This is a genomic window from Streptomyces melanogenes (genome assembly GCF_014649795.1).
Classification (GTDB): Bacteria; Actinomycetota; Actinomycetes; order Streptomycetales; family Streptomycetaceae; genus Streptomyces; species Streptomyces noboritoensis.
Genome location: NZ_BMTS01000038.1, coordinates 1 through 46,973 on the forward strand (window position 1 = coordinate 1; position 46,973 = coordinate 46,973).

At 71.4% G+C, this 46,973-nt stretch carries 33 protein-coding genes and 4 pseudogenes; 29 read left to right on the forward strand and 8 right to left on the reverse strand.

The window, feature by feature from the left end; translation table 11 throughout:
* Positions 1–95 precede the first annotated feature (95 nt).
* Positions 96–959, reverse strand: a pseudogene (locus tag IE252_RS39340) (IS630 family transposase); the annotation flags it as partial.
* 45 nt (positions 960–1,004) lie between these two features.
* Here IE252_RS39340 and IE252_RS39345 point away from each other — a divergent pair.
* Positions 1,005–1,280, forward strand: a pseudogene (locus IE252_RS39345) (IS5/IS1182 family transposase); the annotation flags it as partial.
* Positions 1,281–1,558: 278 nt separating this feature from the next.
* Here the strand turns inward: IE252_RS39345 and IE252_RS39350 are convergent.
* The 3 genes from IE252_RS39350 to IE252_RS39360 all read right to left on the reverse strand — a co-directional run bounded on the left by IE252_RS39350 (position 1,559) and on the right by IE252_RS39360 (position 5,603).
* Positions 1,559–3,169: a carboxylesterase/lipase family protein gene (locus IE252_RS39350; protein ID WP_190094312.1), complete on the reverse strand. Its 1,611-nt coding sequence runs from the start codon at positions 3,167–3,169 to the stop codon at positions 1,559–1,561.
* Positions 3,170–3,247: 78 nt separating this feature from the next.
* Positions 3,248–4,153 carry a 5'/3'-nucleotidase SurE gene (gene surE / locus IE252_RS39355; RefSeq protein ID WP_190094313.1) on the reverse strand — a complete coding sequence of 302 codons (906 nt, stop codon included), beginning with the start codon at positions 4,151–4,153 and terminating at the stop codon, positions 3,248–3,250.
* A gap of 211 nt (positions 4,154–4,364) precedes the next feature.
* Positions 4,365–5,603, reverse strand: a complete 1,239-nt coding sequence (locus tag IE252_RS39360; protein WP_190094314.1) for an MFS transporter — start codon at positions 5,601–5,603, stop codon at positions 4,365–4,367.
* Positions 5,604–6,176: 573 nt separating this feature from the next.
* Between IE252_RS39360 and IE252_RS39365 the strand changes: the two genes are divergently transcribed.
* Positions 6,177–6,896: a phosphatase PAP2 family protein gene (locus IE252_RS39365; RefSeq protein WP_190094315.1), complete on the forward strand. Its 720-nt coding sequence runs from the start codon at positions 6,177–6,179 to the stop codon at positions 6,894–6,896.
* A gap of 168 nt (positions 6,897–7,064) precedes the next feature.
* Complete coding sequence (locus IE252_RS39370) at positions 7,065–8,930, forward strand: glycoside hydrolase family 3 protein (protein ID WP_308434605.1); 1,866 nt, start codon at positions 7,065–7,067, stop codon at positions 8,928–8,930.
* Positions 8,931–9,453: 523 nt separating this feature from the next.
* Here IE252_RS39370 and IE252_RS44585 read toward each other — a convergent pair.
* Together IE252_RS44585 and IE252_RS44440 are read right to left on the reverse strand one after the other, a co-directional pair.
* Positions 9,454–9,570 (reverse strand): hypothetical protein, encoded by a 117-nt coding sequence (locus IE252_RS44585; protein WP_444545967.1) that lies wholly within the window; start codon positions 9,568–9,570, stop codon positions 9,454–9,456.
* Between the two features lie 3 nt (positions 9,571–9,573).
* Positions 9,574–9,717, reverse strand: a complete 144-nt coding sequence (locus tag IE252_RS44440) for a hypothetical protein (protein ID WP_373298685.1) — start codon at positions 9,715–9,717, stop codon at positions 9,574–9,576.
* A 128-nt stretch (positions 9,718–9,845) separates the two neighbouring features.
* Between IE252_RS44440 and IE252_RS39380 the strand changes: the two genes are divergently transcribed.
* Both IE252_RS39380 and IE252_RS39385 read left to right on the forward strand, forming a co-directional pair.
* A complete protein-coding gene (locus IE252_RS39380; protein WP_190094316.1) occupies positions 9,846–10,382 on the forward strand; it encodes a flavoprotein in 537 nt (178 codons plus the stop codon).
* 281 nt (positions 10,383–10,663) lie between these two features.
* Positions 10,664–11,668: a LacI family DNA-binding transcriptional regulator gene (locus IE252_RS39385; protein ID WP_190094317.1), complete on the forward strand. Its 1,005-nt coding sequence runs from the start codon at positions 10,664–10,666 to the stop codon at positions 11,666–11,668.
* 115 nt (positions 11,669–11,783) lie between these two features.
* Here the strand turns inward: IE252_RS39385 and IE252_RS39390 are convergent, their stop codons facing one another.
* Complete coding sequence (locus IE252_RS39390) at positions 11,784–12,755, reverse strand: alpha/beta hydrolase (RefSeq protein ID WP_229849099.1); 972 nt, start codon at positions 12,753–12,755, stop codon at positions 11,784–11,786.
* A 309-nt stretch (positions 12,756–13,064) separates the two neighbouring features.
* Here IE252_RS39390 and IE252_RS39395 point away from each other — a divergent pair, with 309 nt between their 5' ends.
* The 21 genes and pseudogenes from IE252_RS39395 to IE252_RS39485 all read left to right on the forward strand — a co-directional run bounded on the left by IE252_RS39395 (position 13,065) and on the right by IE252_RS39485 (position 39,069).
* A complete protein-coding gene (locus IE252_RS39395; RefSeq protein ID WP_190094318.1) occupies positions 13,065–13,565 on the forward strand; it encodes an ATP-binding protein in 501 nt (166 codons plus the stop codon).
* Between the two features lie 136 nt (positions 13,566–13,701).
* Positions 13,702–15,312, forward strand: a complete 1,611-nt coding sequence (locus IE252_RS39400; protein ID WP_190094319.1) for an AMP-binding protein — start codon at positions 13,702–13,704, stop codon at positions 15,310–15,312.
* A gap of 148 nt (positions 15,313–15,460) precedes the next feature.
* Complete coding sequence (locus IE252_RS39405; RefSeq protein ID WP_190094320.1) at positions 15,461–15,928, forward strand: acyl-CoA thioesterase; 468 nt, start codon at positions 15,461–15,463, stop codon at positions 15,926–15,928.
* Between the two features lie 98 nt (positions 15,929–16,026).
* Entirely contained in the window at positions 16,027–18,405 is a 2,379-nt protein-coding gene (locus IE252_RS39410; protein ID WP_190094321.1) for a bifunctional salicylyl-CoA 5-hydroxylase/oxidoreductase, read from the forward strand.
* Between the two features lie 13 nt (positions 18,406–18,418).
* Positions 18,419–19,459: a carbon-nitrogen hydrolase family protein gene (locus tag IE252_RS39415; protein ID WP_229849100.1), complete on the forward strand. Its 1,041-nt coding sequence runs from the start codon at positions 18,419–18,421 to the stop codon at positions 19,457–19,459.
* Positions 19,456–20,568, forward strand: a complete 1,113-nt coding sequence (locus tag IE252_RS39420) for a cupin domain-containing protein (protein WP_190094322.1) — start codon at positions 19,456–19,458, stop codon at positions 20,566–20,568. The genes IE252_RS39415 and IE252_RS39420 overlap by 4 nt, the downstream gene beginning before the upstream one ends.
* Before the next feature lie 230 nt (positions 20,569–20,798).
* Positions 20,799–21,704 carry a fumarylacetoacetate hydrolase family protein gene (locus IE252_RS39425; RefSeq protein WP_190094323.1) on the forward strand — a complete coding sequence of 302 codons (906 nt, stop codon included), beginning with the start codon at positions 20,799–20,801 and terminating at the stop codon, positions 21,702–21,704.
* 88 nt (positions 21,705–21,792) lie between these two features.
* The gene (locus IE252_RS39430; RefSeq protein WP_190094337.1) at positions 21,793–22,533 is read left to right on the forward strand and encodes a maleate cis-trans isomerase family protein; all 741 of its coding nucleotides are present in this window, start codon (positions 21,793–21,795) and stop codon (positions 22,531–22,533) included.
* An 86-nt stretch (positions 22,534–22,619) separates the two neighbouring features.
* A complete protein-coding gene (locus tag IE252_RS39435) occupies positions 22,620–23,453 on the forward strand; it encodes a PaaX family transcriptional regulator (protein WP_190094324.1) in 834 nt (277 codons plus the stop codon).
* A 427-nt stretch (positions 23,454–23,880) separates the two neighbouring features.
* Complete coding sequence (locus IE252_RS39440; protein ID WP_190094325.1) at positions 23,881–24,828, forward strand: ABC transporter permease; 948 nt, start codon at positions 23,881–23,883, stop codon at positions 24,826–24,828.
* Entirely contained in the window at positions 24,825–26,819 is a 1,995-nt protein-coding gene (locus IE252_RS39445; RefSeq protein WP_190094326.1) for a dipeptide/oligopeptide/nickel ABC transporter permease/ATP-binding protein, read from the forward strand. Before IE252_RS39440 ends, IE252_RS39445 begins: the two co-directional genes overlap by 4 nt.
* Positions 26,816–27,829 carry an ABC transporter ATP-binding protein gene (locus IE252_RS39450; RefSeq protein ID WP_190094327.1) on the forward strand — a complete coding sequence of 338 codons (1,014 nt, stop codon included), beginning with the start codon at positions 26,816–26,818 and terminating at the stop codon, positions 27,827–27,829. Before IE252_RS39445 ends, IE252_RS39450 begins: the two co-directional genes overlap by 4 nt.
* An 11-nt stretch (positions 27,830–27,840) precedes the next feature.
* Positions 27,841–29,409, forward strand: a complete 1,569-nt coding sequence (locus tag IE252_RS39455) for an ABC transporter substrate-binding protein (RefSeq protein ID WP_190094328.1) — start codon at positions 27,841–27,843, stop codon at positions 29,407–29,409.
* Positions 29,410–29,571: 162 nt separating this feature from the next.
* Entirely contained in the window at positions 29,572–31,200 is a 1,629-nt protein-coding gene (locus tag IE252_RS39460; protein WP_190094329.1) for a carboxylesterase/lipase family protein, read from the forward strand.
* Positions 31,201–31,279: 79 nt separating this feature from the next.
* Entirely contained in the window at positions 31,280–32,461 is a 1,182-nt protein-coding gene (locus IE252_RS39465; protein ID WP_190094330.1) for an ABC transporter substrate-binding protein, read from the forward strand.
* A gap of 1 nt (position 32,462) precedes the next feature.
* Positions 32,463–33,341, forward strand: a complete 879-nt coding sequence (locus IE252_RS43685; RefSeq protein WP_229849101.1) for a branched-chain amino acid ABC transporter permease — start codon at positions 32,463–32,465, stop codon at positions 33,339–33,341.
* Positions 33,338–34,357 (forward strand): branched-chain amino acid ABC transporter permease, encoded by a 1,020-nt coding sequence (locus tag IE252_RS43690; RefSeq protein WP_229849102.1) that lies wholly within the window; start codon positions 33,338–33,340, stop codon positions 34,355–34,357. The genes IE252_RS43685 and IE252_RS43690 overlap by 4 nt, the downstream gene beginning before the upstream one ends.
* Positions 34,330–35,133, forward strand: a complete 804-nt coding sequence (locus tag IE252_RS43695; protein ID WP_229849103.1) for an ABC transporter ATP-binding protein — start codon at positions 34,330–34,332, stop codon at positions 35,131–35,133. The genes IE252_RS43690 and IE252_RS43695 overlap by 28 nt, the downstream gene beginning before the upstream one ends.
* A complete protein-coding gene (locus tag IE252_RS39475; protein ID WP_229849104.1) occupies positions 35,130–35,837 on the forward strand; it encodes an ABC transporter ATP-binding protein in 708 nt (235 codons plus the stop codon). Before IE252_RS43695 ends, IE252_RS39475 begins: the two co-directional genes overlap by 4 nt.
* A 156-nt stretch (positions 35,838–35,993) precedes the next feature.
* Positions 35,994–36,189 (forward strand): annotated as a pseudogene (locus IE252_RS39480) (condensation domain-containing protein); the annotation flags it as partial.
* Between the two features lie 438 nt (positions 36,190–36,627).
* On the forward strand, positions 36,628–39,069 hold the full coding sequence (locus tag IE252_RS39485) for a beta-glucosidase (protein ID WP_190094331.1): 2,442 nt from the start codon (positions 36,628–36,630) through the stop codon (positions 39,067–39,069).
* Positions 39,070–39,104: 35 nt separating this feature from the next.
* On the opposite strand, the gene IE252_RS39490 is transcribed toward IE252_RS39485, so the two are convergent.
* The gene (locus tag IE252_RS39490; RefSeq protein WP_229849105.1) at positions 39,105–40,721 is read right to left on the reverse strand and encodes an IS1182 family transposase; all 1,617 of its coding nucleotides are present in this window, start codon (positions 40,719–40,721) and stop codon (positions 39,105–39,107) included.
* A 309-nt stretch (positions 40,722–41,030) separates the two neighbouring features.
* On the opposite strand from IE252_RS39490, the gene IE252_RS39495 reads away from it, so the two are divergent.
* From IE252_RS39495 to IE252_RS39505, 3 genes and pseudogenes are all read left to right on the forward strand, one after another.
* Positions 41,031–44,120, forward strand: coding sequence for an ATP-binding protein (locus IE252_RS39495; RefSeq protein WP_190094333.1), 3,090 nt, complete (start codon positions 41,031–41,033; stop codon positions 44,118–44,120).
* A gap of 128 nt (positions 44,121–44,248) precedes the next feature.
* Complete coding sequence (locus IE252_RS39500) at positions 44,249–45,319, forward strand: class I SAM-dependent methyltransferase (RefSeq protein WP_190094334.1); 1,071 nt, start codon at positions 44,249–44,251, stop codon at positions 45,317–45,319.
* Positions 45,316–46,769: pseudogene (locus IE252_RS39505) on the forward strand (amidase). The gene IE252_RS39500 and the pseudogene IE252_RS39505 overlap by 4 nt, the downstream one beginning before the upstream one ends.
* Positions 46,770–46,973 lie beyond the last annotated feature (204 nt).

The following is a 46,973-nucleotide window of genomic DNA, read 5'->3' on the forward strand; positions in this document are numbered from 1 at the left end:
CACCAGACCCGATGACCACCCCACGATCCACGACGGACCGCCGACGCTGGAGATCCTCAGTCACTAACTAAGCGGCATTGCTACCGAACCCGGAACGGTTCAAAGTGCAGGTGGAACCGGGGGTGGGCCAGCAGCCACTTCTTGACCGCAGGTGTCTTGTGGGTGGCGTAGTTGTCACAGATGAGGTGGACTTCAAGACCGGCGGGCACCTCCTTGTCGAGCTTGACCAGGAACTTCCTGAACTCCTCGGACCGGTGCCTGCGGTGCAGTGAACCGATGACTTTGCCGGTGGCCACCTCCAGGGCGGCGAACAGTGTGGTGGTGCCGGCGCGTACGTAGTCGTGGGTCGCCCGCTCGGGAACTCCGGGCATCATCGGCAGCACGGGCTGAGACCGGTCCAGAGCCTGGATCTGGGACTTCTCATCGACACAGAACACCAGGGCCCGCTCCGGAGGGTCGAGGTAGAGGCCGACGACATCGTGGACCTTGTCGATGAAGTACGGGTCGGTCGACAGTTTGAAGGTCTCTGAGCGGTGGGGTTGCAGGCCGAACGCCCGCCAGATCCGTGACACCGACGACTGCGACAGGCCCAGCTCTTTCGCCATCGACCGTGTCGACCAGTGTGTCGCGTTCTTCGGGGTGGATTCCAGTGTTCTGGCGACGACTGCGGCAACTTTCTCGTCCGTCACCGTCCTGGGGCCGCCCGGGCGGGGCATGTCACCCAGACCTGCGATCCGGTGCTGGACAAACCTTGCGCGCCATCGGCCCACCGCGTGTGCCGTGGAACCGAGTTGCACGGCAACATCCTTGTCGGACACACCCTCGGCACACAACAGGATGATGCGACACCGTAAGGCCCACGCCTGCGGCGTGGAACGCCGCCGCACCCACCCTTCCAGGGCATCCCGTTCCTCGTCCGACAGTGTCAACTCAGCCTTCGGCCGCCCCAGTCCCGCCATGAAACAAGCCTACACATCTGAACAGAATTCCTGACTCAGAAGACTAGTGCCCGCCGCAATCGCCACTACTTGCGCCGTCGGCAGATCAAACACGCCATCCCCGAGCCGGCCAACCAGCGGGCCAACCGCAGACGCCGTGGGAGCGCGGGCGGTCGTCCCACTGGTTTCGACCGGCAGAGCTATCGACGCAGGAACGAAGCCGAGTGGACCATCAACGGGCTCAAGGGGTTCCGAGCCGTGGCCACCCGATTCGAGAAGCGGGCATATGTCCTTTACGGTACGGTAACCTTGGCCGCTTTACGCCTCTTGTTGCGGTCGTGAGTCTTCGGCCAACTGAAACGTGACGGGGGAAACGAACAAAGCGTCTGATCCGTTCGCCACCGAAGCTACTACCTCGGAGGATGGGTCGGGAATGGTGATCCGTGTCTGTTGGGTGAAGGCGTAGCCGACCAGAGCCGAGTTTCGTTCCTGAGGCGCGAGTTGACCTGTTGCGCAGTAGCGGCGGCGACGGCTCCCGCGGCCTTGTCTGTCCCTTGTGTCCCTGCGCCGGAACCCAAGGGTCGGTCGGCTGCCTGGGCCAGGCAGCCGACCGTCGTGGATCAGGAGTGCGGCCGAGGATCAAGAGTGCGCAGGCCGGACCAGAAGCCGCATTGGTGATCGGCCGCGAAGGTGGTCGATGTGTGGGTGTTCTGCGGGTTGAGGACGAGGGTTGTGTGGCGGGGGCTGGCCGTGGGCCACCGGGTCTCGCCCGGCGCGTTGGGGTTCCCGGTGCGGGCGAAGGCTCCCCAGCGCAGTTTCATGCGGTCGGCGAACGCCGCCTGGGTGGCGGTCAGCGGACGGTCGCCCATGGTGAAGTCGTGCAGGTAGGCGAGTTCGGCGCTGTGGGCGTTGGCCATGTCGAGCCCCGGCATCTGGGCCCCGGCCAGGGTCGGCGAGTCCGGGTCGTCGAACTCGTATACGTAGGTGGGTACCTGGGCGGCGAACGTGCGCGCGGTGGCGAACGTCTGGCAGGCGAAGGTGGAGTCGGTGAGCAGCGCGGACATCGCCTCGTGGGGAGAGGGGTAGCCGGACAGCGGGTAGTGGGCCAGCACCTGCGGTGCCGCCGGTCCGTAGGCGGTGGTGATCTGGTCGGTGTACTCCTGCGCCGTGAGACGCGGCTGGGTGATCGCGACGAAGAACCGGCTTTCGGCCCGGGTGCTGCCGATCATGGTCGGTACCTTGTTCCACGCGCCCGAGGCGATGGCCCGGGACGGCTGCGCGGGCACAAGCCCGTCACCGAACGCGGGCCCCGGTGTCGGATGGGTCCGCGCGGCCGCGACGAGGCCGGCGGGGGAGAGCTTCCGCAGGCACGAAGCACTCGTGGCGGCGTCGGGGCAGCCGGCCTCGGCCGCGTAGGCCCGGTCCTCGTCGGCCTGCCGGGTGGCGCTGGGCGCGGCGATGAGGGTGCACGGCCCGCTCTGCAGGATGGCGTGCGAGAACAGTCCGGCCGCCTTCGGGGAGGCGAGCATCGCACAGACCGAGCCGCTGCCGGCGGACTGCCCCCAGACGGTGACGTTGCCCGGGTCGCCGCCGAACGCGCGGATGTTGTCACGGGTCCAGCCGAGCGCCGCGATCTGGTCCATCAGCCCGTACGAGCCCGAACCGAGCGCGTTGTCGCGGGTGAGCTCCGGGACGGCGAGGTATCCGAGCTGGCCGAGCCGGTAGTTGATGCTCACGACGACACTGCCGGTGAGATCGGCCATGGTCCGGCCGCCGAACTGGGTACCCGTGCCCTGGCTGTACGCGCCACCGTGCATCCAGAAGAGCACCGGCAGCCGGTCCCCGGGCCGGGTGTCGCGCGGCCGGTAGACGTCCAGGTACAGGCAGTCCTCACTGGTGGCCCGCGGATCCTTCAGCCCGAACGGCGAGAACTGCGTGCAGGCGGGCGCCTGGTGGGTGGCCTCCCGTGTCCCGCTCCACCACGCGGGTTGCCTCGGTGGACGGAACCGGAGGTCTCCCACCGGTGGTGCGGCATAGGGGACACCGAGGAACTCCTCGGCCCGGTCGTGCAGTTGCCCGGCGAGCCGGCCGTGGCCGGTGGCCACGAGAGGGCGTATGGGGTCGGTGGCGGCCGGGGCCGCCGAGGCGGTCAGGGCCTGTGCGCACAGCGCTGCCACCGTGAGGGGCAGGGCCAGGATTCTTGAGAGGCGGGTCGCGCGCGACCTCTTCACTTCTCCTCCAGCGTGGTCATATACATGACGGTCGGTGACGCGGGTCGGGGAGGTTGGGGAGGGGTGTGACGACAGGACCTACGGGCGCAGACCGGCCAGGAGTGCCGTGGTCCTGGCGAACTCGGCCGGTCCGGTGTTCCAGTTGGGGGCGATCGGGGTGACGGACACCTTCCCGGCGTCGGCCGCCTCTGCGTCGCTGCCCTTGTCGGCGGGCTGCGGGACCACCTTGACGTTCACCTTCCAGGTGCCGTCGCCGGAGTCGGTGTACTCCGCCTTGAGGAAGGGGTGCGGATCCTGGGTGGTGACGGCGGCGCCGCGGGCGGTGCCCGTGCCGTCCGCGCCGACTATGGGGTGGTTGACGTTCAGGCCCATGCCGGCCTCGAGCAGCGGCCCGTTCTTCGCGTGCGCCCGCAGCCGGTCGATGAGCTTGACCGTGAAGTCGTTGGTGGGGCGCATGGCGTTGAGGATGAGCTGCGGAACCGGGACCGTGAGCCCGCCCGTGCTCACCGCGATCGCGGGCACACCGCTCTCCAGGGCCGCCACGGCGCCGCCGACGGTTCCGGAGTGGGTGGCGAGCGTGGCCATGTTGGGCCCGAAGTTGGTTCCGGAGACCACCAGGTCGGGCGCCCGGTCGGCGAACACCTGGGCCAGTCCGAAGGTCACCGCGTCGCCGGGTGTGCCGTCCACAGCCCACACCCGCGGCTCGGGGTGCTTGACCGTCACCGTGCTGGCGGTGATCATCTTCGTCCCCGTACCGCTCTGGTTGGTGAGCGGGGCGACGATGGTGACGTCGTACCCGGCGGCGGTGAGCCGCTGGAACATCAGACGGATGCCGGGGGCGTCGTAGCCGTCGTCGTTGGTCAGCAGGATCCGCAGCGGGCCGGACGGCTCGCCCTGCGGTGCGGCGCTCGCCGGCGCCGTACCGGCGAGGGCCGGCGTGCACAGCAGCAGGGCCGCCAGGGGGAGAACGTGCTTGCGCCTCATGGTGTGCTCCTTCCAAGGAACGGGAGTGGAGATACGAACGGACGGGAGGAGAGAGGGAGGGGTTGAAGCCGTGGAACCGGCGGGCGCGTGACCCCTCAGCACGCGCCCGCCGGGGTTTGGGGGGCTGGTCACCCGGGCGCGGGTCCGGGCCGCCTCGTACGGCGGTGTCGGTACCTGGGCCCGGGGCCGCCGGAACGAAGGCCCACCGTGGTCAGCGCACGCTCCGGATCGGCAGGATGGCCAGCGCGCCGAGGAGGGACAGCGCGCCGCCGAAGAGGAACAGCGGAGTGTAGCCGTCGAGGGCGCTCACCACGGCGGAGGCGACGAACGGGGCGACGATCTGTGGTCCCGCGTTCGCGATGTTGAGGACACCCATGTCCCGTGCGGCGTCCTCGGCCCGGGGCAGGACCAGGGTCACCACGGCGGTGTCCACCGCCATGAAGCAGCCGAAGGCGAGGCCGTTGAGGGCGCTGAAGACGAGCATGCCGGTCCAGGTCGGGCTGATCACGGGGACGGCCATCACGACCCCGGTGAGCGCGGCCGATACCGCGACGAAGACCTTGCGCCGGTTCCAGCGGTCCGACAGCAGGCCTCCCAGCACGGTCGACACGGCCATCGCGACCATCGCCACGGGTGTGAGGACCGCCATCGCCGCCGGTGCGTCGAGATCCGCGGGCAGGGTGATGTGGTCGTCCAGGATGTACAGCTGATAGCCCGTGACGGAGAAGTAGCCGAGCACCATCAGGGCCCGTCCGATGAACGCCCACCGGAAGTCATGGTGCGACAGCGCGGACAGGAACGCCGCGATGCGTTCGCGCCGCGGCATGGGCACGGACGCGGCGGGCGCGGTGCGGGGCACATCGGGGCAGCAGACGGTGAGCAGGAGCGCCGCGCCGGCCGCCACGCCGCCGAGTATCAGGTAGCCGAGCCTCGGCTGGCCCGAGGTCTGCGAGGCGATCACCACTCCGGCCGTGCCGCCGATCGGCAGCGCGAGCCCGACCAGGGCGGAGGCGGTGCCGCGGCGTGCCGCCGGGATCCGGTCGGGTACGACGGCGGTGACCGCGGCCTGGTAGACGTTCATCGTCGCCTGCACCAGGCACCACCCGATGCCGACCAGCAGCGCCGTGTGCACGCTGCTCAGGAACGCGAGACCCGCCAGCGAGGCGATCGCGCCGCCCAGGGTCCACGGGTTGCGGCGTCCTGTGCGGTCCGAGAGGGCGCCGGCGATCGGGTTGAACGCGGTCGCGAAGACGGCGCTCACCCCGGCCACGACACCGAGGACGGCGACCTTGTTCGCCGGGTCGATCTCGGCGATCTGGGCCGGGAGCAGGACGGTGCCCACCCCCAGGTACACCGCCATCAGGGCGGAGTTGGCGACGAGGAGGAGCAGCATGAGGCCGCGCTTGTGCGGCGCGGTCGCCTTCGCCGGGATCAGTTCATCGGTAGTCATGACGACCCCCGGCGAGGGTGGGCGGGTAGCCGGCCGGCGGTGGATAGGGGTATGCATGTCGACTCCTCGGGGACGGAGCTGAGGGGGATACCGCGAGAAGAGTGAGGCGAGGGGGAACGCGGAGATGAGCTGCGTCGGGGAGGTGGACGCGGGCGTTCCAAAGCCTGAAGTTACACGTGTTATCTGCGGCGGTAGGGCTTGTTTAGCACCAAGAAGGCGCCGTGGATAGAGGCGTACTGCACTTGAGACGCCAATCGTGACCGTCGATCCGAAGTCTCATCGTTACACGTGTAGCTACTCGTGGGTCACCCTTGTGTTGACGGTCATTAATGCGCCACTCTTGGCGAGAAACCCGTGCCTCCCGGGGTGACATGCCGCTGCGGGCCGCCGCATACGGCTGCCCCGGCATGCCGGGCGAGCCGTCGCTCCGCCCCCTCTCCGCGCCCGTCCCGCAACCCGGTCGCGGACGGGGTGGCGCGGCCCGTCAGGCGTACGAACCCGGCCTGACGAACCCGGATCGGTCCACCCGCCGCTCGGCGAAGTCGCCGGAAGCTGGACATTGGAAGGTCAGCCATGCGCAGTTCGCAGCCCGCCGCCGACTCGCGCCCATGGGCCGGCGCCCCGCCCCGCCATCCGGTCCCCGCCGCACCGCCGCGCGGAGCGCTGGCGGCCGGGATCGTCCTGCTCGCCGCCGCCCTGGCGATCGGGCTCGCCGCCCGGGGCGGGGGCCACCCGTTCTTCCAGGGGCTCGACGACCGCTGGATGCGGTGGTTGGGCGGGGGGCCGGACGGCGCGGCGGTGGGGTTCGCCCGCTTACTCGACAAACTGGGTGGCCCCTTGGGCCTCGTCCTGCCCCTCGGTGCGGTCGGCTGCCTCGGCATCTACGGCCGGTGGAGATCGGCGGTGTTCATGTTCACGTCCAGTGTCGTCGCCAACACCGTCGTGGTGCTTCCGATGAAGCAGCTCGTCGACCGGCCCCGGCCGTCCCGGCCGCAGGTCCTGGTCAACGACGGCTCCTTTCCGTCCGGGCAGGTCTTCTTGGCCACGGCGCTCGTACTGACCGCCGGGATAGTGCTGTTCGCCCCGCCGGTCCGGCGTTGGTGGTGGCCGTTCGCCGCCGTGATCGTGGCCGTGGTGATGTGGAGCCGGATGCGGTTGGGTGCCCAGTGGCTCAGCGACACCGTGGCGGGTGCCGCCGCCGGAGCGGGAGTGGTGCTGGTGCTGTGGACGGTGTTCGCCCGCCTGCTGGAGGACGAGGCGGAGCGGGCGGCGGCCGGACACCTGTGGGGGTGAGTACCCGCCCACCTCATTCGACTCGGGCACCGCGCCCGTGGACGACTTCACGCCAGTGACACCCGACGCCAGGGTGTTTGTCCGCCCGGGCCGCCGCAATGCAAGCAGTACAGGTAGTTACACGTGTAATAGGCCGGCCCGGCCACCAAGGAAACGAAACGAGAGCTCATGACCCAGAACGCACCGGCCCGACCGCGCACCCTCACCGCTCCCGACGGCACCGCCTTCCGCGACCTCAACGGCAACGGCGTCATGGAACCGTACGAGAACCCCCGGCTGCCGGTCGACGAGCGGGTGGCTGACCTCGTGGGGCGTATGACGCTGGAGGAGAAGGCGGGCCTGCTCTTCCAGACCATGATCACCATCAATACCGACGGCACGCTCGTCGAGCCGGAGCCCGGCGCACCCGACGACGACCCGATGCACGCCTCCACCTCCGCCATGGTGACGGGCAAGCTCATGAACCACTTCAACCTCTTCGGCGCCGCGGCCCCCCGCCGGATGGCCGAGTGGAACAACCGGCTCCAGGACCTGGCGGCGACCACCCGGCTCGGCATCCCCGTCACTGTCTCCACCGACCCCCGGCACGGTTTCGTCGACAACCCGGCCGCGAGCGCGCACACCGAGGGCTTCTCGCTCTGGCCGGAGCCGCCGGGCCTCGCGGCCATCGGCGACGAGGAACTGGTGCGCCGGTACGCGGACATCGTGCGCCGCGAGTACCTCGCCGTCGGCATCCGGCTTGCCCTGCACCCCACGGCGGACCTCGCCACCGAGCCGCGCTGGGCGCGCGTGATGGGCACGTTCGGCTCCGATGCCGAGACGGTGGCCCGCCTGGTCGGCGCGTACGTCCGCGGCCTCCAGGGCGAGACCCTCGGCGCGAGCAGCGTCGCGGCCATGACGAAACACTTCCCCGGTGCCGGCCCGCAGTTGCGCGGCGAGGACGCTCACTTCCCGTACGGGCGCGAACAGGTCTATCCGGGCGGCAACTTCGACTACCACCTGATCCCCTTCGAAGCCGCCTTCGCCGCGGGAACCTCGCAGATCATGCCCTACTACGCCCTGCCGGTCGGCACGGCGTACGAAGAGGTCGGCTTCGGCTTCAACAAGGGCGTCATCACCGGGCTGCTGCGGGAGAAGTACGGCTTCGACGGCATCGTCTGCACCGACTGGGGGCTGGTCACCGACTCCCAGATCCTCGGGGCGCCCTTCCCCGCCCGGGCGTGGGGCGTGGAAGAGCTGGACCGCCTCACCCGCGTCGAACGTATCCTCGACGCCGGCGCCGACCAGCTCGGCGGCGAGGCGGCGCCCGAACTCGTCGTGGAGCTCGTGCGCGGCGGCAGGGTCGGTGTGGAGCGCCTCGACGTGTCGGTGGCACGCCTGCTGCGCGAAAAGTTCGTCCTCGGCCTCTTCGACGACCCGTACGTGGACGCCGACGCGGCCGAGCGGATCTGCGGCAGTGCGGAGTTCACCGCGGCGGGCCTCGCCGCGCAGAGCCGCTCCGTCACGATCCTCAAGGACCGCCCCGCGGGGGAGTCGGCACCGCTGCTGCCGCTCCCGAAGGGCATCCGGATCTGGGTCCAGGGTGTCGATCCCGAGGTCGCCGGAGCGTATGCCACGGTGGTGGACCTTCCAGAGGAAGCCGACGTCGCGCTGATACGGATCGCCACGCCGCACGAGCTCCGGACCGAGGGCTTCGAGTCGTTCTTCCGCGCGGGCAGGCTCGACTTCACCGAGGACGAACTGCGGCCCCTCCTCCAGACCGCCGCGGCCGTGCCCACCGTCTTCGACATCTTCCTCGACCGCCCCGCGGTCATCCCGGATCTCGCCGAGAAGGCGGCGGCGCTGGTGGCGAACTACGGCGCCTCGGACACCGCACTGCTCGACGTCCTCTTCGGACGGGCCGAGGCCCAAGGGCGCCTGCCGTTCGAACTCGCCCGCTCCATGGACGCGGTCGTGGCGGGGGACGAGGACGTACCGAACGATTCGGGGGACCCGTTGTTTCCTTATGGGCATGGGGTGGTGCTGGGGCGTTAGGGCCGGTGCGGTGGTAGCGCCCGGGGGGCTGGGGTCGGGGCACCGGGGTGGCCTGCCGTGCGGGCGGCCGGGGAGCCCGTGTCCAAGCGGTCTCGGTGAAGTGCGGTGCTGATCCCACCCCAGGCAGGCCGGCGCCTTGGCGTCCCAGGGATCAGCACCCGGCTTCCGCCAACCCGCTCAGCGCGACCGGCGAGACACCAGCCCCTGCCGGGACCCCGGCCCCGCCCGACCACCCGGCTGGGTACTCACCCGCCGCCGGCCCATCGGGGACCGCATCCGGGCCGCCCGGCTCGGCGCCGAGCCGACACGGCAGACGGTGGCCCTCCGCTGTGGCATGGACCGGGCGACGTACCTCCGGATCGAGCAGGGGCACGCTTCATCGCGCCTCGGCTCCCTCGCTGCTGATCTCCGACGCCATGGGCGTGCCGCTCGCCGGCCTCGTCGCTCCGTAGCGACCGACAGCGACTGGCGCGCGGACCAACGCCCGCCTCGGGCGGTGCCCAGCGCAGCTGGAGGCGGGCAGTCAACGGGGCGACGACTCCTCGTACAGCGGGTTCCCCGGGGCCGGGCTGACCCGGCAGAACGAGGTCACGATGGCGCGGAACCCGCCATGGTCGTGTTGCCGTGCCGTGTGCCGGATCGCCTACTCCTGGGGTCCGTCCTTCGTGTCGGAGTCCGGCGATGTGTTGAGGCAGGTGGTGCACTCCATCACGGCCGTGAAGTCGGCGGTGGCCGGGCGCGCCCCGCATTCGACCTGGTTCAGCAGGCTGTACGAGTACGGCAGCATCGCTGCGAGTTGCCGCTGGGTGAGGCGAGCGAGCCGTCTGCTCTTTGATGCGCGCGCCCGTGTGGTTGTCGTCCAGTGTCGGCATACGGGTCTCCCTTCCCTGACTCGTCGTGCGGTGGGATGGGCTTATGACGACGTCTCGAACTCTGTATCTGTTCTGCTCGGCCGCACCGCCGGTCTTCGACGTTGCCCGGGTGATCGAGGAGGCCCAGACCGACGGCTGGGACCTGTGTCTGGGTCTGACGCCGAGTGCGGCCCGCTGGCTGGAGGACAGCCTCGACGGGCTTGCGGCGTTGACCGGCCATCCGGTGCGAGCCGACTACAAGCGCTCGGGGGAGCCGGACGTGTGGCCGAAGGCTGACGTCATCCTCTTCGCGCCGGCCACCTTCAATTCGATCAACGCATGGGGGCTCGGCCTGACGAACAGCTTCGTGGTGGGGGTGGTGGCGGAGGGGATCGGCAAGGGGATCCGCACAGTCACGATGCCATGCGTGAACGCGGCCTACGTCCAGCATCCGCAGTTCGAGCAGTCGGTGGCGACGCTGCGCGCGGCCGGTGTAACCGTGCTGTACGGCGAGGGCGGGTTCGCGCCGAACCAGCCCGGACAGCGGAGGCCGGAGGGTTACCCGTGGCGCCTCGCGCTCGATGCCGTCGGCGCGGCATGACGAAAGCGCCCCCGCTTGGCCCGAAAGCCGGTTGCCCGGCCGGCGCCCCGGGTGCCGTGCAGGCGGCCCCCGGGCCACGGGCCCCGTTACGCGAGTGCGGCGAGCGCCGTGACCCTGGCAGCACCCATCGGGTTCTGCCCGAGCCGCAGGTCGCCCGGCTCGGCAGGGAGAACCCCGGCGGCACTGCCCAGGCGCCGTCCACGTCGCTACCCACAGCGTGTAACGCGTGTAACCTTGTTCGGTGCTGGTCGGGCGACCGGTAGGAGCGAGGAAAAGGTGCCATGGCCAAGGAGTCCGCGTCGGCAGCCGTCACCAGCGCGGATGTGGCGCGCCTCGCCGGTGTGTCACGGGCCACGGTGTCCTTTGTGCTCAACGACACCCAGGCGCACCGGGTCAGCGACACCACGCGGGCACGCGTGCTCGCCGCGGCCGACCAACTGGGTTACGTCCCGCACGCCGCCGCCCGTTCGCTGCGCGCGGGCCGGAGCAACCTGGTGCTGATGCCGACGTCCGTCTCGGCGGTCGGCCGTCTGGTCAGCGCCTGGCTCGACGACCTGCACAGCGAACTCGAACGGCACGGATACACCACCGTGCTGCACGCCGGACGCTTCTCCGACGCGGTCGGCGCCGCCCGGGCCTGGGCCGAACTGCGGCCGGCGGCGGTGGTCGCCCTCGATGGCGGCAGCCTGACCGCCGAGGCCGCCGGGGTCCTGCGCCGGGCCGGGGTGCGCGCTGTGGTGGGCTTCGCCGCCCGGCCGGTGGAAGGTGTCTACACCGTCGCCTTCGACCATGCCCGTATCGGTGCGCTCGCCGCAGAGCACCTCATCTCCCGCGGGCGGCGCCGCATCGGTGTCGTGATGCCGAAGGAACGCGGCCTCGACACCTTCGCCCGACCGCGCCTGGCCGGCGCCGAGAGCGTCGCGGCGCGCAGTACGTCCACCGTCAACGCGGTGGAGATGGCCTACACCCGCCAATCCGCAGCCGAACTGGCCGCGCGCTGGTCCGAGCTGGGCCTGGACGGGGTGTTCGCCTACAACGACGAGTACGCGGCGCTCCTCGTACGCGCCCTCCAGGACGAAGGCATCTCGGTGCCCGAGGACGTCGCCGTCGTCGGCTGCGACGACCTGGTGCTCGCGGCGCTGGAGCGGCCCGCGCTCACCACCGTACGTCTCGACCTGCCCGCGCCCGCGCGGATCGCGGACGCCCTGCACACGTTGGTCGACACCGGCAAGGCGCCCGGGATGCCGGGCATGGAGCCTGTTCTGATTCACCGCCAGTCCTCGTGACGCACCGTCAGTCCTCCTGACGCGGGACAGCGCGACGCCCGTGCGCGACGCCCCGCTGACTCCTGGACTGCTGCGCGCAGGCCCCCCGCGCGGCGCCCAGGCTCCCGGGTGGCGCTCAGGCTTCCAGGTGGCGGGCGAGGAAGGCGACGCTCTCCGTCACGATCGGCGTCACATCGGGGGCGCCGAGGAAGATGTGATCGGCACCGTCCACCGGCTGGAGGGTGACATCGCCGCCGACTTCTTCGAGCGCCTTGGCGAGGACCTCGCTCTGGCTGTACGGCACGAGGCCGTCCTTCGTTCCGTGGACCAGGAGGAACGGCGGGGGCGTCGCAGGGCCCGCGTAGGTGACGGGGCTGGCGGCGCGGGCCAGCTCGGGATGCTGTTCAGCGGTGCCGCCCAGGAGCGCGGTGAACGGGTTGGGGTACTCCACGCCGGACGGGGCGGGGGGCAGCGCGTGCGAGAGCAGCGAGCCGATCTCGGTCACCCCGTACCAGTCGACGACGGCCACAACGCCGCTGTCCTCGTCGCGCACCCCTTCCTCGCCCTCCAGTGTCTCGCCGTCGGCGCTGTCCGGGCGGGCGAGCCCGGCCAGGGCGGCCAGGTGCCCGCCGGCCGACTCGCCCCAGACGCCGATGCGGTCCTTGTCGATCCCGAGGGTGTCGGCGAACCGGCGCACATACCGGATGGCGGCCTTCACGTCGTGCAGCTGCGCCGGGAACGGGGCCTCCAGGCTGTGCCGGTAGTCGATGGACACGAGCGCGAGCCCGGCCGCCAGCACCGTGCGGTGCAGCAGCTCGACGGAGACGGTCGGCGGCGGGTAGCGGCGGTCGCCCTCCAGCCAGCCCCCGCCGTGGATCCACACCACGGCCGGAACAGGGCCGTCGGAGGCCGGTACGTGTACGTCGAGCAGCCGGGGCCGGTAGCCGGGGGTGGTCGCGTACGTCGCACCGTCGAAGTGGCGCACGCCGTCCTGGCCGACCACGGGCGGGGCGGGAGCGAGGAAGGGAGGCGGCGGCCACTCCATACCGGGCTCGCCTGCAGCCTGCTGGCCCGGGGACCGCTGGGCCGCCGCTGGTGATTGCGTCATAGGTGTCCGCCTCTTTCTGCTGGGTGCGTGTCCAGTGAGGGCTTGGCACGCCGAGTCGTCATGGCCGGGTGGGCGCGACGACCGGGCGCACCGAGCCGAGTTTCCTCGGGCCTCGGAATTCGGAATCTCGCAACGTATGTCCGAAATGCCTTGTGCGGGCCGGTCGAGGTTGTTAATGTGTTACACGTGTAACACGACATCTTGCGACTCCTTGTGGGTCAAGTCAAGGAACTTCAAGGCCTGGATCGCGGGTCGGTTACACGAGTGAACAGAAGCTGTTGTCACCCCCACCTCTCCGGGGAGCCCGCCATGTTCAACGCCGCCCCTTCCCCCGCCGGACGCATCCGCACCCCGAGACCCTCGCCGCCCCTGTCGCCCGCCGCGCCGCACGGCTGTCGCCGCGTCCGCTGGGCGGTGAGGCCGACGGCCGCCGCGGTCCCGGCGGTCCGCGCGTCCGTCCGTACCGTCCTCGACGGCTGGTGCGTCGCGTCGGACCGGGGGGAGGTGCTGCTCCTCACCGTGAGTGAGCTTGTCACCAATGCCGTGCGGCACGCCGGTGCCGTCACTGGCCGGCTGTACGCCACGCTCACCCTCGGGGGCGGGTGGCTGCGGTTCGAAGTCGCCGACGGTGATCCCGCTCTGCCGTGTGTCGACCGGGGGTTCGACGTCGACGTCGAGGTTGATGCCGAGGCGGAGGGGGGTCGCGGTCTCATGATCGTGGGCCTCCTTGCCGGTGAGGCGGGTGGCGGACTGGTGGCGTTCCGTGCCGGTACCGGCAAGGTCGTCGGAGTCCGCGTCCCCGCCGCGTAACCCCGCCGTGCCGGGCCCGGCTCTCCTGTGTGACGCATCGTCAGCGAAAATCTATATCGAGAAATATTGACGCTCGTTAGTTTGGCGACATACTTACCTCACTCCCTCTGCTGCCCCCGAGATTGAGGTGCGCCCCATGGAGCTCTCCCCGTCCGCCCATGTGGACACGTTCTGCCGAGACCGGCTCCCCGCCTTCCCGCTCTGGCCCCAACTGCACTACGACCTGCCGGAGTTGACGTATCCGGACCGTCTCAACTGCGCCCAGTACCTGCTCGACGACGCTGTCGAACGCTGGGGCGCCGACCGGCCCTGCCTGCTCACCCCCACCGACCGTTGGACCTACGGCGACCTCCTGCTGCGCGCCAACCAAATGGCGCGGGTCCTCACCGAGGATTTCGGACTGCGCCCCGGCAACCGCGTCCTGCTGCGCGGCCCCAACAATCCGTGGCTCGTCGCCGCCTGGTTCGGGGTGCTCAAGGCGGGCGGGGTCGCTGTCACGACGATGCCGATGCTGCGCGCCGCGGAACTCACCCAGCTGCACGACATCAGTCGCCCCGTTGTCGCCCTCTGCGATCACCGCTACGTCGACGAACTCGATGCCGCGGACACACCGGGCCTGACCGTCCTCGTTTACGGCGGCGACGATCTGGCGCGGCGCTGCGAGGCGAAGGACGGCGCCTTCACGAACGTCGTCACCGCCGCCGACGACGTGGCCCTGATCGCCTTCACCTCCGGTACGACGGGACGGCCCAAGGCGACCCTGCACTTCCACCGCGATGTGCTCGCCAATGCCGACACGTTCTCGCGGCATGTCCTCAAACCCCGTCAGGACGACGTGTTCACCGGGACGCCGCCGCTGGCCTTCACCTTCGGACTCGGCGGCCTGGTCGTCTTCCCTCTGCACGTGGGGGCGGCGACGCTGCTGCTCGAGCAGGCGTCGCCGGAGCAGCTGGCCGCTCTCGTGGCGGAGCACGGCGTCACCGTGCTGATCACCGCGCCCACCGCCTACCGGGCGATGCTGGCGGCCGGTGTGGAGGACCGCCTGGCGGGCCTGCGCCGGTGCGTATCGGCCGGAGAGGCGTTGCCCGCCCAGGTGTGGGAGGACTTCCGCGACGCGACGGGCCTGCGCATCATCGACGGCATCGGCGCCACCGAGATGCTCCATGTGTTCATCTCGGCGGCGGACGACGCCATACGTCCCGGCGCCACCGGCAAGCCGGTCCCCGGGTACCGGGCGATGGTCGTCGACGAGGCGGGCGATCCCGTGCCCGACGGGGAGCCCGGCCTCCTCGCGGTCACCGGCCCCACCGGTTGCCGCTACCTCGACGACCCGCGCCAGACGACGTACGTCAGGAACGGCTGGAACATCACGGGCGACACCTACATACGGGACCGGGACGGCTACTTCTGGTACGTGGCCCGCAGCGACGACATGATCGTCTCCTCCGGATACAACATCGCCGGTCCCGAGGTCGAGAAGGCGCTCGTCACGCACCCGTACGTCCTGGAGTGCGGCGTCGTCGGAGCACCCGACGACAAGCGCGGGATGGTCGTCAAGGCGTATGTGGTCCTGCGTGAGGGCGTTGCCCCCGACGAACTCACCGCCAAGGAACTCCAGCACCACGTGAAGCAGACCATCGCGCCCTACAAGTACCCGCGCGCCGTCGAGTTCGTCGCCGAACTGCCGCGCACGAGTAATGGAAAGCTCCAGCGCGTTGCCCTGCGGGAGCGGGCGGCGAAGAGCTGAGCGCGGCTGGAAGTGTCGTGCGTTGTCTGCGGGCCGGTGGGGGCTGGTCGCGCAGTTCCCCGCGCCCCTAAAGACAAGGAACGGGGCTTCGCCCCGGACCCTCGCATCTCTTCCGTAACCACTCCCCCCGCCAACGAAAGGCACCCCCATGGACATCCCCGCCCCGCAGCAGACCACCCCGCCGGACGGTGGTGCGGCGAACCTGCCCAGCGTCGTCATCGAGCGGCGGGTCGAGTGGCCCGACACCGACGCCGCCGGCCACTACCACCACTCCACCGTGGTGCGCTGGGTCGAGGCGGCCGAGGCCGTCCTGCTGCGGCGTCTGGGCCTGGCCCACCTGTTCGGGAGCACGCCGCGCGTCCACTTCGAGGCCGACTACCGCGCCCGGCTGTGGTTCGGGGACCTCGTCCGCGTCGAGCTGCGCGTCGTCAAGGTCGGCACCACCTCCCTGCACTACGCCTTCATGGTCGGCAGTCGGGGCGAGGAGGCCGCGGCCACCGGCCGTATGACGATCGTCCACTCCGCCGCACGGGCGAACGGGGCCACGCCCTGGCCCGACGAGGTGCGCGAACGCCTGGCCGGGTCCGGTCCGCAGGCTCCTGAACTCCTCACCTGAGACGGGGAGTTCATGCACACCCCATCGTTGTATAGAGTTTTCTTGACGATCGCAGGAATTCCGCAATATGTTGTTCCTGGAACCACGAGGAGGACGCCGTGCGCGTAGCAGTCATCGGTGGAGGGCCCGGCGGGCTGTATTTCGCGGCCCTGGCCAAGCAGCTCTCGCCAAGCTGGGAGATCACCGTCTGGGAGCGCAACGCGGCCGACGACACCTTTGGATTCGGCGTGGTGTTCTCCGACGAGACCCTGGACGGCATCGCGCAGGCCGACCCGGAGATCTTCGAGGCGATGTCCGCGGAGTTCGCCCGCTGGAGCGACATCGACGTCCGCTACCGGGGCCAGGTGCTCACCTCCGGCGGCCACGGCTTCGCGGCCCTGGGCCGCAAGCGCCTGCTGCGGATCCTTCAGGAGCGGTGCGCCGCCCTGAAGGTGGACGTCCGGTACCGCACCCAGGCCCCGCCCGCCGAGCGACTGGCCGCCGAATACGACCTGGTGGTGGCGAGCGACGGCGTACGGTCGGCGACGCGCGGCGCCTACCCGGACACCTTCGCCCCGGACCTCGACGAGCGGCGCTGCCGTTACATGTGGCTCGCCACGGACAAGGTCTTCGAGGCCTTCACGTTCATCGTCGCCGAAGGGGACTTCGGGACGCTCCAGGTGCATGCCTATCCGTTCGACGCCACCCGCAGCACCTTCATCGTCGAGATGGACGAGGATTCCTGGCGGCGCGCGGGTTTCGAGGAGTTCGCCGCCCGCGACTTCCCGCCCGGGACCAGCGACGGCGACAGCATCCGCCGCTGCGAGGAGATCCTCGCCGACCACCTCGACGGCCACCGCCTCATCCCCAACGGCTCCAAGTGGATCCGGTTCACCACGGTACGCAACACGACGTGGCACCACGGCAATGTGGTGCTGCTCGGGGACGCCGCCCACACCGCCCACTTCTCCATAGGCTCCGGCACCAAGCTCGCGATGGAGGACGCACTGGCCCTGGCGGCCTGCCTCCACGAGCACCCCGACGTGCCTACCGCGCTCGCCGCGTACGAGGCCGAACGCAAGCCGGTCGTCGAGTCCACCCAGCGCGCCGCCCAGGCCAGCCTGGAATGGTTCGAGAACGTCGGCCGCTACACCGGGCAGGAGCCCGCGCAGTTCGCCTTCAACCTGCTGACTCGCAGCCGCCGTGTCACGTACGACAACCTGCGCGTCCGCGACCAGCAGTTCACCGACAGGGTGGATGCCTGGCACGAAGCCGAGACGGTGACGGCGGGCACCGCCGTGCCGCCGATGTTCCGCCCGTCCCGGATCGGCGGCCTACGCCTGCGCAACCGCGTCGTCGTCCCGCCCACCGCCCTGTATGCCGCCGCCGACGGCGTGCCCGGCGACTTCGACTTCCTGCATCTGAGCACCCAAGCGCTCGGCGGCTCCGCACTGGTCATCGCGGGTATGACGGCCGTCAGCCCCGACGGCCGGGCCACCCCCGGCTGCCCCGGCCTCTACACCGACGAACAGGAAGCGGCCTGGCGGCGGATCACCGACTTCGTGCACCGGCAGTCGGACACCTTCCTGGGCGTCCAGCTCACCCACGCCGGGCGCCGCGCCGCGCGGGGCACCCCGCGCGCCGACGGGACGTCCGTCCCGCTCGGCGCGGTCGGATGGCCGCTGATCGCCGCCTCCCCGCTCGCCTGGGACTCGGCGAGCACGGCTCCGCGCGAAGCGACCCGCGAGGACATGGACGCCGTGGTCGAGGACTTCACCGCTGCGGCCCGCCGCGCCGACCGCGCCGGATTCGACGCCATCGAACTCCAGTACGGGCACGGCCACTTGATGTCCGGCTTCCTGTCGCCGCTGACCAATCTCCGCACCGACGAGTACGGCGGCACCCAGGCCGGGCGGCTGCGCTTCCCGCTGGAAGCGCTGCGGGCGGTCCGTGCGGTGTGGCCGACGGACAAGGCGCTGATCGTGCGGATCTCGGCCGCCGACTGGGCCGAAGGAGGCATCGGCGAGGCAGACGTCGTCGAGATCTGCCGCGCCCTGGCGGACGCCGGAGCGGACGCGATCGACGTCTCCACCGGTGAGGTCGTCGCCCACGAGCGGCCGCGGTTCGGCCGCAGCTACCAGACGCCCTACGCCGACCTGATCCGCAACACCACCGGGATCCCCACCATCGCGGTCGGCGCCATCTCCACCTACGACGACGTCAACTCGATCATCCTGGCCGGCCGGGCCGACCTCTGCGCCGTCGGGCGGGCCCAGCTGCACGACCCGCTGTGGACGCTGCACGCCGCCGCGGCGCAGGACTACACCGGCCCCGGAGCGCCCTGGCCGACATCGTGGAAGGCGGGCAGCGCCCGGCTGCCGGGCGCCCGCACCGACCATGTCCCGCCCCGCCTCCAGCTGCTCCGGGCCATCCCCGCTCCCGTACACCAGCGCTGGCTTCCGCGGCCCGCGGCGGCCGCTGCGGCGACGGCCCTGTGACATGGAGGAACGCATGCAGGAACTGCCCCGCTTCAAGGCCGCGGCGGTCCAGTCCGCGCCCGTCTATCTGGATCCGTCGGCCACCGTTTCCAAGGCCGTCGCCCTGGTGGCGGAGGCGGCGTCGCACGGCGCCGAACTGATCGTGTTCCCCGAGGCCTTCGTCCCCGGTTACCCGTACTGGAACTGGACCATGACCCCGGTCCAGGGCTCCCCGTGGTTCGAGCGCCTCCAGCGGGCTTCCGTCGACATCCCCGGGCCGCACGTGGACGCCCTGCGCGCGGCGGCCCGCCGGCACGGAGTCGTCCTCGTCATCGGGGTCAACGAGCGCAGCCCGTACAGCCTCGGCATCCTCTACAACACCCTGCTCACCATCGGCCCGGACGGCGAACTCCTCGGCGTACACCGCAAACTCGTCCCCACCTGGGCCGAGAAGCTGACCTGGACCGGAGGCGACGGCAGTTCGCTCAAGGTCCACCAGACGCCCGTCGGGCCGCTGGGAGCCCTGGCCTGCGGCGAGAACACCAACACGCTCGCCCGGTTCACCCTGCTCGCCCAGGGAGAGCTGGTCCACGCGGCGAGTTACATCGCGCTGCCCGTCGCCCCGGAGGACTACGACATGGCGGACGCTATCGCCGTGCGGACCGCCGCCCACAGCTTCGAGGGCAAGGTCTTCTCCGTCGTGGCCTGCTCCACCATCTCGCCCGAGATCGTGGACACCGTCGCCGGTGACGACGAGAACGTACGCCGTATGCTCGCCCGCCCCCGCAGCGCGCTGTCCGGGATCTTCGGACCCGACGGGCGGCCCGTCACCGACCCGTTGATCGACGACGAGGGCATCGTCTACGCCGACATCGACCTGGCCAAGTGCATCCAGCCCAAGCAGATGCACGACATCCTCGGCCACTACAACCGCTTCGATGTCTTCCGACTGCACGTCGACAACACCCCGCGCACCCCCGTGACCTTCGCGACGCCGCCCGGCTCCCACGATGCCGCGCCCGCCGTCGCGCCCCTTCCGACCGACGGCACCGGCACAACGCAGGAGGAGTCATGACCACCGAGTACGACGACAACCGGCTGGGCCGGGCACGTGTGTCCGACACCCCTGAACTCACCGCGTACTACAACGAACTCGCCGAACTGGAGGCGGGAGCCCTGTGGACCGTCGCCAACGACATCGAGCCCTGGTACCCCCAGCCGAAGTCCGTGCCCGTCCTGTGGCGGTACCAGGAGGTCCAGCCCCTGGTCCGCAAGGCCCTCGACCTGGTCAAGGCCGACGACGCGGGCCGCCGGGTGGTCATGCTCGTCAACCCCGGCCGCAAGGACGTGAGCGCCGCCGTCGGGCTCCTCTACACCGGCCTCCAGATCATGGGCCCCGGTGAGGCGATGACCGCACACCGCCATCAGGCCGCCGCACTGCGGTTCGTCCACGAGGGGACCGGCGCCTGGACTATCGTGGACGGGCAGAAGCTCAAGGTCGGCCCGCGCGACTTCGCCATCACCCCCAACGGCACCTGGCACGAGCACGGCAACGACTCCGACGACGCTCCCGTCATCTGGCAGGACGGCCTCGACATCCCCCTCGTCAACGCCCACGACGCGGGCTTCTACGAAGTCCACCCGGAGCTGTACCAGCAGCCCGGAAAGGTGATCAACTCCTCTGTGCTCACCTACGGCGCCAACCTGGTGCCGTACGGCGTGGAGAAGTGGAACCGGCCCTACTCGCCGCTGCTCGCCTACCCGTGGGAGACGACCTACGAGTCGCTGCGCGACCTCGCCAAGGCCACGGAGGGATCGCCCTACGACGGTGTGATCGCCGAATACACCAACCCGGTCACCGGCGGCTCCGTGATGCCCACCATGGGCGCCCATATGCAGCTGCTCCGGCCGGGCCAGAGCACCCGGGCCCACCGCCACACCGGATCGGTGATCTACACGGCGGCCAAGGGCCGCGGCTACTCGGTCATCGCCGGACAGCGCTTCGCCTGGCAGCAGGGCGACATCTTCTGTGTCCCCTCCTGGGCCTGGCACGAGCACCACAACCTCGACCAGGGGGAGGACGCCTGCCTCTTCTCCTTCAACGACTTCCCCGTGATGCGCTCCCTCGGCTTCTACCGGGAAGAGGCCTATACCGACAACGGCGGCCGTCAGCCCCTCGTGTAGACCCCGAAGACCCCAAGACCCGCCTCCGCGCCGGGACCGCCGGCCCTGACACCGGTTGCCGGCCGAGGTGAACCCCGGGGAGCGATGGAATGTGCCCCGCATCGCCCCCGGCCGGGCGGGCGGTGGCGCGGAACCGACTCCGCACCACCGCCCGCTCCCATCACTCTGACCGTCCTCTCCCGACCGCCTCCTCCTGACCGCCTTCCCCCGCCACCCGCCAAGGAGTTCCCATGCGACTGGTGACCTACACCGTCGACGACGCCCCCGCCCGCCTGGGCGCCCAGATCGACGACCGCGTGATCGACCTCGCCGCACTGGCCGGCCATCACGGCACCGAACTGCCGACAGACCTGCTGTCCTTCATCCAGGCGGGAGCCGGCACCCACGACACTGCCCGGCGCCTGCTCGCCGGGGACCAGGCCACTTGGCCCGCCGAAGCCGTGCACCGGCTCGGCGACGTCTCGCTGCGCGCCCCGCTGCGCCCCGGCAAGATCATCGGCGTCGGTCTGAACTACGTCGAGCACGTCGAGGAGTCCAGCCGCAGCCTGGACACCGACAAGGAGCTGCCGCCGCGCCCGGTGCTGTTCAGCAAGCCCGCCACCGCGGTCACCGGACCCGGGCAGCCCATCTGGCACAACGGCGATCTGACCGCCCAGCTCGACTGGGAGTGCGAACTCGCCGTCGTCATCGGCCGCACCGCGTTCCGGGTGAGCGAACAGGACGCGTACGACCACGTCTTCGGCTACAGCATCGTCAACGACATCAGCGCCCGCGACCAGCGCCGCTCCGGCCAGTGGTTCTTCTCCAAGGGGCAGGACTCCTACGCCCCCTTCGGACCGGCGGTCGTCACCGCGGACGCCCTCGGCGACCCGATGGCGCTCGACCTCTCGCTGCGCGTCAACGGCGTGACCAAGCAGAAGTCGAACACCCGGCACATGCTCTTTCCCATCGCCCGCCTCATCGCCGACATCTCCTCGGGGGTGACCCTGGAGCCCGGCGACGTCATCGCCACCGGCTCTCCCTCCGGCGTCGGCGCGGGAATGGTGCCCCCGGAGTTCCTCGCCCCCGGCGACACGGTCGAAGCCACCGTCGAAGGCATCGGCACCCTGACCAACCCCGTTGTCGACGCCCGCTGAACCCCCACCCCTCGATCAGGCCCAGGAGCCCCCCGTGTCCCACCGCACCTATCGGATCGGGCAGATCGTGCCGAGTTCCAACGTCACGATGGAAACCGAGATCCCGGCCATCCTGCGCGCGCGGGAGACCGTCGCGCCCGAGCGGTTCACCTTCCACTCCAGCCGGATGCGCATGACCCATGTCACCCCCGAGCAGCTCCGGGCCATGGACGCCGACTCCGACCGCTGCGCCGTCGAACTCTCCGACGCCCGCGTGGACGTGCTCGGCTACGCCTGTCTCGTCGCCATCATGAGCATGGGCTTCGGCTACCACCGCACATCCGAGGAGCGCCTGCACGCCCGCACGGCCGAGAACGGCGCCCCGTCGCCCGTCGTCACCAGCGCCGGCGCCCTCGTCCACGGTCTGCACACGCTCGGCGCCAAGAAGATCGCGCTGGTCGCCCCGTACATGCGGCCGTTGACGAAGACGGTGGTGGAGTATCTGACCCACGAGGGCATCGAGGTGCTCGACTACGAGGCGCTGGAGATCCCCGACAACCTGGAAGTCGCCGCGCACGACCCCGCCCGGCTGCCCGGCATCGCCCGCGCACTCCAGTACTCCGACGCGGACGCCGTCGTCCTCTCCGCCTGTGTGCAGATGCCTTCGCTCGGGGCCGTCGAGGAGGCCGAGCAGCTGCTCGGCAAGCCGGTCGTCTCCGCGGCCGTCTGCACCGCGCACCAGATGCTGCGCGCGCTCGGCCTGCCGGCCGTGGCGCCCGGAGCGGGCCATCTGCTGTCCGGCGTGTATGCCGAGACGCCGCTGTCCCCGTCCGCGGCGACCGCCGGCTGACGGACCGTATGCCCTTCGGCCGACCGGCCTGCCCGGCTGGGCCGGGTGCTCGATAGGATCGCCACCGCACACCACGGAAGGCGATCATGTCGGAGAGTCCCCTCAGGCCCAGCTCGTTGATCAACACGGTCTACGGGGCGTTTCTGCGCCGGCTCGGCGGATGGATCTCCATCGCCGATCTGATCGTCCTGATGGCCGAGTTCGACGTGGACGGCCCGGCCGTGCGCTCGGCGATCTCCCGTCTGAAGAAGCGGGGCATCCTCGAACCCGAGCGGCGGGGTGTCAACGGCTACCGGCTCAGCCCCGCCGTTCACCCGGTCTTCGACGAGGGCGACCGCCGTATCTTCGGCAGCCTGGAACCCGCCGACCTCGCCGACGGCTGGGTGATGGCGGTCTTCTCGGTGCCGGAGTCCGAGCGCGCGCACCGCTACCAGCTGCGCACCCGCCTGACCTGGCTCGGGTTCGGGAATATGGCGCCCGGCGTGTGGCTGGCCCCCGGGCGGCTCCTGGAAGACGCCCGCAGCGCGCTGGTGCGGCTCCAACTGAGCGAGTACGTGCACCTGTTCACCTCGCAGTACGCGGCCTTCGGCGATCTGCGCACCTCGGTGAGCTCCTGGTGGGACTTCCCGGCGATCGAGGCGCAGTACGCCGCGTTCACCGACACCTACGGGCCCGTGGCGCAGCGCCTGACGCGGCAGTCGGACCTCGACGCGGCGGAGGCGTTCCGCCACTACGTCCCCCTGCTGACCCAGTGGCGCCGCCTTCCCTACCTGGACCCCGGCCTGCCCAAGGAGCTCCTCCCCGACGACTGGAACGCGGTCGCCGCACGTCAGCTCTTCCAGCAACTGTGTGCCGCCCTCGGCGAACCGAGCCTGCGTCATGTACGGACAGTGACCGGCTTCGAGGAGAAGCCCGCCTAGGGCCGCACTCCTCCGTCGGCAGCTCCCTGAAACGTGTAACACCCTCGCTGTACGGGCCTGAGTACTTTCTTGTCGTACCTCTGGACGCCTTCTGCTAACACGTGTAATGAAGGGGTTGCCCGGGCGTCGGGCAGGGGACTGGGCCGGAGGTGATCGGACGTCACTAGTTACAGAACGTTTATCGATTAATTATGGCGGTGGCCAAAAAACGGCTATAGCCTCCGCGGTAGGTGGAGAAGCCGTCCACCCGCCGCCTCCCACGTGGAGCGCGGCTCCAGGCCCGGCCGTTGCGCGAACCCGTCGCACGGCCCGGCCACAGCGCTCGCGCAGTCCGCCGCCCGGCCGCCCCTCGCGGCGAGCCCGCCCGGCGCGCACCCCCACTCCACGAGTTCACCGTTTGAGTTGCACGACTCCCGACGAGGTGAGCATGGCAATCTTCCGACTCGCGGTCAGACGTCTGTTGTCGTCGGCACCGCTGCTGTTCCTGGTCTCGGCCCTGACCTTCGTTCTGGTCTCCCTGGTCCCCGGAGACCCCGCCCGCACGATCGTCGGCCAGCACGTCACGGTCGAGCAATACGAGGCCGTACGTGTCCAGTTGGGCCTGGACGATCCGCTGCCGGTCCAGTACTGGGACTGGCTCGTGGGGGTCCTCCACGGCGACCTCGGGGCCTCGCTGTTCAGCGGGGAGGCGGTGACGAAGACGCTGAACGACCGGCTCCCCGTCTCCTTGTCCCTGATCGTCGCCGGCACCGTGGTCTCCGGCATCCTGGGCGTGGCCCTGGGCCTGCTCAGCGCCCGCCGCGGCGGCCTGCTGACCAGGGCGGTCGACCTCCTGTCCCTGCTCGGCCTCGCGGTTCCGGCGTTCTGGTTCGCCCTCGTGCTGATCGCCGTCGGGGCCGTGAAACTGCGCTGGTTCCCGGTGACCGGCTATGTGCCCTTCGCCGACGACCCGGCCGAGTGGGCGCGCTCCCTGGTCCTTCCGGTCATCTCCCTGTCGCTGAGCGCCGTCGCCGTCATCGCCAAGCAGACCCGCGACTGCGTACTGGACACCTTCGGCCGGGACTTCATCCGGGTCATGCAGGCCAACGGCTTCTCCCGGCGGTCGATCCTCTACCGGCACGTGCTGCGCAACGCCGCCGTTCCGGTGGTGACCGTCCTGGGCGTCGTCCTCGTGAGCCTCCTCGCCGCCGCCGTGTTCGTGGAGACGGTGTTCGCCATGCCGGGGCTCGGCAGCCTCACCCAGCAGGCGACCGTCCAGCACGACATCCCCGTCATCCAAGGAGCCGTCCTGTACATCACGGTCCTCGTCGTGCTCGTCAACCTCCTGGTGGACATGGCCTACAACCGCCTCGACCCCCGGGTGCGTGCCGCATGAACCTGCTCACGGCGACGAAACGGCCCCGCACGGCGGAGCCCGGGAAGGCTCCGCGGCGGCCCCCTCTGATACGCCGGGTGCTGCGGCGCCCGGCCGGCGCGGTCTCCCTCTGCTGGCTGGCGCTGCTGACCGCGGCCACCCTCGCGGCGCTCCTGATCACCCGGTACGGCCCGCTCGACCAGGACCTGGGCCACGTACTGGCCGGACCCACCTCCGACCACCTGCTCGGCACCGACAACCTGGGACGCGATCTGCTCAGCCGGGTGCTCTTCGGCGGCCGCTCCACCCTCCTGGCGGTCGGCGAAGCCCTGGTGGTCTTCCTCCTCATCGGCGTCACCGCGGGCCTGGCCTCCGGATTCCTGGGCGGCTGGGTGGACTGGCTGACCGTCAGGACCGCCGACCTGCTCTTCGCCCTGCCCGGCATCGTCATCGTGCTGGTCGTGCTGTCCGTGTTCCCTGGCAATCTGCACGCCGCGATGATCACTTTCGGTGCGCTCGGCAGTCCCGGGATCATCCGTATCCTGCGCTCCCAAACCCTGGGAATCCGCGAGGAGTTGTACGTAGCGGCCGCGAAGGTAGCCGGACTGACCCGCGCGCAGATCCTGCGGCGGCACATCCTGCCGCGGCTGATCAGCACGGTCATCGTGCAGGCCGCCCTGTTCGCCGCGATCGTCGTCACCGTCCAGGCGGGCCTCGGCTTCCTGGGCCTGGGCGCCCAGCCCCCCAACCCGTCCTGGGGCGGTCTGGTGGCCGATGCCTCCCAGGCCATCGACCGCGCACCCTGGATGCTCGTCCCCACGGGTGTCCCGCTGGTCCTCACCGTGACAGCCCTCGCGCTGCTCGGGGACGCGGTCCGCGACGCGGCCGTCGAGGGCTGGTCGGTGTCCAAGCTGGCGGCAGCGGGCGCCGCACCGCCCGCTGCCGCCGCCTCTCCCACCGAGCAGGCGGACGCGCCGGACGCCTTCGCCTTGGAAGTGTCGGACGCCGTGGCCGCGCCACCGGCGGACGTACCGGACGACACCGCCCTGCTGTCGGTGCGGAACCTGTCGATCGCGATCGGCGGCATCCCGGTCGTGCAGGGGGTGAGCTTCGACATCAGCGCGGGCGAAACCGTCGGCATGGTCGGTGAGTCGGGCTGCGGCAAGTCGGTGACCTCGCTCGGGATCCTCGGCCTCGTGCCGGGCGGCGGCCAGATCACCGGCGGTCAGGTGCTCTTCGACGGGACCGACCTCGTCGGCTCGGCCGACGCGCTCGCCGGGGTACGGGGCACAGGCATCGCCTACGTGTCCCAGGAGCCCATGGTCGCCCTCGACCCGGCCTTCGCAGTGGGGCGCCAACTGGCCGAAGCGGTTCGGCGCCACCGGCGGTGCGACCGCCGCACCGCACGCGCCCGGGTGACCGAACTCCTCAGCATGGTCAACATTCCCGACCCCGAGGGCGTCGCCAGGCGCTATCCGCACCAGCTTTCCGGCGGTATGGCCCAGCGCGTGGCGATCGCCCTGGCGCTCGCCGGCGAGCCGAAACTGCTGATCGCGGACGAGCCGACGACCGCGCTCGACGTCACGGTCCAGGCCGAGATCCTCGCGCTCCTGCACACCCTCCAGGCCGAGACGGGCATGGCGGTGCTCCTCGTCACCCACGACTGGGGCGTGGTGGCCGACCTGTGCCACCGATCCGTGGTGATGTACGCCGGCCAGGTCGTGGAGCAGGCGGACGTGGAGCAGATGTTCACCCGGCCGCTCCACCCCTATACGGCGGGCCTGCTCGCGGCCAACCCGCATCTGGCGGCCGAGGGCGAGCCCCTGCCGACCATCGCGGGGACCGTGCCCGCTCCCCGCGACTGGCCGCTCGGCTGCCGCTTCGCCGCCCGCTGCGACCTGGCCGACGAGAGCTGTACGACGCGGCCGGTGCCCCTGACCGAACCAGCCCCGGACCGGCTCACCCGGTGCGTCCATTCCCCGCGGCTCCTCCTGGAAGGCACCCGCCCATGACCCGCCAGCCCCTCCTCGACATCAAGGACCTGACCGTCGAGTTCGGCCAGGGCCACCGCACCTCGCCCCTGCGCGCCGTCGACGGCGTCAGCCTGGACATCGCGCCGGGGGAGACGGTCGGACTCGTCGGAGAGTCGGGCTCCGGCAAGTCCACCATCGGCCGCGCCGTGCTCGGCCTCACCCCCGTCCACTCGGGCCGGGTCCGCTTCGAGGGCATCGACGTCACCCGTGCCGGGCCCCGTACCCGGCGCGGACTGAGCGCCCGTCTCCAGGTCGTCTTCCAGGACCCGTACTCCTCCCTCAACCCGGCCCGCACCATCGGACAGACCCTGGCCGAACCGCTGCTGGTGCACCGCAGGCTCGACCGGCGCGAGACCGACGCGCACATCGCCGAGATGCTGGAGCGGGTCGGCATGCCCGCCGACACCGCCGGCCGCTACCCCGGGCAGTTCTCCGGCGGGCAGCGCCAGCGGATCGCCATCGCCCGCGCCCTCATGCTGGAGCCCAGCCTCGTCATCTGCGACGAACCGGTCAGCGCCCTGGACCTGTCGATCCAGGCCCAGGTGATGAACCTGCTGGCACGGCTCCAGCGGGAACTCTCCCTCAGCTACCTCTTCATCGCCCACGACCTGCCCGTCGTGCGGCACCTCTCGGACCGCGTCGTCGTCCTCTACCGGGGCCGGGTCATGGAGAGCGGACCGGCCCAGGTGGTGTACGCCGACCCCGTCCATCCGTACACCGAGGCGCTGCTCGACGCCGTGCCCGCACCCGACCCGCGCGCCCAGCGCGCCCGCAGGGCCGCCCAGGCGGCCCCGAAGACCACGAACCCGCCCGCCGACGAGGGCTGCGTCTTCGCCCACCGCTGCCCGTACGCCATCGACATCTGCCACCGCGAGCGGCCGGCCCTGCTGCCGCTGCCGAGCCGAGGAGAGAAGCAGCCCGAAGGCGGCCGAGCGGTCGCCTGCCACCGCTCAGGCGAACCAGCCCGCGTCCGCGGGCTCCACACCTAGGGAAAGCGCCCATGTCCACAACCTCGCTCACCAAGAGAATGACCTGCGGCCTCGCGGCACTGACGGCGCTGGCCCTGTCGGCCACCGCGTGCAGCAGCGGATCGGGATCGTCGTCCGCGGGGGGAGGCGGCCAGGGTGGCACCCTGACCGTCGTCACCCCCGGTGCCCCCGCGAGCCTCGACCCGGCGAAGGCCAACGTCGGCTCGGACAACTGGTTCGTCAACCTCACCTACGACACCGTCCTGCGGCAGGAGCCGAGCGGTGCGCCCAGCGCGGGCCTCGCCACCAAGTGGGGCTATGTCGGCACCGGCAACACCGAGTTCGAGTTCACCCTGCGCAGCGGCCTCAAGTTCGCGGACGGCACCGCCCTGGACGCGAAGGCGGTGGCGGCCTCGCTCAACTACACCCGTAAGAACGGCCTCAACGTCTCCTGGACATCGGCGATCGCGTCGGTCACCCCGACCGGCCCGCTCACCGTGCGGATCCACTGCTCCAGCCCTCACCCCAGCCTGCCCGAGCTCCTCACCCAGGTGCTCCTTGCCGGCTCGGTGATCAGCCCCAAGGGCCTGGCCAGCCCCGCCGAGATGGGCACCCGGTCCTTCGGCGCGGGCCCCTACGTCCTGGACACCGCGCATACCGCCACCGGCGATCACTACACCTACCTCCCCAACCCCCTCTACTGGGACAAGACGAAGATCCACTGGAAGAAGGTGGTCATCAAGGTCATCGCCAACCCGAACTCCGCGCTCCAGGCGGTCAAGGCGGGGCAGGCCGATGCCATGGCCATCACCGCCAACCAGTTCGACACGGCCAAGTCCGGCGGCCTCAGCGTCGTCGGGACGCCCAACCTGTTCCTGGGCGTCAACCTCGCCGACCGCGGCGGCACGCTGGCCGACCCCCTGAAGGACCTCCGCGTCCGCCAGGCCCTCAACTACGCCGTGGACCGCGAGGCCATCACCAAGGCCATCGTCCAGCACCACGGCCACGCCACCGACCAGATATCTCTGCCGGGTCTGGACGGTTTCGCGGAGGACTACGACAACCACTACCCCTACGACCCGGCCAAGGCGAAGAACCTCCTCGCCGACGCGGGATACCCGAACGGCTTCTCCCTGAAGATGGAGACCCAGGGCTTCTTCGGCATCGACCTCGTCACCCAGGCGGTGGTCCAGCAGTGGAAGCAGATCGGCGTCGCCGTCGACCTCACCACCGACACCAGCGTCGGCCAGTGGCTCGCGAGCGCCACGTCCAAGAAGTACCCCGCCCTGGGATTCGGCTACGGCGGCGCGTCCAGCTACCCGCTCTCGCTGGACTGGATGCTGCCGCACGCCACCGCCTTCAACCCGTTCGCCTCCTCGGACCCCAAACTTGCCCGCATGCTGGAGGCCGCGGCGGCTTCGGCCCCGGCGGAGCAGCCCTCCCGGTACCAGGAGGCCATGCGCTACGTCGTCGACCAGGCGTGGTTCGTCTCGGTGATGCGGATGGACGGGATGTACGCCTTCAACGGCAAGAAGCTGACCGGCCTCACCGCGGCCCCGAGCTACCTCCCCGACCTCGCGTGGAGCGTGGCACCGAAGTAGGCGCCGCGGCACGGCAGTACGGACCACCGCACTCTCACGGCCGGCCGGGACCACCGCCGACCGCGATCACGGCCCGCCGGAAGCACCACCGGCCGGAATCCCCCGACGCCCGGAATCACCGGCCGTCGACCGGCTCAGGACCCCCACTCAAGGAGACACGACATGACAGACAGTCCATTGCGGCGCGATGTCCTCAAGGCCGGTGGAATCCTCGCCGGCGGCATGCTGCTCTCCGGCATCGCGGGCGGGCAGTCGGCCCGCGCCGACGCACCGGCGGCCGGTTCCTCGCCCGTGGTCCAGGCGCCCGCGGGCGCGCTGCGAGGCACCGTGGAGGGCGGCCTCACCGTGTTCAAGGGCGTGCCGTACGCCGCGCCCCCGGTCGGCGCACTGCGGTGGCAGCCGGCCCAGCCGTACCCGGGCTGGTCGGGAGTACGGGACGCGGTCGCGTTCGGTCCGAGCGCGCCCCAGCTCTACCGGGAAGGGGGCGACCAGGTCCTGGGCACGCACGGCTCGCCGCCCTTCGACGAGGACTGCCTCACCCTCAACGTCTGGACGCCGGGCGCCGACGACGCCAGGCGGCCGGTGATGGTGTGGATCCACGGCGGCGGCTTCATCTCCGGGTCCGGCTCGCTGCCCAACTACTCGGGCGAGACCTTCGCACGCAACGGCGACCTCGTGGTCGTGACCATCAACTACCGCCTCGGCCCGCTGGGATACCTTTACTTCGGCGAGGACGGCGCCGGGGGGAACTTCTGGCTCACCGACCAGCTCGCCGCGCTGCGGTGGGTGCGGGAGAACATCGCCGCGTTCGGCGGCGACCCGGACCAGGTCACCGTGGCCGGCCAGTCGGGCGGCGCGTTCTCGGTGGCGTCGCTCGCGGGCGCCCGCTCCAAGGGCCGCCCGCTGTTCAAGCGCGCCATCCTGGAGAGCCCGCCGCTCGGTCTGCAGATCCCCACCCGCGCCGAGTCCCTCCAGCGCACCCAGACCTACCTGGACATCCTCGGTGCGAAGGACGTCACGGAGCTGCGGGCGTTGGACTGGTCGAAGCTGATCGGGGCCACCGTCGGCATGTTCGGCCGCACCGCGCAGTGGGGCTACTGGTCCACCCCGTTCCTGCCGGTGCTTGACGGTGTGACCCTGACACGCAACCCTGCCGACCTGTTGGTGGACGGTGCGGGCGGGGATATGGACGTCCTGCTCGGCTGGACCAGGGAGGAGGCCAACTTCGCCTTCGCGCTCAACGGGTCGTACACCGCGGCCACCAAGGACCAGGTGCTCGCCCGGGCGCGGGACAGCTTCGGCAGCCGGGCGGCCGCGGCCTACACCGCCTACGAGGAGGCCCGGCCGGGCGCCCGGCCGGTGGACGTCCTCATGGACCTGATCACCGACGACCTGTTCCGGATGCCTGCCCTGGCCCTCGCCGAGCGCCGGGCGGGCCGCGGCCGGCCGGCCTGGACCTACCAGTTCGACCTCCCCACGCCCGCACACGAGGGTCAACTGGGCGCCGCGCACTGCCTGGAGCTGCCGTTCGTGTTCAACAACTTCGACAAGTGGACGCAGGCCCCCTTCCTGGCGGGCCTCAACCCGAGGATCCGCGACGGTCTCTCCGCGACCATGCACCAGTCCTGGATCTCCTTCATCCGCACCGGTGACCCCAACCACCACCCCATGCCCGCCTGGGCCCCGTACGACCGCAGCACCCGCACCACGATGAGCCTCGACTCGGTCACCGGCGCCGTCAGCGACATCGCCGGCTACTGGAGCCGGCTGCGCGCTTCCGCGACCCGGTAGCGGTCCGCTCAGCAGGACGTAGCACCCCATCGGCACCAACCGGCCCTGCCAGGGCCGTCTCACTATCTACGGAGTCACCATGGCAGGTCGGTTTCGTCGTCCCGTCGGTCTCATAGCCCTCACCACGGGCCTGTTGCTGGCCACCGCCGCGTGCGGCGGTGGCAGCCTCAAGGCCGACGGCGGCGACACGGGCGAGGGGCCCGTGAAGATCGGGCTCCTCGTTCCCCGGTCGGGTATCTACAAGGCGCTCGGCGACGACATGAAGAACGGGTTCGAGCTCTACGCCAAGCAGCACGGCGGCAGGCTCGGCGGCCGCGAAGTGAAGATCGTCGTCGCGGACGAGGGGGAGAGCGCCGAGTCCGGCAAGGCGGCGGCCCTGAAGCTGGTCAAGCAGGACCGCGTGCTGGTCGTGAGCGGCGTGGTCAGCTCGGCCACCATCAACGGGGTCAAGGACCTGTTCGAGAGCAGCAAGGTCCCGCTCGTCGGCTCCAACGCCTCGCCGACGACACTGACCGGGACCCACTACATCTGGCGCACCTCGTACGTCAACGACGAGCCGGGCAAGGCCCTGGGCAAGTACGTGGCGGCGAAGGCCCAGGGCCCGGTCTTCCTGATCGGTGCGGGCTACCAGGCGGGCAAGGACGAGATAGAGGGCTTCAAGTCCACCTTCCTGCCCGCCGGAGGCAAGACCGCCGCAGCGGAGGTCTACACACCGTTCCCGCAGACCAAGAACTTCCAGCCCTACCTGGCGCAGATCGAGAAGTCCGGTGCGAAGGCGGTCTTCTGCTTCTACGCGGGCGGCGCGGCCGTCGACTTCGTCAAGCAGTACCGGGACTTCGGTCTTGCGGGGAAGATCCCGCTCTACGCGCCCGGCTTCCTCACCGAAGGGGGTGTGCTGAAGGGGCAGGGGGACGCCGCCGACGGCATCCGCACCTCGATGAACTACAGCGCCGACCTGGGCAACGCGGCCAACAAGGCGTTCGCCCCGGCCTACCGCTCCGCCTACGGTGCGGCCCCGACCACCTACGCGATGGCGTCGTACGACGCGGCCCAGGTGCTGGACAAGGCGATCGCGGCGGCCGGCTCGAAGGTGACCCCGCAGAGTGTCAACGACGCCCTCGCCAAGGTGGGCGACATCGACAGCCCGCGCGGCACCTGGCACTTCAACAGCGACGGTACGCCCGTCCAGCCCTGGTATCTGCGCGAGGTCAAGCAGGGCGCCAACTCCCTCACCTCGGAACTCGTCAGGCTGGGCGGCTGACATGGGTGGATGGCTGGACTCCCACCTCGTCAGCGTCGTCGACGGGGTTGCCTTCGGGCTGCTCCTGTTCACGCTCGCTGTCGGCCTGTCCCTGGTCTTCGGCCTGATGGACGTGCTCAACCTCGCCCACGGCACGCTCTACCTGGCCGGTGCCTACGTCGCGTACGCACTCTCCGACGGCAGTCTGTGGGCACTGCTCCTCGCGCTGGTGGCGGGCGTGGCGGCCGGCACGCTGGGCGGCGCGGCGCTGACGCTGCTCACCCAGCCGCTGGCCCGGCGCGGCCATCTGGACCAGGCCGTGCTCACCCTCGGCATCACCTTTATCGCGGCCGATCTGCTGGCCGCGTCCTTCGGCGGCGAGGTGCTGCCCACGGACCCGCCGACCGCGCTGCGCGGGTCGGCCGACCTCCTCGGGCACACCTATCCGATCTACCGGCTGGTGTTCATCGGCGTCGCCCTCGCCGCCGCGGCCCTGGTGTACCTGGTGTTCGAGCGCAGCTCGCTGGGCGCGCTGGTGAGGGCCGCGGTCGCCGACCGCGACATGGTCCGCGCGCTGGGCGTCGACACGCGCAAGGTGCTCTACGGGGTCTTCGCGTTCGGAGCCGCCCTGGCGGCCCTCGGCGGAGTCCTCGGAGCGCCGATCCTCGGCCCCGGGCCAGGAGTCGACGAGACGGTGCTCGTGCTCTCGCTCGTCGTGGTGGTCGTCGGCGGCCTGGGGTCGGTGCGCGGTGCGCTCGTCGGCGCGCTGCTCATCGGCCAGGTGCAGACGCTCGGCGTGGCGCTGCTCCCGGAGTACGCCCCGTTCCTGCTCTTCGGCACGATGCTGGCGGTACTCGTCGTACGGCCGCGCGGCCTGCTTCCTTCGGCGGTGCGGACATGAGCCCCAACAGTGGTACGGACATCGGCACGGCGGCCCGGGCCGGATCAGCCGCACGGCGGGTGCCCGCGGTCATGGTCCTGGCGGGCCTCGCGCTGGCCCCGTTCGTCCTCGGTTCCTACGCCGTCGGCACGCTGTCGCGGATCCTGGTGCTCGCCCTGCTCGCCATGAGCGTGAACCTGCTGACCGGGCTGACCGGGCTGGCGACGCTCGGCCAGTCGGCCTACTTCGGGGTCGGTGCCTATACGGCGGCGATCGTGGCGAGGAAGCTGACCGATGTCGGAGTGGTCCAGCTCCTCGCCGCCGCCGCGGTCTCCGCGCTCGTCGCGACGGCGACGGGATGGCTGGCCGTCCGGGCCCGCGGTGTGGTGTTCCTGATGCTGACGCTGGCCATCGGCGAGATCGTCTACAGCGCCGCGGTCAACTGGAAGTCGCTGACCAACGGCACCGACGGGATGTCCGGCATCCCTCCGGTCGTGCCGCTGCCGGGCATGCCCGCACTGGAGCTCGACGGACTGGTCTACTTCTACGTACTGGCCGTGTTCCTGGTGCTCTTCGCGATGGTCGCCCATCTGGCCGGGACACCGTTCGCCCTCGCGCTGCGCGGCATCCGCGACAACGAGGACCGCATGCGGGCGATCGGCTACCCGACCCGGCGGTACGCCCTCACCGTCTACGGCGGTGCGGGCGCCCTGGCCGGTGCGGCGGGGGCGCTGTGGGTCTCGGTCCAGCGGTTCGTCTCCCCGGGCGACGCCGGCTTCGAGATCGCCGCACTGGCGCTGCTGGCCGCCGTCATCGGCGGCTCCGGCCGGATCTGGGGAGCCTGCGCCGGGGCCGCGCTCGTCTGGCTCACCCGCGACTACCTCGGCAACCTCGAAGTCGTCGACGGCCACGGCAAGCTGCTGCTCGGAGCGCTCTTCGTTACCGCCGTCTACACCCTGCCCCGGGGCCTGACCGGCATACGCGTACCACGAGGCCTGCGGTCCGTCGCATGGCCGAGCCGGAAGAGGACAGCATGATCGACCCCGACCTCCTCGAACCCCTCGATCTGCTCGAACTGCGCGGGGTGTCCCGCGACTTCGGCTCCTTCAAGGCGGTGGACGCCGTCTCCCTCGCCGTCCGGGCCGGCACGCGGCACGCCGTCATCGGCCCCAACGGCGCGGGCAAGTCGACGCTCTTCTCCCTGATCTCCGGGACCCTTCCCGCCACCGCGGGATCGCTGCTCCTGGACGGGCGGGACGTGACCCGCCTGCCCGTGAACCGCAGGGTGGGGCTCGGTATCGCCACGACGTTCCAGCACTCCAGCCTGTTCATGCGGGAAACCGCGCTGGAGAACGTCCTGCTCGCGGTGGTCCGGCGGGCCGGGTCCGGGCTCGGGATCGGGCGTCCGCTGCGCTCCCGGCGCACCGCGCTCGCGCGGGCCCACGCCTTGCTCGACCAGGTGGGCCTGCCGTCGCGGCACGACACCCCGGCGGCCGAGCTCTCGCACGGCGAACGGCGCCAGCTCGAAGTCGCCGTGGCGCTGGCCACCGAACCCCGGCTGCTGCTGCTCGACGAGCCCGCCGCGGGCATGTCACCGGTGGAGACGGCGCGCCTGACCGAGGTGGTCGCCGCGCTGCCCGGCGAGGTGACCGTCCTGCTCATCGAGCACGATCTCGACATGGTGTTCGAACTCGCGAACGTCGTCACGGTCATGCACCTCGGCAGACACCTGACGACCGGCTCCCCGGCCGAGGTGCGGGCCTCGCCCGAGGTGCAAGCCGCCTATCTGGGCACCATGGAGGTCACGCGGTGAACCCGTTCCTCAGCATTCGCGCGCTGCGCTCCGGTTACGTCGGCGGTGCCGTTCTCCACGGGGTCGACCTCGACGTCGACGAGGGCGGGATCGTCGCCGTCCTCGGCCGCAACGGCGTCGGCAAGACCACGCTCATCTCGACGATCGCGGGATTCCTCCGGCCGTACGAGGGGAGTGTGACGCTCGACGGCCAGGAGATCGCCGGCGCGCGGATCGACACCATCGCCCGGGCCGGAGTGGGCCTCGTACCTCAGGGGCGGCGGGTGTTCACACCGCTCACCGTGGCGGAGCACCTGGCGATCGCCACCCGCCGCCCCACCGCAGGCCCCTGGACCCGGGAGCGCGTCCTCACGCTGCTGCCGAGACTGGGCGAGCGCCTCGGCCACCGGGGCGACCAGCTCTCCGGCGGTGAGCAGCAGATGCTCGCGATCGCCCGGGCCCTGCTGGGCAACCCCCGCCTCCTCCTGCTCGACGAGCCGTCCGACGGGCTGGCCCCGGTCATCGTGGCCCAGGTGGGTGAGGTGATCCGCGAAGTGAGCACGGAGGGCATGGCGGTGGTGCTCGTCGAGCAGAACCTGCAACTCGCCCTCTCCGTCGCCCGGGACGTGGCCGTGATGAGCAAGGGCCGCATCGTCCACCGGGCGGACTGCGCGGATTTCCAGTCCCGTCCCGAGGACCGGCGCCGGCTCCTTGGCGTCGAGTGAACCGGGGGGCGCCGGTACGCGTGAGCCGCCGGCTTCGCCCGCGTTGCCTTCGGATCTTCCGATCGTTGGTCCAGGCGTGTCGTCGAGAGGTGCCCGCCCGCTCGATGTCCTGTGCGTCTCGTCCCCTGTGCCGGGCGTGCGATGGGAGGGTCCCTGGTGCGGATCACCGACATCCAGCGCTGCGAGGTCCGGCCCGGGCGTCTGGTGGAGTGGACGCTCCACCCGGCGGCCGTGGAGGTCGGAGACCGGCGACTTCGTGGACGCGGCGGTGCTCGCCCAGCACATGCGGGAGCGGTTCGACGTCGTGGCGAACGCCCTCACCTGGCCGAATTTCCTCTACACCGTGGTCGTCCCTTCGGCGCGGCCCGGACGTCACCACACGGATCGGCCCGCCGTCCTGGCCGCTGAAGGCCCGGCGCGCCCCGGGGTGAAGCTCGTCGTGACCCGGGCACTCGGCCACACGGCGCCGCCCGCGCCGCAGGCCGGCGCGTCCATGGCCGACGTCCCCGTGGCCACCATCCCGCGTGGCCGCACCCCACGGCTCACCCTCGCCCAGTCCGGTCTGTTCGGCGCACTGCTGACGCCGGTGGTTGTGACCATGGCGCTGCGCATCGGCCAGGTCGACCCGGACGGCAAAGAAGGGAGCCGCAGCCTCGTCCTCGGTGTGGGCGCGCTCTCGGTCACCCGGATCAAGGGTGTCCGTTGACTCCCCCCGTAGCTGCTCCGTATCCCGGGCCCGCTCCGCACCTCGGACCTGCCTCACCGTTCCTCCACCTCAAGGGAGTTCAGCATGACCACGCACACGACCAACGCCGCGCACGAGGCCGTCGTGGAGACGGCGCTCGGCAAACTCGACCTCGACGCCAAGGCCGCGCTGCTGCTCGGCCAGGACATGTGGTCGCTGCCCGCGCTGCCTCAGATCGGCCTGAAGTCGCTGGTCATGTCGGACGGCCCGATCGGTGTGCGCGGAGTGCGCTGGACCGCCGACGACCCGTCGGTCGCGCTGCCCTCGCCGACCGCGCTCGCGGCCGCCTGGGACCCGGAACTGGCCGAGCGGGCCGGTGTGCTGATCGCCCAGGAGGCCCGCCGCAAGGGTGTGCATGTGGTGCTCGCGCCTACGGTCAATCTGCAGCGTTCGCCGCTCGGCGGCCGGCACTTCGAGGCGTACAGCGAGGACCCGTTCCTTACCGGTGAGATTGGCGCCGCCTACGTACGGGGTGTGCAGTCCGGTGGAGTCGGCACGACGGTCAAGCACTTCGTCGCCAACGACGCCGAGACCGACCGCTTCACCGTGAACAACCTCGTCGCGTCCCGCCCGCTGCGGGAGCTGTACCTCGCGCCATTCGAGGCCATCGTCGAGAACGCCCACCCCTGGGGCATCATGTGCGCCTACAACCAGGTCAACGGCACGACCATGAGCGAGCACCGCTATCTGCAGAACGAGGTGCTGCGCGGCGAGTGGGGCTTCGACGGCTACATCGTCTCCGACTGGATGGCCGCCAGGGACACCGTCGGTGCGATCACCGGCGGCCTCGACGTCGCGATGCCGGGACCGCGCGGTGTGTACGGCCCGGCGCTCGCCGCCGCCGTCCGGGACGGGCGCGTCGAGGAGTCCGTCGTGGACGACGCCGTACGCAGGGTGCTGCGGCTCGCCGCCCGTGTCGGCATCCTGGAGGGTGCCGAGCCCGCGGTGGCCGAACCGCCCGCTGAGATCGACGGCCTGGCGCTCGCCCGGGAGATCGCCCGGCGCTCCTTCGTCCTCGTCCGCAACGAGGACGCCGTGCTCCCGATCGATCCCGAGCGGATCCGGGGTATCGCCCTGATCGGTCTCGCCGGCCGCGATGCCCGCATCCTGGGCGGCGGCAGCGCGCAGGTCTTCTCGGAGCGGATCGTCGCACCGCTCGACGGACTCGCCGAGGCGCTGCCCGGCGCCGAGCTGACGTACAGCGTCGGCACCGACCCGAGTGGCGAAATGGGCGTCGCCGGCAAGGGGTTCACCCTGCGGGCCGTATGCCGGGACGACCACGGCAAAGTGATCGGCGAGGACAGCCTGCCCGGCGGCCAGGTCCAGTGGATGGGCGGCGATCTGCCCGAAGGCGTCACGTACGAGAACCTGTATTCGGTCGAGGCGCGGGGCACTTTCACACCGCGCGAGAGCGGAGCGCACTCCTTCGGTACGAAGGGGATCGGCGGCTTCGAGCTGGTCGTGGACGGCACCTCGCTCTTCGCCGGAGAACAGGGCATCGAGAGCACTGACCCGTTCGAGGCGTTCTTCGCGCCGCCGGTCGAGCGCGGCCAGGTCGAGCTCGTCGCCGGACAGCCGGTCGAGGTCTCACTGACGTACACCGTGCACAAGTTCCCCGAGGCCCAGATCCAGAACGTGGGCTTCGCCCTCGCGCACGGCGAACCCCAGCGCGACCCGGACGAGTTGATCGCCGAGGCCGTCGAGGCGGCACGTGCGGCCGAGGTGGCCGTCGTCGTGGTCGCCACCACCGAGAAGATCGAGTCCGAGGGCTTCGACCGGAGCGACCTGAAGCTGCCGGGCCGCCAGGACGAACTAGTGCGCAAGGTGGCCGCGGTCAACCCGCGCACCGTCGTCGTCGTCAACGCCGGCTCCCCGGTCGAGATGCCGTGGCGCGAGGATGTCGCCGCGGTGCTGCTCAGCTGGTTCCCGGGACAGGAGGGCGGCAGCGCGCTCGCCGAGGTGTTGCTCGGTGTCGAGGAGCCGGGCGGTCGGCTGCCCACGACGTGGCCGGTGGTGTTCGAGGACGCGCCGGTCACGGAGGTCACCCCGACCGACGGTGCACTCGACTACCGAGAGGGCCTGTTCATCGGCTACCGCGCCTGGGACAAGGCCGGCACGGCACCCGCGTACTCCTTCGGCCACGGGCTCGGCTACACGGACTGGACCTACGAGTCCGTCACCGTCGAGAGGCGTACGGCACGGGTGCGGCTGCGCAACTCGGGTGCGCGGGCCGGGCGCGAGGTCGTCCAGGTGTATCTGGCACCGGTCGCCGACACCGTGGAGCGGCCGAAGCGCTGGCTGGCCGGGTACGCGGGGGTGAGCGCAGTGCCGGGCGAGAGTGTGGAGGTGTCGGTGCCGCTGCAGGCGCGGGCCTTCGAGATCTGGGACGAGGCGGCCGGGGCCTGGACCACGGTGCCTGGGGAGTACGCGGTGCACGCAGGGCGCTCGCTCGGGGACCTGAGGGTCGTGGGGTCGGTGACGGTCTGAGCTTGACTCTGCCGGGGATCTTGGAGGCGTCGAGGTCAGCTGCCCAGGGTTCGCCAGGACTTCGGGCGAGGAACCTCGCGCTGGCCGAGGTAGTTCTGGAAGGTAGTCGGTCGGCGGGGCGTGGGGGATTCCTCAGCTGGTGACAGCCCGCCGAGGCGCTCGATGTTGACGGCGATGGCCGTCAGGACGTGCTGGATGTGGACCTTGCCCTGTCCTCGGTAGCGGCAGCGCCGCATGCCGTGTCCATGGGCGAACTCGTTGACCGTGCCCTCCACTCCGGAGCGGACCGCGTAGCGTGCCCTCCACGCGGGTGTCTGCTGCGCGGCCCGGATGCGGAGTTGCAGGTCGCGGAGTTCTCGTGGGGGAAAGCCCACGGTGCGGGCGTTGTCGGCGGTGGTGGTGCACTGGGCGCGAGCCGGGCAGGGGCGACACTGGCTCTTGGTGAACCGTGCCACGATCAGCGGGGCCGCGGTGGGCGAGGAGGTCGGGTAGGGGCCGTGCCAGCCTGCGCTGACCTGGCCCTGCGGGCAGGTGACCTGCTGACGGTCGTAGTCGGTGTGGAAGTCATCCCGGGCGAAGCCCTCGTTCCGGCGGTGCTGGCGGGTGGGGTTGGTGCGGAGCGGCCCGGAGACGGTGACCTGGTGTTCACGGCTGGCTTGTTCCAGGTGGGGCAGGGAGGTGTAGCCGGCGTCGACCAGGTGCTCGGCGGGCAGCAGGCCGCGACGCGCCAGGCGGGTGTGGATGCCGGGCAGGACCTGGCTGTCGTGGGTGGTGGCCGCGGTGATGGCCACGTCCGTGATCACGTTGGGGCCGTCGGGAGCACAGGTCTCGGTCAGATGAGCGGCGAACCCCTTCCAGCTGATGATGTGGTCGTGCCGTGCGTAGCGGGCCGAGGTGTCGTAGGGAGAGAAGATCGCCCGGGACGAGGGCGGCAGTCCGGGCCCGCCTTCTTCCGTCTCGGCGGTGCGCCAGCGCAGGTGTCCGGCGGCGTCACGGTGGTAGTTCTGCACCACGATCTGGCGCAGGGCCTGGATACGAGGGCCGGGCGTGCGGTCTGCTCCGTGCCGGTGGAGGTGTTCCAGGAGCCGGACGGCGTCGTTTCCCGTAGCGAGGATCCTGGTCTTGGGTCTGGTGGGGTTCTTGCCCAGGCGGACCGGTCGGCCGTAGCGGAGCCCCCAGTCCTCATCGACCAGCTCGTCGAGCAGATGAGGGGACGTGCCGGCGACTTCTTCGAGTGCGGCGCGGACCGCTTCGGTGATCAGCTCCAGGCGGGTCAGGTCACGCACCGCGGCCAGGACGTGGGTGGAATCGGTGCGCTGCGTGGTGCGCTCACGCACTAGTCCGGCCTCCTTGAGACGGGCCAGCGCGAGGTCGAGGAGCCGGTCAGCACGGCCGTCTTCAGCAAGACGGTCGCGGAAGTCGGCCAGCACGCTGTGATGGAAACCGGGATCGTCCAGCTCCATGGCCATCGCGTACTTGAAGTCGATGCGGCAGCGGACCGCCTCGGCGGCCTGCCGGTCCGACAGGCCGAGCAGGAACTGCAGCACACAGACGGTGGCCAGCTGAGCAGGCGAGAGACCCGGCCGCCCATCCCGCGGGTACCAGTCGGCGAAGTCCTCGTCGCACCACAGCCCATCCAGCCGGTCACGCACCCATATCGCCGTCGTACCGCCCGGGTTGCTCGCCCGCGCAACCTGCGCAGTCAGAGGCGGGACTTGCTCACCGGAACGGGGGCGAAGGGACAACGGGCACCTCGACAGCTGCGTCGGTCGGCGGAACGACCCGAGCATGCCCGTTGACCATGCTGCCGCACCGGGAAATTCCAAGATCCCCGACAGAGTCAAGCTGAGACCCGGCAGGGCGCGGCCGTCAGCGCCCGGCCGCCGACCGGTTCGTGACACGGTCGGCCAATAGTGGACATTCGGCACACCTCGCGCACCGGTCGGGAGGACAATGCCCTTGTGGGTTCGCCAGTCGAGTCGCCCCTGGTCGGCAGGGCCGCGCTGCTGAGGTCGCTGTGCCGTGCGGTGGACGCGGCCGCGGCGGGACGCGGCGGGCTGGTGCTGCTGGCCGGGGAGCCCGGTATCGGAAAGACCGCGCTCGCCGCCGAGGTCGTACGGTACGCGCGGAGCCTCGGTGTGACGGCCGCCTGGGGCGGTTGCGAGGACGGGGGCATCGCGTCCGGTCTGTGGCCCTGGCAGCAGATCCTCCGCACGGTGACCGGGCGCGCGGAGCCGCTCGCCGCGGGCCCGGGGAACGCGGTCGGTGGCGAGGATTCGCGGCTCGCCCTGTTCGACGAGATCGCGGGACTGCTGCTGGCGGAGGGCCGACCGCTCGTCGCGGTGCTGGACGATCTGCAGTGGGCGGACACCTCCTCGGTGCTGCTGCTCGGCCACCTGGGCCGCCGGGCCCGCCACGAGCCCCTGCTGCTCGTGGGCACCTACCGCGACGTGGACCTCGCCGACGATCACCCGCTGCGCGCCCTGCCGGACACCGAGGCCATCGAGCTCGGCGGCCTCGCGCCGGTGGAGGTGGCCGAGCTGCTGGGCCGGTGCGGTGAGCCGGCCGGGACGGAGGCGGCCGTCGACCAGGAACAGGCCGCCGCCGTGCACCGGCGCACCGGGGGCAACCCCTTCTTCGTGCAGCAGATCGCCCGGCTGCGGGCCGCGGGCGGAGACACCGGTACGGTCCCCGTCGCCATCGGCAGGACCGTGGCCCGCCGTCTCGCCCGGCTGCCGGACCGTACGGCTCATCTGCTGAGCACCGCCGCCGTGCTCGGCCGTACCTTCCCCACCTCCCAGCTGGCCGCCGTCGCGGAAATACCTGCCACCAAGGTCCCGGGGCTGCTTGGGCCCGCCGTGGAGGCGCGGATCGTCGTCCAGGACGGCCCGGTGGGCTACCGGTTCGTCCACGACCTCTTCCGGGAGGAGCTGGTGGCGGGGCTCGATCCGGCCCGGCGCGCGCGGACCCACCTCGCCGTCGCCGAGGTGCTGGAAGGCACCGCCCGGCCCGCCGAGCTGGCCTGGCACTACGGGCAGGCGCTGCCGTACGGGCCGAGGCAGCCCGCGATCGACCACGCGGTACGGGCGGCCGAGGAGGCGATGGCCCGGCTGGCGTACGAGGAGGCCGCCCGGCAGTGGCGGCAGGCCGTGCGGCTCTGCGCCCCGCAAGAGCCCGGGCGGCTGCGGCTGCGGACCGCGCTGGCCGGGGCCGAGCTGAGCGCCGGGCTGCGCGAACCGGCCGCGCGGGGGTTCGCCGAGGTCGCCGACGATGCCGGGGCACCGCCGGACCTCCTGGCGGCCGCGGCGCTGGGGCTGCACCGGGCCGGAGTGGTGACCGGTGGCTCGCGGCGTGCGGTGATCGGGCACCTGGAGCGGGCGGCGGCCGCCCTGCGCGAGGCTCCGGCCGGCGCCCTGCGGGCCGAGGTGCTCGCCGCGCTCGCCCGCGAGCTGGCGGACGGGCCGGAAGGGGACGTACACCGGGCTCGTACGCTCGCCCAGGAAGCGAGCAGCGCAGCCCGGGCGGCCGGTGACCCGAGGGCCGAGGCGACCGCGCTCTTCGCCCAGCACGACGTCGAATGGGGGCCGGGGACCGCGTCGCGGCGGCTGGCCCTGGCCGACGGGATGGCGACGGCGGCAGCCGCGGCCGACGACGCGGCCCTGGAGTTCGAGGGAGCCCTGTGCCGGTACGTGGCACTGCTGGAACTCGCCGACCCCGCCGCCGCGACCGCGCTGCGCCGGGCGGCCGAGGTGGCCGAACGGTCCCGGCTGCCCCGCCCGCGCTACCTCGTCCGCTCCCGCGAGGCCGCGTGGGCACTGATGCGGGGGCGGTACGAGGAGGGCGGGCGGCTGTCGGACGAGGCGGTGGAGCTGGCCAGGGCGATCGGCGAGCCGGACGGCCTCGCGGTGGCCGCGAGTCAGCGGATTGTCGTGGCGCTGGCCCGCGAGGGACCCGGCGGGGTGTCGGCGGCGATCGAGGAGGGCGGTGACGCCGGGCTGCCGCCCGAGTTCCTGCCGCTGGGGCACTGCTTCGCCTACCTGGCCGCCGGCAGGCCGGACGCGGCGGCCGCCGTCCTGCGGGCCCTGCCGGCGGCCGAGGAGGTGTCGCGCTTCCGCTGGCGGGCACTGGCGGGCATGGCGCTCGACGTGGAGGTCGCGGTCGCGGCCGCCGTGCCGCAGGTGTGCGCGGACCGCTACCGACGGCTGCTGCCGTACGCGCGGGAGACCATCGTGATCGGCGGCGGTGTCGCCGTCCTGGCCCCCGTGTCGTTCTACCTGGGGCTGGCAGCCACCGGACCCGCGGCCGCCGCACACCTCGAAGACGCGCTGGCCGCAGCCGACCGCCTCGGCGTCCGGCCCGTCGCGACCCGCGCCCGCCTCGAACTCGGCCGCGTCCTGCTGGCGCGCGACCCCGGGGGTGAACGCGGCCGCCGGCTGCTCTCCCAGGCGCTCACCCTGGCCGGGGAACAAGGCCTCGACTGGCTGTGCGAACGGGCCAGGGCCGCCCTCGTCCAGGCGGACGACAGCCATGTCTTCCGTCGCGAGGGCCGGCTGTGGACGCTCGGCTACGCCGGCCGCACAGTGGTCCTGAAGGACGCCAAGGGCCTGCACGACCTGGCCCTGCTGCTGTCCTGCCCCGGCCAGGAGGTCACCGCCACCCGGCTGCTGACCGGTGACGAGGCGCCGCCGCCCGGCAGCGACGAGGTCGCCGACGAACAGGCCCGCGCCGCCTACCGGACCCGCCTGGACCACCTCGACCAGGAGATCGCGCGGGCCCGTGACCAGGACGATCCCACCGGCCTGGCCCGCGCCGAGGACGAACGCGACGCCCTGATCGCCGAACTGCGCCGCACCTACGGGCTCGCCGGCCGCCGACGCCGACTGGGCGACGCGGGGGAGCGGGCCCGCAGCACGGTCACCGCCCGGATCCGCGACGCGCTGCGCCACATCGCGGACGAGCACCCCGACCTCGGCCGCCACCTCGCCGCGTCGGTCACCACCGGGCGGGTGTGCGCCTACCGGCCGGAGCAGCGGGTGCACTGGCAGGTGTGACGCGGCCGTTCCGCCGCGAGGCCGCGAGACCACTTCTCACCGGTTGTGAGACGCCTTCTCACGCCTGAAGGACATCAGCTGAACGACACCGGCTGAAGGACATCAGCACTCCGTAAGAGGTGATCGAGATGGCAGCCTTGGACAACGACCGGCTCGAAGAGGCCATGGGCAAGGTCTTCACGGAACTCGGCGTCAGCTGCACCGCCCCGCTCGTCGTGCTCGGCGACCGGCTCGGGCTGTTCGGCGCCCTGGCCGGGGCCGGACCGCTCACCTCGGCCGAGCTCGCCGCCCGTACCGGTCTTGTGGAGCGGTACGTGCGGGAGTGGCTGCGCGGTGTCGCCGTTGCCGGATACCTCGGCTACGACCCGGGCACCGACCGCTTCGCCCTCAGCGACGAGTACGCCGCCGTCCTCGCCGACGAGACGGCACCCACCTCCCTGATCGGGGTCTTCCCCGGCTTCCAGGCCCTGTGGGCGGATCTCGACCGCGTCGAGGAGTTCTTCCGCAGTGGCGGCGGCATGGGCTGGGGCGACCACCACCCCGCGCTCGGCGCCGCCCAGGAGAGGTTCAGCCGCCCCGCCTACGTGCACGGGTTGATCGCGGAGTGGATCCCGGCCGTGGACGGCATCGTGGCCAAACTCGAAGCCGGCGCGCGCGTCGCCGACGTGGGCTGCGGTTACGGCCTCTCCTCGATCCTGGTCGGCCAGCGGTGGCCGAACAGCGTGGTGACCGGCTTCGACCCCGACGACGACTCCGTCGCGCACGCCCGGGCGGCCGCCGCGAAGGCCGGGCTCGACGGCCGGGTCGCCTTCGAGGTGGCCGACGCCACCACCTACCCCGGCCAGGGCTACGACCTGGTCACCTTCACCGACTCCCTGCACGACATGGGCGACCCGGAAGCCGCCGTGGCGCACGCCCGTGCCGCCCTGGCGGACGAGGGCGCCGTGCTGGTCATCGAGCCGTTGGCCGCCGACCGCTTCGAGGACGACTTCGCCAACCCGTACGCCCGCGTCGGCTACGCCATCTCCACGCTGGTGTGCACCCCCTCCTCGCTGGCCCAGCCGGGAGCCGCCGCACTCGGCGCGATGGCCGGCGAGGCCCGGCTGCGCGACGTCCTGGCAGCGGGCGGCCTCACCCGTATCCGGCGCATCGCCCAGGAGAGCGCACCGGTCAACATCATCCTGGAGGCACGGCCATGACCACCCTCGCCCCCTCCGACATTGCCCACGTCACCGCGCTGGACGCCACCGGGCAGGCGGAGCTGGTCCGCAGCGGCCAACTGAGCGCCGAGGAACTCCTCACCGCCGCCCTCACCCATATCGAGCGTCTGAACCCGCGTATCAACGCCGTGATCACCCCCACCTTCGAGCAAGCCCTGGACCAGGTTCGCGCGGGACTGCCCGAGGGACCCTTCACCGGTGTCCCGTATCTGCTCAAGGACCTCGCCACCGAGCAGCACGGCGTGCGCTTCACCGAGGGCTCGGCCTTTCTGCGCGCGCACGTCTCGCGCCAGGACCAGGACCTCGTGCGGCGGCTGCGCGCCGCCGGGCTGGTGCTGCTGGGCAAGACCAACACGCCCGAGTTCGGGATGAGTCCCACGTGCGAGCCGCTGCTGCACGGGCCCACCCGCAACCCATGGGATCCGACCCGCACCACCGGTGGTTCCTCCGGTGGCTCGGCCGCGGCGGTCGCCGCGCGGATGGTCCCGGCCGCCCACGCCAACGACGCGGGCGGCTCCATCCGGTTCCCCGCCTCCTGCTGCGGCCTGTTCGGCCTCAAACCCAGCCGCGCCCGCGTCCCGCTCGGCCCGGCCTACGGCGACGCCTTCGGAGGCTGGGCCGCCGAACACGCCCTCACCCGGACCGTCCGGGACTCCGCCGCCCTGCTGGACGCCGTCGCGGGCCCGGCGCCCGGCGATCCCTACCCCGCCCCGCCGACGGAAGGTCCTTTCCGGCAGGAGGTGGACCGCGCCCCGGCCGACTGCGGATCGCCTACAGCCTGAACGCCGGCGGCCACCCCGTCCACTCCGACTGCGCCGCCGCCCTGCACGACGCCGTCCGGCTGTGCGAGGACCTGGGCCACGACCTGACCGAGGAGGACCTGCCCGGCCTCACCGACGAGGTGGGCGGGGCCATCGGGACGGTGTACGGCGCGGCGATGGCGTGGATCGTCGGCTACTGGAGCCGTGAACTCGGCCGCGGACCACGGCCGGAGGAACTGGAGCCCTACACCCGCGCCTTCTGGCGGCGCGGCCTGCGGGTCACCGGTGGCGACTACCTGCTGGCGGTCACCACCTTGCAGTCCTTCGCCCGTACCGTCGCCCGCTTCCTCACCCGGTACGACGCCTGGCTCACCCCGACGCTGGCCCAACCGCCGCTCGCCCTGGGCGAGATGACCTCGACCGAGGAGGACCCGTGGCGCGCCGCACGTGCCAGTGCGCCGTTCGTGGCCTTTCCCGCCGTGGTCGCCAACATCACCGGCGCCCCGGCCATGTCCGTTCCGCTGTGGTGGTCCAGCGCGGGCCTGCCGATCGGCGTCCACTTCCTGGGCCGCACCGGCGCCGAGGCCACCCTGTTCCGGCTGGCGGGCCAACTGGAACAGGCGCGGCCGTGGTCCCGGCGGGTGCCGGGTGGCCTCGGCGATCCTTGAGCCGACACCTGCGCTGGGGTTCGGGGCCGCCAGGAGGAGCTTTTGGCCATCGAGCGGTGCCTGCAGGGACCGCTGCTCTGATGCGCAAACAGCACCGATGCTAGTGCCGCATCAGGTGACGTTTGCCCCAACATGGGTCTGCTGGGTGGCAGTTGGCGGTCAGAATGGTGGGATGGCCGAGCGTGTGCGGGTGCGGGAGATCGA

What these genes read in the sequence shown, in the direction of transcription:
- surE (WP_190094313.1), bottom strand. Translation starts at nt 4,153, where the DNA reads ATGAGGCGCAAGCACGTTCTCCCCCTGGCGGCCCTGCTGCTGTGCACG.
- IE252_RS39360 (WP_190094314.1), bottom strand. Translation starts at nt 5,603, where the DNA reads ATGACTACCGATGAACTGATCCCGGCGAAGGCGACCGCGCCGCACAAG.
- IE252_RS39365 (WP_190094315.1), top strand. Translation starts at nt 6,177, where the DNA reads ATGCGCAGTTCGCAGCCCGCCGCCGACTCGCGCCCATGGGCCGGCGCC.
- IE252_RS39370 (WP_308434605.1), top strand. Translation starts at nt 7,065, where the DNA reads ATGACCCAGAACGCACCGGCCCGACCGCGCACCCTCACCGCTCCCGAC.
- IE252_RS44440 (WP_373298685.1), bottom strand. Translation starts at nt 9,717, where the DNA reads ATGCTGCCGTACTCGTACAGCCTGCTGAACCAGGTCGAATGCGGGGCG.
- IE252_RS39380 (WP_190094316.1), top strand. Translation starts at nt 9,846, where the DNA reads ATGACGACGTCTCGAACTCTGTATCTGTTCTGCTCGGCCGCACCGCCG.
- IE252_RS39385 (WP_190094317.1), top strand. Translation starts at nt 10,664, where the DNA reads ATGGCCAAGGAGTCCGCGTCGGCAGCCGTCACCAGCGCGGATGTGGCG.
- IE252_RS39390 (WP_229849099.1), bottom strand. Translation starts at nt 12,755, where the DNA reads ATGACGCAATCACCAGCGGCGGCCCAGCGGTCCCCGGGCCAGCAGGCT.
- IE252_RS39395 (WP_190094318.1), top strand. Translation starts at nt 13,065, where the DNA reads ATGTTCAACGCCGCCCCTTCCCCCGCCGGACGCATCCGCACCCCGAGA.
- IE252_RS39400 (WP_190094319.1), top strand. Translation starts at nt 13,702, where the DNA reads ATGGAGCTCTCCCCGTCCGCCCATGTGGACACGTTCTGCCGAGACCGG.
- IE252_RS39405 (WP_190094320.1), top strand. Translation starts at nt 15,461, where the DNA reads ATGGACATCCCCGCCCCGCAGCAGACCACCCCGCCGGACGGTGGTGCG.
- IE252_RS39415 (WP_229849100.1), top strand. Translation starts at nt 18,419, where the DNA reads ATGCAGGAACTGCCCCGCTTCAAGGCCGCGGCGGTCCAGTCCGCGCCC.
- IE252_RS39420 (WP_190094322.1), top strand. Translation starts at nt 19,456, where the DNA reads ATGACCACCGAGTACGACGACAACCGGCTGGGCCGGGCACGTGTGTCC.
- IE252_RS39425 (WP_190094323.1), top strand. Translation starts at nt 20,799, where the DNA reads ATGCGACTGGTGACCTACACCGTCGACGACGCCCCCGCCCGCCTGGGC.
- IE252_RS39430 (WP_190094337.1), top strand. Translation starts at nt 21,793, where the DNA reads ATGGAAACCGAGATCCCGGCCATCCTGCGCGCGCGGGAGACCGTCGCG.
- IE252_RS39435 (WP_190094324.1), top strand. Translation starts at nt 22,620, where the DNA reads ATGTCGGAGAGTCCCCTCAGGCCCAGCTCGTTGATCAACACGGTCTAC.
- IE252_RS39440 (WP_190094325.1), top strand. Translation starts at nt 23,881, where the DNA reads ATGGCAATCTTCCGACTCGCGGTCAGACGTCTGTTGTCGTCGGCACCG.
- IE252_RS39445 (WP_190094326.1), top strand. Translation starts at nt 24,825, where the DNA reads ATGAACCTGCTCACGGCGACGAAACGGCCCCGCACGGCGGAGCCCGGG.
- IE252_RS39450 (WP_190094327.1), top strand. Translation starts at nt 26,816, where the DNA reads ATGACCCGCCAGCCCCTCCTCGACATCAAGGACCTGACCGTCGAGTTC.
- IE252_RS39455 (WP_190094328.1), top strand. Translation starts at nt 27,841, where the DNA reads ATGTCCACAACCTCGCTCACCAAGAGAATGACCTGCGGCCTCGCGGCA.
- IE252_RS39460 (WP_190094329.1), top strand. Translation starts at nt 29,572, where the DNA reads ATGACAGACAGTCCATTGCGGCGCGATGTCCTCAAGGCCGGTGGAATC.
- IE252_RS39465 (WP_190094330.1), top strand. Translation starts at nt 31,280, where the DNA reads ATGGCAGGTCGGTTTCGTCGTCCCGTCGGTCTCATAGCCCTCACCACG.
- IE252_RS43685 (WP_229849101.1), top strand. Translation starts at nt 32,463, where the DNA reads ATGGGTGGATGGCTGGACTCCCACCTCGTCAGCGTCGTCGACGGGGTT.
- IE252_RS43690 (WP_229849102.1), top strand. Translation starts at nt 33,338, where the DNA reads ATGAGCCCCAACAGTGGTACGGACATCGGCACGGCGGCCCGGGCCGGA.
- IE252_RS43695 (WP_229849103.1), top strand. Translation starts at nt 34,330, where the DNA reads ATGGCCGAGCCGGAAGAGGACAGCATGATCGACCCCGACCTCCTCGAA.
- IE252_RS39485 (WP_190094331.1), top strand. Translation starts at nt 36,628, where the DNA reads ATGACCACGCACACGACCAACGCCGCGCACGAGGCCGTCGTGGAGACG.
- IE252_RS39500 (WP_190094334.1), top strand. Translation starts at nt 44,249, where the DNA reads ATGGCAGCCTTGGACAACGACCGGCTCGAAGAGGCCATGGGCAAGGTC.